A 55865-nucleotide genomic window follows, 5' to 3' on the forward strand; every position below is an offset into this window, starting at 1 on the left:
ACGACATCCGCCATGGACGATCCTACCCGACCATGGTCCGGTGTTTGGCCAGTCTTCAGCAGGTTCGCGATGTCGGCTTCTGTCCAGCGGCCGATCCGTTCCGGAGTGATGTTTGGAGCGAAACCGGAGCCTTCGGGATCGACGCCGCCGGCAAATCTCGTCTCCGGCTTGATGGCGCCGAGCATGTTGCGGCTGGAATGGCACTCGGCACAATGGCCTAGTGTTTCGCTGAGATAGGCGCCACGATCCTGGTTCGCAGCGGCCGGCGCCTTACCCTCGTCGAAGAACATGAGCTTCCAGAGACCGATGGCCCGGCGGAGGCGAAACGGGAGAGGCAGGTCGTGCGCAGGCGGTCGGCCCGCGACGGCTGGCAATGTGCGCAGATAAGCATAGAGGTCCCGAATGTCCTCGAGGCTCATTCCGCTATAACTGGTATAGGGAAAGGCCGGATAGTAGTGCTGCCGGCCAGGCGATACGCCGGCTATCAGGGCATTGGCAAGGTCCGCAACGGACCACGACCCGATGCCATCCACCGGATCGGCGGAGATATTGGGGACCCGGAAGGTCCCATAAGGCGAGGCGAGCGCCAATCCCCCTCCGAGCTTTAGGGGATCCGTCTGTCCAGGTGTGGCATGGCAGGAGGAACAGTAGGCGGCCGCAAAAACAAGCCGACCGCGCGCGGCATCCCCGCTTCGCAAGCTCGCCTCATCCCTTGGGAAGCGCGGGATCGCGACGGTGAGCCAGAAAAGAGCCAATGTGGATGCCGTGGCTACCGCAAGAACCATCCAGCCCCAGGTGGAAACTTCGACGTGTGGCCGGGATGGGCCGGAGGTGATTTCGGCAAGCATGGCGGCCTCACCGCACCTTCTCACGGGATTCCGGGAAGATCGGCGGTGGTCTCCGATATTTCCAACTCGGCCTGCCTCGCTTCCATCATGTCGCGAAGGGGCGGGCGGGCGATGTTGGCTTCGATCGCCTCATGCCCCTGCGTCTCAGGAAGGGCCTTCCGGAAGTTCTTCGTGTAGTCCTTTGGCATCTTGGGCGGCATCATCGGCTCATATTTGTCGACGAAGGCCTGAATGATCACGGCGCCGTCCGTGGAAAAAGCCTGATCCAGAACGGATTCGATCTCGTCGAACCGGCGGATCGAAAAACCTCGGCCTCCCATGGCTTCCGCTGCCTTGGCGAAATCGATCGGGGCAAGTTCGCAGGCGAATTGCGGATTGCCGAGGAACATCATCTGTTCCCAGGCGATCTGGTTCAGCATGCCGTTGCAGATGACCAGCAGCTTGAGCGGCAGGCCGTGACGGACCGCCGTCGAGAATTCGCCGAGCTGCATTCCGAGGCCGCCATCACCCACCACCGCATAAAGCGGGCGACCCGGGTAAGCGATGCCTGCGGCGATGGCATAAGGCAGGCCGGATGCCATCGAGGCGAGCGCGCCGGAGACCGCGAACTGGTTGCCGGTACCGACGTCGATATGCCGTGCGGCAAGTTCGGTGTTTTGGCCGGAGTCGGTGACCAGTATGCCGTCTTGGGTAATGCGCCTGCCGAATGCCCGCACGACTGCAGGGGCCTTCATCGGGGTAGCCTGATCCGTCTCCATCATTTCAAGCTTGCGGCGCCAGTCGTCCATCGCTGATCGTGTCTGCTCGAGAAATGAGTGGTCGGACTTGCGCTCAAGGCGGCTATTGAGAAGTCGAAGCGTGTCCTTGGCATCGCCGACGAGGCCGGCGTCCACGGGGAAACGGAGACCGATGCGCTGAGGATCGCTGTCGATCTGGACACCGCGGGCGGCTTCGGGTCTCGGATAATATTCGATGTAAGGAAAGGTCGAGCCAACAATGAGCACGGCGTCACACTCTTCCATGATCATCTGGGACGGCGCCGTGCCGAGAATTCCGATCCCGCCGGTCGAATGGAAATCGTCGTCGGCGAGCACCGCCTTGCCGAGCAGCGCCTTGGCGACCGGGGCGGCGAGCAGGGCCGCCGTCTCCCTCAACTCCTCATGGGCGCCGAGCGCGCCGCGTCCGGCGAGGATTGCGACCTTCTCCGCCGCATTCAAAACCTTCGCTGCGCGATCCAGCTCCGCGTCGTCAGGCACTTGCCGGCCCTTGAAGTAGCGGTTCGGAACATGCTTCGGCCTGTTGCGCTTCGAACGCGACTTTGCCTCCATTTCCTGGGTATCGCTGGCGATCGAGAGGTGGGCCACGCCGCGTCTCGCCAGGGCGGAACGGCATGCTAGGCTGGCCAGGTTTTCCATATGTGCGGCATCGCTGACCTGCGCATTGTAGATCGCGACATTATCGAAGACCCGGGTCAGGTCGACATCCTGCTGGGTAAACGTCGCGATGAGGTCATGATACTGCATGCCGGTAATCGCCAGAACCGGCATCTGATCGAGCTTGGCATCATAGAGGCCCGTCAGCAGGTGCGTGCCGCCCGGTCCGGACGTTGCCAAGCATACGCCAAGCCTACCCGTAAATTTGGCATAGGCGCAGGCCATGAAGGCGGCCGATTCCTCATGGCGCACCTGAACGAAGGCGATCTCGTCCTGCCTTTTGCGCAATGCCTCCATAATGCCGTTGATACCGTCTCCGGGCAGGCCGAAAATGACCTTGACCTCCCAATCGATCAGCGTCTCGACGAGAATATCGGCGGCATTCGGCATTGTCGGCTCCTCTTGAAGCTATTGCGGAACAAGGACAGTTCGGCCAGCGGGTTCAGATCGGTCCTACGGAATGGCCTCGCCGTGAATCGCGGAGGGATCGCCAGGTGTGAACAGAAAGAACCACGCCGCGGCCAGCAGGAGGGCGACGAGCAGAATGGTCATCACGAAGCGCAGCATGTTTGTGCTCGCCGTTTTCTCCGTCTTCTGGCGTTGTTTCTCCCGATCTTCCATGAAATGTGAACCTTGGAAGGGCGCTAAAGTTTCATGGCGCCAAGCGATTTCGTTGGCCTGTCGAACTCGTCGACGAGCGAATGAAAACCGAGCTTGAGGTGGGCGAAGGTTCCGGATCGAGCGGCGAGGAAAGGAGCCGCACGGATATCTTCGGAATATGGTTGCCGACGCGAAGAGTTTTTGACCATGTCGGCCCAGCCTTTGCGCGAGCGGCAGGTTGAGTTCCGGCATGGAACGCGGTGTCATCCGGCCCTGAACGCGGCGTAGAGCGCCACGGCGAGATACAAGAGGAATGCCGTCACTGCCACACCGCCGATGAACAGCGCCAGCCCTCTTCCAAGCAGGGCTTGCTTTGTCTTCTTCTCAGGCGAAGCCGGTCCCGGCGAAACTCCCGGCTCGTCTTCCGGGCGCATGTTCACAGGCTTAACCTCACATAGACGCTGGTCGCGATGATGTTGCTCACGGCAAGGATCAGCTTGATGTAGACGGCAAATTCGCGATGTCGAGTTCTGGCTTCATCCATTAGGGTTCCCTTTCACCCGGGCGGAAAGCGGCTCGGCCGAAGGCGCGTGACCGTGCTGACCGGTGCTTGTTCCGTCCGCTCGGAGATTGTTCGTCGCACTCTTGGTCTGGGGAGCGAACTAACCGAAAGGTCGGCTCAGAGTTCCATGCGAATGAAAAATGGTGAAGACAAAGACCGGGGGCGTCGCCGGACGTTTTTGTCAGATCCTGCGCTATTTTCAATTTGGCCATGAACCTGGCGAACGCCTGCGAGTTCGCGGCGCGGGAGGGCTGAGCGACTGGAGGGGAATGCGCAGGTGAACCAACAAAGCCATATCGACCTCTTTGCGGGCAAACGAATCCTCGTGGTCGAGGATGAGTATTTTATTGCGGATGAGGTCCGCCAAAAATTGGATCATCTCCAAGCGGTTGTCGTGGGGCCGGCGTCGAGCGTGGAGGAGGGGTTGGTATTGATCGAACAGGAAAAAATAGATGCCGCCATACTGGATGTTCATCTTGGGGACGAGTTCGTGTTTCCCGTCGCCGAAAAACTCGATCAACTCGATATCCCCTTCGTTTTCGCTACCGGTTACGATCCGGCCTTCATATCGGAGGAATTTTCCGGTTTCGCCTTTTGCGAAAAACCGACGGAGCTTGAAAAGATCGCGAAGGCGCTGTTTGCATCAAGCACATCGAGCGATTGGCATTGACGCCGCCGATTACTCCAGCTCCCGGGTAAGCTGAAGTCGGGCCCGGTTGACGCGGCTCTTCATGGTTCCAACCGGGCAGCTGCACCGGTCTGCCGCGGTTTCATAACTGATACCCTGGATGAAGATGAGGTCGATGGCGGTCCGGTATCTTTCCGGCAGGCGTCCTATCGCATTTTCCAGCTCATGTCCGCGCATGCCCCAGTCCTGAGCGGGCGGAACCGATGGCCGCTCCGCAGCGTTGGCGTCGATACCCACGCGTTCGCGTTTGGCCAAGCCGAACTTGGTGCAGAAGCTGTTCCGCATGATGGTGAACAGCCATGACTTGAGGCGTGTTCCTTCCTCGAACTTCTCAAGGTTGGAAAGCGCCTTGAGAAGCGTCTCCTGAACGAGATCGTCAATGTCGTTGGGTGAAGTATGAAACCGGCGGGCAAAATTTCTGAGGGCCGGCATAAGGTCGACGAGTTCCGCTTCGATGCGCTTCTGTCTCTCGATGTGATTCATGCGCCCTTCCTCTCTTGTTTTGAGTGCAACCTTTGAAAAAGGACTCTGTTCCGAAAAAAGAGCCGCCGGTGCGGTGGCGGACGGCGCAAAACTCGATGAACTTGCGGCTGCTGACGTTCATGGTGTCTTTGGCAGGGCGTTCTGGTCTGAGGGACGTGCGGGAAGATCGTATTGCGATCCATGTACGTCCGGTGCCGTTTGAGGGGCTGTGGGTGCCTGGGTGGAAATCAGTATGCCAAGTCCCACTGCGCATCCCGCGACGATAAACGCACCGATCATGGCGCTCAGCGCACGGGATCGGTCTTCCATAAACATACCGAAGGCCAAGGCGACACCAAGAAGGGCCGCACCGCCGGCAACGACAAAGAGCCATAGCTGATTGGCCATGAGAAACCCTTTCGAGGACCAATGGTGATAAGGTTCGAAACTTTCCGGATCGGAAGGCTTCGACAGAACTTCTTCTGCAGGGTATTCGTTGTCGGCCCCACCGTGAGCGGAGATAACGGCCCTCGTTCATATCGGCCAGACGTAGTTATTTCGGTCTTCTGGCATTCGACAGGCCGCCTTTCTTCGGCTTGTTCATACTCATGAGACTGCTCCTTGCTGACGGCTAACTAAGGCGGCAGCCTATAGTTCCCGCGCCTCCCGGCGAGGGGAACATGAGGTTTCCGGGAGAAGCCGAGGAGGCGACGGCTCCGACGTTTCCGCCACACCGAAAAAAGGTGCCGTGACGGCTCCGCGCCGGAAGGCCAAATCCGCGTAAGCTGATCCAACGGAGACGGCCGGCAAGCGAAGTCTGGCCGATGGTCCCTTCAGGGCTATTTCGTCGCGCGGCTGTATATTTCATCGATGATGTCGGCAGCGTCCGCCAACTTCTCGCAAGCGGGATCGAAACCGCCGTCCTTGGCAAGCTGGCGTGCCCAGGCGAGAGCCGCACGGCCACCCCACTCGTCCGGGGGATCGACAAGCCGCTCACGGCAGGTGCCGGAAAGCCGGTCGGCGGTGAAGTCATAGAAGGAACCGTTGACGTTGCGCATGGAGGCACCGCCATTCGTGCCAAAGAAACTCGCCTCGATGACTGCATCGCATCCCGCCTGCAGGCGCCACGAGCAGGCCAGTCGCACGACGGTACCGTTTTTCAGCGTCAAACTTGCAAGGCCGTAATCCTCGACCTGATCCGAGATCGGAACGATGGCCTGTCCGGCAGACATGATGTAGCTGGAAACCGCCGTGACTTCGGGAAAATCGAGTGTCCAAAGGGCGAGATCGATCAGATGGATGCCGAGGTCCATCACGCATCCGCCGCCGGAAAGCGATTTGTCGTAGAACCATGGTTTGTCCGGGCCGTAAGCATTATGGAAGGTGAGGTCGGCGGCGAAGACGCGGCCAAGGTCGCCAGAGCGGATAAGCTCGCGGATCCTGCGCATCGCCTGCGTGTGCCGGTAGGAGAGATCGACGCCCAGGAGGCGGTCGGCAGTCCTTGCGGCCTCGATTACCCTGCGGACCTCTCCGGCCGTCCGCCCCAGAGGTTTCTGGCAGAACACGGCCACGCCTGCATTCAGCGCCCGGATGGATTGGGCGGCGTGCTGAGCGCTGGGAGTTGCGATGACGATGCCGTCAATATCCTCCGCCAGCAGAGCTTCGAGATCGGCGGCGCGCTTCGCTCCAGACGCACGTTTTGCGGCCTCCCGCGCCATTTCCTCGGAGGGGTCCGCGATGGCGACGACCTCGGCCGTTCCGCTGTTCAAGACCGCTTCCATTCGATGACGGCCGATCCAGCCAAGCCCCAGGAAGCCCAGCCGCACAGGCCTGTTCCGAGCGGCGAATTCCTTTTGCGAAACCAGTTTGTTCATCGATAGATCACCAAAGCCTTGAGGAAATTTCCAGGACGGTCGCGCGTGTCGTCGAGCGCGTGGTCGAGCTCTTCGAGCGGGTAGCGATGCGTATAGAGCGATGAAGGGTCGAGGCGCCCTTGCGCCACGGCGTGTATTGCGTCGCGGATACCCCGGATATAGATGGCCGGATCGCGCTCGTGCGCGTTGACGACGTCGAGCCCGCGCCAGTTCCACAGTTGCATGTTGATCTGACGCAGCCCGTCTTGATGATAGCCGGCGATGATGAGCCGGCCGCGTTCCATCGTCAGTTCCGCCGCGAGATCGAGCGGCCACGGTTTGCCGACCGCTTCAATGACACGGTCGCAGAAACGCCCCTCCGTCAGACGCCGCATCTCCTCAATGATCCGCCAGTGATCGTCCAAGGCGATCGTTTCTACGGCGCCCATCTTCCTTGCGACATCGAGGGAATGGGGGCGACGGGAGATTGCGATCACTCGGGCTCCGGCCTTCGAAGCAAGCTGCGTCAGAAGCGCGCCAAGAAAGCCTATGCCGATGATCGCTACCGTCTGACCCGCCTGGATATCCGCCCGGCGGAAGATATTCATGGCACAGCCAAGCGGTTCGCCGGGGAAGGGCTGACCATCGAGCGATGCCGGCAGGGGAACGACCATGTCCGCATCGGCAATGTCATGCGTGGCATAGGCATGATGGCTGAGGACGGCGACCCGGTCGCCGATTGCGACATCCGTCACGTCCTCGCCGGTCGCTTCGATATGCCCCCAGCCCTCATGGCCCAGTCCGCCGGCCTCCGTCGGGAACGTCATCCAATCGGGACCGGCCCAGGGCACCAGATTCGAAGCACAGACGCCGCAGCCTTCCAGCCGCACGCGTACCTGTCGCGGTCCGGGTTCCGTAACCGGCATGTTCTTCAATTCGATCCTGCCGGGGCCGGTGACGACGACAGCGCGCATCAACCCGGCTCCAGTCTTCGAGATGACGTTCATTCTCTGCCTTTTGCTGGAGTTGTCGGAAGGTCGGTTTGTCGAACTAAAAACCTCCATGAGAGTTCCAGAAGAAGTCAAAGAAGAAGATGATGATGAATATGACGTGCGGGATCAGCCGGATTGCTGGCGCTCGATTTCCTCCATCACCATTTCCGGGGGCACGTCCTTCTTCATCTCGTCGATCTCATGGGGCGCGACTTCGGTTTCGACGCCGAGTCTTTCTGCGATCGCCGAGACCATGGCGACGAGCCTGGTGGTTTCATGCTCGTTGAGCAACGAAATCTGCAATGCAAGGTCGGCCCGCTTGTCATCTGCCGCAGCCATGCGGTTCTGGCTGATGAGGACGAAGGTCGAGATGAAGATTGCCTCCACGGAAGCGACCATCGCAAGGATGACGAGCGATGGGTCGAATGCGGGCAAGATCGGCAGCCATCCAAGGTTTACAACGATCCAGAGGGCGAAGATCGCTGCATGGATATAGACGAAGACCATGCTTCCGGCGAAGTCCGTCATGGCCTGGGCGAGGTGCTCCTGCCGCGACAGCCTCTTCTCGTCCTTCACGCGTCGGCGGATCAGGGCGCTGATGTTTCTGTCGAGAACGGTAGAAATGGGATTTTCTTCCGCCTGCCGAGGCTCGGGGGTGGTATTGTAGGTCTGGTCTTTCTGCAAGTTCTTGTTCCTCAGCAAGAAGGCGCCTAACCCGCTTATTCGCCACCGGTTCCGGATCGCTGAAGAAATGGGATGATGTTATTGATGAAGTCAAAGATGACAAAGATGACGTAGAAGAAGGAACTTTTTACACCCAAGTCATGTTCGGCGCCTCGTTGGAAGTTCCAATTCGTGGAGACAGAGGGCCTCATGGCAAGGATTCTGGTGACTGGTGGATGCGGCTTTATCGGCCGGTACGTAACGGAAGAACTCCTTAAAAATGGCTATGAGGTGCGAAGCCTCGACGCCTTGATCGACCAGGTGCACGGCGATGCGGAAGCGGTCGTTCCCGAAGACATGGAGGTCATTCGTGGCGATGTCAGGGACAAGGCCATTGTCACGAAAGCCCTGGATGGCGTGGACGGTGTCATTCACCTGGCCGCGGAAGTCGGTGTCGGTCAGTCCATGTACGAGATCGCCCGTTATGTGGGCGCCAACGATCTCGGCACGGCGATCCTCCTGGAGACCATGATCGGCCGTTCTGTCAAACGCATTGTCGTCGCTTCCTCGATGAGCGTTTACGGCGAGGGCCGATATCAGACGCTCGACGGCAACCAGCTCGGCCTGGTTCGCCGCTGGCCGGCACGGATCAAGCGCGGTCAATGGGATCCGCTGTCACCGGACGGCCAGCCATTGGCGCCGGTCGCGACCGACGAGGAGAAGCCGGTCGATCTCGCCTCAATCTACGCCCTTACGAAATATGCGCAGGAAAAGCAGGTCTTGATTTTCGGTGAGGCTTATGGGGTCGATGCCGTTGCGCTTCGCCTCTTCAACGTCTTCGGTGCCGGACAGGCACTTTCCAATCCCTATACCGGCGTACTGGCCAACTTCGCCTCGCGCCTCGCCAACAACAAGCCGCCGATGATCTTCGAGGATGGCAAGCAGCGCCGCGATTTCGTCCATGTGCGGGATGTCGCGCGGGCCTTTCGTCTGGCGTTGGAAAAGCCGAATGCCGCAGGCCATATCATCAATATCGGCAGTGGCCAGGCCTACACGGTGGAGGAGGTGGCAATCCTTCTCGCCGAGGCCATGGGCGTGCCGGACATCGCGCCGGACATCATGAACAAGGCGCGGTCCGGCGATATCCGCAACTGCTTTGCCGACATATCCAAGGCCCGCGAATTGCTCGGCTTCGAGCCGCAATTCCTGCTGGAAAACTCTCTTGCCCCGTTTGCCGAATGGGTGCGCAGCGCCGGGGCGGTCGATCGCGGAGCGGAAATGAAGCGTCAGCTCGAAGAGCGGGGGCTTGTATCATGAACATGTCCATCCCGCCCGGGAGCGTATCGCAATCCCGGAAATCCTTTGGCTTCGTCGAATGGTTTCGTCCCGGCGAGTTCGAGCGCGTCGAGCGCGTTCTCCCCGATATTCTAGCAAGCGGTGCAGGCTATCTGCGCACCCACCTTTCCTGGGCCGAATATCTGGCGTCGGGCGGAGAAGAGTGGTTTGACTGGTTGATCCCGCAGCTTGGCCGTCAGATCGACCTTTTGCCCTGTATTCACTACACCCCGCCGTCCTTATCCCGTACCGGACGGTCATCAGGCGCGCCGTATGAGTTGAAATCCTACGCCGATTTCGTCGACCACGTGTTGACCCGCTACGGCAAGCACTTCCGCCACATCGAGTTGTGGAACGAGCCGAATAATCTCCTCGATTGGGATTGGCGCGAGGATGGCGACTTCCAGCTCTTCTGCGAAATGGTGGGCGGTGCTGCCTATTGGGCGAAGCATCGCGGCTGGAAGCCGGTGCTCGGCGGGCCGTGCCCATTCGACCCCTACTGGCTGAACCTGATGGGCGAGCGCGGCGTCCTTGGCGTCGTCGACGCAGTCGGCTTCCACGGTTTTCCCGGAACCTGGGACAGCGAGGAAGGCACTTGGGGCGGTTGGGACATGCATCTCGGCGAGATGCGCAAGATACTCGACCGCTATAATTCCGACGCCGAGCTCTGGATCACCGAGACCGGTTATTCCACCTGGCGCAGCGACGAGATGGAGCAGGCACGCCGCTTCGTGAAGGCACTGAACGTGCCTGCCGACCGGACCTACTGGTATTCATGGGCCGATGTCGCACCCGACGTTCCGGTGCAAGAAGGCCTGTGGTTCGATCCGAGGCACTATCATCTCGGCGCCGTGACCTACGATAACCAGCCGAAGCTGCTGGCCCGGCTCCTGATGGAGGGCGGCGTCTCCCGCGTCGAGGACGTGACGCGCCTTGCCGCGCCGAACGTCGCGAACGGCGCCGCGCCGATCGTCATTACCGGCGGCAGCGGCTTTATCGGGTCAAACCTTGCCGATGGTTTTCTCAGCGACGGCGAGGACGTTGTCGTTCTGGACAACCTCGGCCGCCCGGGCGTCGACCAGAACCTTGCCTGGCTGATGGATCGGCATGGCAATCGCGTTCATCCGGCGCTGGCGGACGTGCGGGACCTGCGCGGCATAGAGGCGGCGTTCAGCGATGCCAAGGCGGTCTTCCATCTCGCCGCGCAGACGGCGGTGACGACAAGTCTCGCCCATCCGATCGATGATTTCGAGGCGAATGCTCGCGGCACCCTCAACGTTCTCGAGGCAGTCAGGAAGGCCGGCAAGAGAGCCCCGGTGATCTTCGCCAGCACCAACAAGGTCTATGGCGCGCTTGACGATCTGAAGATGGTGGAGACCGAGGATCGTTATGTGCCGGGGCAGGCGGACATCCGCCTGAACGGCATCGGCGAAGACAGGCCGCTCGACTTCTGCACGCCCTATGGCTGCTCGAAAGGCGTCGCGGACCAGTATGTCCTCGACTATGCGAAATCCTACGACGTTCCGACCGCGGTGCTGCGCATGAGCTGCATCTATGGCCCGCGTCAGTTCGGCACCGAGGATCAGGGATGGGTTGCGCATTTCCTGATTCGGGCGCTCGGCGGCGAGCCGATCTCGATCTACGGCGATGGCAAGCAGGTGCGCGATATTCTGCACGTCGACGATGCGGTCACCGCCTATCGGACCGTTCTTGCCAATATAGGCAGGGTGAAGGGCAGCGTATTCAATCTCGGCGGCGGCCCCCGGAATGCCGTCAGCATTCGCGCAGTTCTTCGGGAAATAGAGGCCATCACCGAACGTGCCATCGAAACGCAGTTCGGCGAGTGGCGTGCGGGCGATCAGTATTACTTCGTTGCCGACACCCGCAAACTGGAACGGGAACTCGGTTGGCAGGCTCGCGTCCGGTGGGCGAGCGGCATCCGGCACCTTGCCGAGTGGCTGGCCGAACATCGTTTCGGCGGCAGGATGCGGCTTCAGCAAAAGCGGAAGGTTTCGGCATGACGGCCCGGTCACGAGAGGCTGATCGCCGGCGCATCCTGATGTCGGTCGATGCAGTGGGCGGCGTCTGGCGCTATGCGTTGGATCTGGCAGCCGGACTGAGACCGATGGGCTTCGAGACCGTGTTCGCCGTTTTCGGTCCTCGGCCCTCTTCCGGTCAAATGCGGGAAGCGGAAGCCATCGGCAAGCTTGTCTGGTGCGATCTGCCGCTCGACTGGATGGTCGAAGACGAGGCCGCTCTCAGAAGTGTATCGAGGACGCTTTCCGATCTGGCTGCGAGGGAAAAGGCAGATATCGCGCATCTCAATCTGCCGTCACAGGCGGCGGGGCTCGATATCGGTCTTCCGGTTGTCGCCGTGTCGCATTCCTGCGTCGCCACATGGTTTCGGGCAGTTCGCGGCTGCGGGTTACCGGAAACCTGGCAATGGCAGGAACGCCTCAACCGAAAGGGTTTCGATGGTGCCGATGCGGTTCTCGCCCCGAGCCGCAGCCACGCTGCGCTCCTGGGTTCAGTTTATGGACCGATCGACGATCTGCTGGTCGTTCACAACGGAAGCAAGGTTTCCCCGGCTGCCGGGGCGAAAGAGAATTTCGCCTTTGCAGCCGGCCGGTGGTGGGATGACGGCAAGAACGGTGCCGTGCTCGATGCGGCCAGCGAGGAAATTTCCTGCCCCGTGGTGATGGCCGGATCGAACCGGGGTCCGAACGGGCAGCGTGTGCCGCTCGAAAGAGTCCAGAACCGGGGCGAGCTCTCGCATGCGGAAACCATGGCCCTGATGGCGAGGGCGGCGATCGTGGTATCGCCGTCGCTTTACGAACCGTTCGGTCTGGCGGCGCTTGAAGCCGCGCGTTGCGGCAGCGCGCTGGTGCTCGCAGACATCCCGACCTACCGCGAATTATGGGATGGTGCGGCACTCTTTGCCGATCCTCATGACCCGCATGCCTTCGCGGCTGCGGTCAACCAGCTGGCCAGAGATTCCTCCCTGCGGACGGTGTTTGCAAACCGAGCGCGCATTCGATCGCTGGATTTCACGGCAGAAGCGCAGGCGGAGGCGGTGGCGCGCGTTTATGCCCGGCTTCTTTCGGCAAAGCAGGCTCTTACCGCGGCGGAGTAAGCATGAAATTCATCTTCTATACCCATTCGCTGATTTCGGACTGGAACCATGGCAATGCACACTTTCTGCGCGGCGTCATGCGCGATCTCATCCGCCGTGGTCACGAGGCGCTGGCCCTGGAACCGGAGGAGTCCTGGAGCCGGTCCAACCTGATTGCGGAGCAGGGCCTGGTCCCTATCGAAAAATTCCGAAAGATGTTTCCCGAGCTGACCTCTCAAATCCATGGCGCGGATTTCAACCATGAAGCGGCGATCGACGATGCGGATGTCGTAATCGTCCATGAGTGGAACGAACCCGCGCTGGTGGAGCGGATCGGGCGCGCGCGTCGCGACGGTGGCCGCTTCACGCTGCTCTTTCACGACACCCATCATCGGGCGGTTTCGGCCGAAAGCGATATCGCCGGGCTGAAGATCGACGACTACGATGGTGTCCTCGCCTTCGGTGAAACGCTGCGGCAGCGATATCTGAGGGCCGGATGGGGCAGGGCGGTCTACACCTGGCACGAGGCGGCAGATGATACATTGTTCCGGCCGCATCCGGATATCGCCAAGACCGGTGATCTGATCTGGATCGGCAACTGGGGTGACGATGAGCGTTCTGCCGAGATCATGGAATTCCTTGTCCGCCCGGTGAGGACCCTCGGCTTCGATGCGACCGTCCGCGGCGTGCGCTATCCGCAGCACGCGCTGGAGGCGCTTTCTCAGGCCGGCATCGAATATGGCGGCTGGATCGCCAATGCCGAAGCGCCGCTTGCTTTCGCGCGCCATGGTGCCACGGTTCACATCCCGCGCCGACCCTATGTGCAAAATCTGCCCGGCATTCCGACCATCCGGGTTTTCGAGGCGCTCGCCTGCGGCATTCCGCTCGTTTCGGCGCCCTGGAACGATGCTGAAAACCTCTTCCGGGCGGGCCGCGACTATCTGATGGCGCGCAATGGAGAGGAAATGACACGTCTGCTGGCCGAAGTTCTGACCGACGCCGACCTGTCGAATGCGCTCATCGCCTCAGGGCTCGAAACCATCCGCTCCCGCCACACCTGCCGCCACCGCGTGGATGAGCTGCTTTCCATTCTTGCCGAATGCGGCACGCGCCGCGTCACTGAAAAACTTGGAGCAAAAGAGGCCGCGGAATGAAGATTGCGTTTTACGGATCCAGCATCGTTTCGGCCTACTGGAACGGCGCCGCTACCTATTACCGGGGCCTTCTTCGTGCTTTGGCACAGAAAGGCTATGACATCACCTTCTACGAGCCGGACGTCTATGACCGTCAGAAGCACCGGGACATCGATCCGCCGGATTGGTGCAGGGTAGTGGTCTATGATGGGACAATCGAGGCGTTGAAGAGGGTGGGTACCGATTCCGCGCAGGCCGATATCGTCGTCAAAGCAAGCGGTGTCGGGTTCGAGGACGATCTCCTGCTGCAGGAAGTGCTCGGTAACGCGCGGCCGGGTGCCCTCAAGATATTCTGGGACGTCGATGCACCGGCGACCCTCGCAGAGTTTCGGGTGCATCCGGACCATCCCCTTCGCAAGGCACTCGGCGAACTTGATCTGATCATGACCTATGGCGGCGGAGATCCGGTTGTTGATGCCTATCGGGCACTTGGCGCCGGAAGCTGTATTCCCGTCTACAACGCGCTTGATCCGACGACCCATCATCCGGTGCCGGAAGAAGCGCGGTTCACCTCCGATCTCGGTTTTTTGGGAAATCGTCTGCCGGACCGCGAGGCGCGGGTCGAGCGCTTCTTTCTGGAGCCCGCCATGCGCCTGCCACAGCAGACATTTCTGCTCGGCGGATCAGGATGGGGCGGCAAACCCATGTCTCGAAACGTCAATTTCATCGGGCATGTCTCGACCCGCGATCACAACGCCTTCAATGTGACGCCCAAGGCAGTGCTCAACATTTCCCGCGCGAGCATGGCCGAAAACGGTTTTTCTCCTGCAACCCGTGTGTTCGAGGCCGCTGGTGCCGGTGCTTGTCTGATCACCGACCATTGGGAGGGCATCGAGCTATTTCTCAAGCCGGATGAGGAAGTGCTCGTTGCCCGGGACGGGAAGGATGTCGTCGATATTCTCGCCGGTCTTGATCGCGAGCGGGCAAAGGCAATCGGGGAGCGGGCGCTTACCCGCGTGCTGTCCGAACACACCTATGCGCACCGCGCCGAGCAGGTGGACGCCATCTTTCGTACCTGCTCGAACGCGGCACGGGAGGCGGCCGAATGACGAAGCCCCTCGACATCGTCTTTTTGGGTCTCACACTGTCCTCCTCCTGGGGAAACGGGCATGCAACGACGTTCCGCGCCCTGATCCGTGGCTTGAAGGCGGAAGGCCATCGCACCCTTTTCCTGGAGCGGGACGTGCCATGGTATGCCGGCCATCGCGACCTGCCGGAGCCGGATTTCTGCGAACTTATCTACTATTCCGACATAGGCTCGATGCTCGATACACATCGGGGCCGTATCGTCGGTGCCGATGCGGTGGTGGTTGGCTCCTACGTGCCGGAAGGCGTGAGGCTGATCGATTGCCTGGACGCGCTCGGACCAAAGCGGCTCTGCTTTTATGACATCGACACGCCGGTAACGCTGGCGAAGCTCGACCGTGGCGACGAGGAATATCTGGCGCTGCGCCAGGTTCCGCTCTTCGACGCCTATCTCTCTTTTTCCGGCGGACAGATCTTGATCCGGCTGGAACAGCAATATGGCGCAAGGAAAGCCCTGCCGCTTTATTGCTCGGTCGATGCCGAGCGCTACCGGAACACCAATGAAACTTTCCGCTGGGATCTCGGTTATCTCGGCACGTTCAGCCCCGACCGCCAACCTGCCGTCGACAGGCTGCTCATCGAACCCGCAAGGCGACTGCCGCATCTTCAGTTCGTGGTCGCGGGACCACAATATCCGGCCGATATAGACTGGCCGAAGAATGTCGAACGTATCGAGCATCTGCCGCCGGCCGATCATCCGAGCTTCTACAGCCGCCAGCGGTTCACGTTGAACGTTACCCGCACCGATATGATCGCCGCCGGCTGGTCGCCGAGCGTACGGCTGTTCGAGGCGGCTGCCTGCGGCACGCCGATCGTCAGTGACGACTGGCGCGGCCTCGATGAACTTCTGCCGGATCAGGACGCAATCATCATCGCCAGGCAGACGGAAGATGTGATCGAGGCTTTGACGGAGATCGGTGAGGTCGATCGCCGGTCATTGGCCCGGAAAGCCGAAGCTATCGTTCTCGAAGGCCACACCGGCCTTGCGCGGGCCCGAGAGCTTGCCGCCGATCTCGGACATCTGCCCGAGCGAAAGTCCCGAACGCAACACATGCTTCGGAAAGTCTCAGCCTAAGGAGAGGTGTAATGCTGCAAAAAACCCGAAACGGAAAGGGAAAGACCGTTCTTGTCGCTGGGGGTGCCGGCTTCGTCGGTTCGCATCTATGCGATGCGCTGCTTGCCCGCGGCGATCGGGTCATCTGTGTCGACAGCTATATCACCGGCTCGGAAGACAATGTCAGGCCGCTGGCGAACCATCCTCATTTCCGGCTGATCGAGATGGACATCTGCGTCCTGGAGAGCATCGATGAACCCGTAAACCAGATCTACAATCTGGCCTGCGCCGCCTCGCCACCGCAGTATCAGGCCGATCCGGTGCATACGATGATGACCTGCGTTGCCGGCACCGGCAATCTGCTGACGCTCGCCGAACGGAACGGCGCGTCGTTTCTTCAGGCTTCGACGAGCGAAGTCTATGGCGACCCGGTCGAACACCCGCAGCGGGAAGACTATCGCGGCAACGTCAATTGCACCGGTCCGCGTGCGTGTTATGACGAGGGCAAGCGGGCAGCCGAAGCGCTTTGTTTCGACATGCTGCGCGCCGGCAAGGTCGACGCCCGCGTTGCACGCATCTTCAATACCTACGGGCCGAGGATGCAGCCGCATGATGGACGGATCATCTCCAACCTCCTGGTACAGGCGATCTCCGGTGAGCCGCTGACGATATACGGCACCGGCGAGCAAACCCGCTCCTTCTGCTTCGTCAGTGACCTGGTAGCGGGTCTGATGGCGTTGATGGATGTCGATCCCAATCCTGAAGGCCCGGTCAATCTCGGTAACCCGGGAGAGTTCACCATCAACGAGCTGGCGGCCATGGTGCTGGACATGGTGCCGGCCGGCGGGCGGATCGTCCATCGGCCGCTGCCGCAGGACGACCCGCAGCGCCGGCGGCCGGATATCGCCAGAGCGCGCGAACTGCTCGGCTGGCAGCCGAAAATTCCGCTGTCTGAGGGGCTCAGGCATACCGCGGATTGGTTCGTCGCGACGCTTGGCGAGCACCCAGCCGCCCCGCATTCGTCTAAAGCACGGCGGCCGTCTCCAGTACCGGAAATTCATGCAGGAGCGTGAGCATGGATGTAAGGCGAAGAAGCGAGGATGATTTACGAAGGAAGATCGCCGAGCTTGGCCCCTGGTTTCACAACCTCGAGATCGGCGGTGTGCAGACGGCTCCGGAGCATTTTCTCGGCGATTACCCCAGGTTCAAGTGGGAAGGGTTCAAACACGTCATCCCGGGCGACCTGCAGGGGTGCAGCGTGCTCGACGTCGGCTGCAATGCCGGCTTTTACGCACTGGAGATGAAACGACGGAATGCAGGCCGGGTGGTGGGCATCGATACTGACGCCCGCTATCTGCGGCAGGCGCAATTCGTTGCGGCGGAAACCGGGTTGAATATGGAATTCAAGCAGATGTCCGTCTATGACGTCGGCAAGCTGAATGAAAAGTTCGATCTCGTCATCTTCATGGGGGTACTCTATCACCTGCGTCATCCGCTCTTGGCGCTTGATCTGCTTTACGAGCAGGTCGTCGGGGACCGCATGCTCTTCCAATGCCTGCAGCGGGGTGACGAGCGAATTCCCGATCTTCAGGAGGACTACGATTTTTCGGAATGGTCGGTCTTCGACCGGCCGGACTATCCGAAACTCTTCTTCGTCAAGGAACGATATGCCGGGGACCCGACGAACTGGTTCATCCCCAACAAGCCGGCCGTCGAGGCCATGCTAAGCAGTTCGGGCTTCGTCATCGAAGCCAATCCGGAACGGGAGGTCTATCTCTGCCGGAGGGGCGAGCGGCACTATGCGGTAGAGCCGCCTCCAGGCTCCTGAGGTTTACATTGCCCCAGCTGATCGATCGCACGAGGTTAGCCCGGCCGATATGACGGATAGACGCGAGAAGGACGATCCTGTCGAATTCGAGCACGGCAGCCGCATTATCAGGTCAACTGGCGGGCGGTCGAAGACCCATTAGCGAACAGGCGTTGAGCGAGGTCATTCGCCGCGTTTCTTCGCGCGTGAAACCGCTGTCGAGGCACAGTTTGATGACCGAGCGAAAGCCCTCCACCGGGCGCGGATTGATCGGCTGTCCGAGGTCGGAGCCGAGGATGGTGCGGTCCAAGCCGCCGGCTTCCACATAGTCGTGCAGTTCCTCGGCGGTGAACTGTCGGGAGGGACAGTCGATGAGCATACAGGCGCAATGTTCGAGATGGACATCCATCGACGCGAGTTCTCGCAGGTCGGCGAGATCGGCATCGATCCAGAAGGTCGGGTGCGACACCAGCATGCGCCTGACCCCGCGTTTTTTCGCCTCCGTGAACAGCGGGTACATTTCGCTGACATGCAGATGGCCGCCGCAGAGCACTGCGTCGTGTTCTGCGATCAGATCGATGATTTCCTTGACCTCGTCGCGGAGGATGCCGTTGACTGTCAGCACGCTGAGACCTTCCGGCGGCAGCATTCCAAGCTTGCCGGCCAGATCGTAATAATGAGCGATCCGGAGGTGGTTGGAAGAGGAGAGCGTCGGCATCCAGACCAGCCGCGCACCCATTCCGAGGCCCACCTTGACGGCTCTCGGGTTGAGGCCGCCGAGCGCATTGTTGAGCGGTACGCCGGAGAGGATTTCCAGCTCGTTGCCCGCCGGCCGGTGACGCTTGATGAGTTCCAGCACTGGGGTCGCCGAATAGAAATGGTCCTTGATCAGGATTGCATGCATGCCGGCGGCCTCCGCCTCGGCGATCTCTTCGGCATGGTTGACCTTGCGGCCCATGACCGAGGGGCCACTATGGCAATGGAGGTCCACCGCGCCGCGCAGCAACGCATCGACGGCTTGATCATCGTGGGCATGATGGAGCACCATCGGCCGAAACCCTTGCGCGACTGTTGAAGCGATGACTGGCAGCTTCCAAGCTGTGGGGGAGGCGCCTCGGCGTCCACGGGGTGCGGTATCCTATTTCAATGGTTGAAACAGATGCCCCGCCGCAATAGCCGAGGCCGTGCTTTTGTTTATGATCCGTTGCCACCGGGACAAGAAGCTATAAGCGCCACCCCCGGATCGAGGGAGGAGAAAAATGTGCAAGTTACTGACATCCATCGGTATTGCTCTGCTGGCGTTCACGGGGGTGAGCGCGACGAGCAGTACTGGCCTTGCGGGAGAATGGCCGAAGGACAAGCCGATCACTCTGGTTCACGCATTCGCGGCAGGCAGCGATTATCTGGCGCGCCTGGTTGCCGCCGCCCTGGAAAAGGGCGTCGGCCAGACCGTCATCGTCGAAAACAAGCCGGGTGCGGGCGGCGCGATCGGCACGGGTTACGTGGCACGCCAGAAACCGGATGGTTATACGCTGGTGACGGCATATCCAGGGCCGGCGGCCAATTTTACCAATACGATGCCCGGTTTGCCCTACAAGCCTCTCGAGGATTTCGAGCATATCATCCAGTTTTCGGTCGGCGACATGGTGCTGGTGGCCCGCAAGGACTTCCCCGCGAACAATCTCAGCGAGCTGATCGCCTACGCCAAGGAAAATCCTTCGCAGGTGAGTGCGGGCAACAACGGCATCGGTTCCTATGGCCACATGATCGAGACCGCGATCATGGACATGGCCGATATCGACATCAAGCTCGTCAGCTACAAGGGTAGCCCGCCGATCGTGACCGACATGCTGTCGGCGAGCCTGGATCTCTCGGTGGACTATCTCGGCGACGCCTATATCAAGCATATCGAGACGGGCAGCCTCAAGCCGCTCGCCGTGATCTCTGCCCAGCGTGCGAAAATCCTGCCGAACGTACCAACTTTGAAGGAGGCAGGGCTAGACCTTGTCGCCGTGCCGTGGGGCGGCGTCATGGCGCCCAAGGGCACGCCTCCGGCGATCGTCAAGAAAATCAACCAGGTGCTCACCGAGTATCTGAGGTCGGAAGAGGCGATCAAGAAGTTCGCCGTGGCAGGGCAGGTCGCCGCGCCGACCACGCCGGAGGAGTTCCACAAGATCGTGGTGGACGAGGAAGCACTCTGGCGGGGCATTATCGCCAAATACAAGATCCGGAGCGAATAGGCCGGCGGCTGCTCCGCGAACGGGCAGCCGCCATGTCGGCAAATTCCAGATAATCCGGGAGCATATCCGATGTCGATTGACGTCCTTGCCCGATCGCATGGGCCTGCCGATCCGCTCGTCGGCTGGCTTTCCGGATCGGTCGACATGGCCTGTGATCTTGAGGGGTTGTCGCACCGGGCAACCGGTCTCGACGCGATCGAGATCGCGGGCCAGGCCCAGGAACTGGGGATGAGGGCCATCGTGCTGCAGGCCCATGATTATTGCACTGCGCCGATGGCAGCCTATCTGGCCGATGCGGATTTCAAGAGTGCATCCATGATCTTGCATGGCAGCGTCACGCTGAATACGACAGTCGGCGGCCTCAACGTCTACGCAGCCGAGCATACGCTCATGCTTTCGGGCAAGGTCGTTCACATGCCGACGCTTTCGGCAGAGAACTTCCTCAGGAGGAAGCGCTGGCCGGCGCGTCCGCGGGCCGGTCTCGATGCAGGAGGGCCTGCTCTCAGCGTGGTGGATGCCCGCGGCAAGGTCCTGCCCCAGCTAAAGGAACTGCTGGAGATCGTGGCGGCGAGGGACGGCGTGCTGGGGGCGGGTTTTCTGCATGCCAGCGAAGTGCTGGCACTCTTCGAACAGGCGGCTGCCTGCGGCGTGATGAGGCTGCTGGCGGTGGACCCCATGCACAACAACGGGGCTCGGCCGGGGGATGTGGATGTCATGCTGGGGCAGGGGGCCTATGTCATGATCTCGGCAGCCAGCCAGGGACGCGACCGCAATCTGGCTGCCACCCTGGCGGCGACGCATCCCGACCGGCTCATCCTCGGACTGCATTCGGATGGCGAGGCCAACTCCCTTCGCCAACACTACACGGCGGCTCTGCGAAGCTGGCAGGATTTCGGGCTCGGGGAACTGGAAATCCGGCGGGCGATCGGAGAAAATCCGCGCCGTCTGCTCGATCTGGACAAGCGCGTGAAACACGGAGCGCTTCCGCATGGCTGAGCCCGGTAACGAACCACCGCTGGTGGACGCGCATTTTCACATCTACACCACCGATCTGCCGCTCTCTGCGAGCGCCTGGCACAAGCCGCCGGAAGACGCGGGCGTCGAGAAATTGATCGGGCTGCTCGACGCTCACGGTATCGCATTAGGTGTTGTCGCTGCCGCCAGCTTACATGGCGAATACAATGACCATGTGCGTGGTGCCTTACGCAGACATCGCCGGCTCAGGGCAACCGCAATCGTGTCGCCGTCGATCGGCATATACGAACTGGAGCGAATGCGGGACGACGGCTTCGTCGGGATCAGGCTGATGTGGCGGACGCTTGCGGAGGCGCCGGACATCACGTCGCTGGACTATCGTCGGCTGCTGCGGCGGGTCGCCGATCTCGGCTGGCATGTCCATCTGATCGAACGGGCGGACCGCCTGCCGGTGATGATGCGGGAGATCGAGGCGGCTGGGGCACGCATGGTGATCGATCACATGGGCATGCCCGAAGCCGGCAAAGGCGTGGACGATCCGGGTTTTCGCCTGGTCCTCGATGCCATCGACCGGGGCAATACCTGGGTCAAGCTCTCGGCGGGCTATCGGTTCAAGCCGCTTTCGGCTGCCGTGGACTGCGCACGGGAGCTTATAGAACGGACGAGTGGAGAGCGCCTGGTCTGGGCGAGCGACTGGCCGTTTGCAGCTTACGAAAATCGCGTCACCTACGGCCAGACCGTGGCGGCGCTTTCCGAATGGGTGCCGGATCCTGCCATGCGGCGACGCATCGGCGGGCGCAACGCGCTCGAACTCTATTTCATGTAGCGCGGTATCGAAAATGAATGCACTTGCGGAACTGACGGCCAAGGCGGAGATCCTGTCTCTCGTCACCGAATATTGGAACGAAGTCGATACCAACTGGGGTACGCATGCCCACATGATGTTCACAGAAGACGGCGTATTCGGGTCCGGCCCTTCGGCCTTCGTCGGCCGCGAGCAGATCAAGGCATTCTACGACTGGCGCCGCGGCCGCGGCGATCGCGTCGCGCGCCATCTCGTCAACAATCCGATGATATTAATCGAGGGCGCGGATCGGGCGACGATCAAATATATCATGACCATCTATGCGATCGACGGTCTGCCCGTCCTGCCGGTGAGTGCGCCGAACAGTATTTCGGAGGTCGTCGAAGTGCTGGCGCGCGATGGGACGGGTGGCTGGAAGATCAGGTCGAAGACTTTCACCCACCTGTTCAAGGGCGAGGAGCCGACGACGACGATGCCGGAGCATCTGCGGAATACCCTATTATCAAAAGTAACCCGACCGGACCAAAGTTAGTTTCTGCACCAGACAGATCGGATGCCGTTGAGGAGGAAAACAGCATGAGCATCGAGACGAGACAGCCCGACCGGCACTCGTTCAGTCGCCGAAACGTCACTTTTGCGGCCATCTTCGTATGTTTCAGCGCTGTGACCGGCATCTATGCCTACAGCACGCTCAGCATCGGCACTGCGGCCGAGATGGGGGCCGGCTTCTTCCCCGTCATGCTGTCGATCGTGCTGGCCCTGCTGGCTCTGGCGATCGCCTTCACCCCGATTTCGCCCGGCACCCCGCCGCTTCGCTTTGCCTCCGTCAAGTCGTCCGTTCTGATCATGGGTTCTCCCCTTGTCTTCGCGGCGACGATCCAGTCGCTGGGCCTGGTGATCGCCGTCGCGCTGACGATCTTCTTCTCCAGCTTTGCCAGCCGCTTCGCCAATCTGCGCCAATCCCTTCTGCTATCTACCGGCTTCACCGTCTTTTGCGTCGCGGTGTTCCACTTCCTCCTGAACCTGCCAATCCCCCTCTGGGGCGACCTGATCACGGGCTAGAAACGCCATGGACATCTTCGCCAATCTTGCGCTCGGTTTCGGAGCGGTTCTCGAACCTTCCAATCTGATGTTCTGCTTCATCGGCTGCCTGCTCGGTACTGCCGTCGGCGTTCTGCCGGGCATCGGGCCGCTGGGCACGATCGCCATCCTGCTGCCGGTGACGTTCGGTTTTGCACCCGAGGCCTCGATGATCATGCTGGCCGGCATCTATTATGGTGCCCAATACGGCGGTTCGACTACGGCGATCCTGATCAACCTGCCCGGCGAGGCGACTTCCGCGGTGACCGCGATCGACGGTTACCAGATGGCGCGCCAGGGCAGGGCAGGCGCCGCACTCGCCATTGCCGCGCTCGGCTCCTTCTTCGCCGGCTGCGTCGCCACGCTCGTCATCGCACTCTTCGCCAAGCCGCTGACATCGCTCGCCCTCAGCTTTGGGCCTTCCGACTATTTCGCGCTGATGGTGCTCGGCGTCGTAGCGTCGATCGCGCTGGCGCACGGTTCGGTTCTGAAGGGCCTGGTGATGATCGTGCTGGGCCTGTTGCTCGGCTGCGTGGGAACCGATGTCTATACCGGCAGCATGCGTCTGACGCTCGGCACGCTCGATCTTGCCGACGGCATTCCGATCATCGCCTTCGGTTCGGGCGTCTACGCGATCGCCGAGATCCTGCGCGGTCTGGAGGACGAGAAGGAACAGGAGCGGGATGTGCTGACGACGCGCGTGACCGGTCTGATGCCCACCTGGGCCGACATCAAGGACTCGGCCGGACCGATCCTGCGCGGCACGGGCCTGGGTTCCATCCTTGGAATCCTGCCGGGCGGTGGGGCGATGCTCTCGTCCTTCACCTCCTATGCGCTGGAGAAGAAGATCTCCCTCCATCCGGAACGCTTCGGGCACGGCGCGATTGCAGGTGTCGCCGGTCCGGAATCGGCCAACAATGCCGGTGCCCAGAGCTCCTTCATTCCGATGCTGACGCTCGGCATTCCCTCGAACGCGATCATGGCACTGATGATCGGCGCCTTGATGCTGCAGGGCGTGGCGCCAGGCCCCAACCTCGTCAACGAGAAGCCGGTTCTGTTCTGGGGCGTGATCGTCTCGATGTGGATCGGCAACCTGATGCTGGTTATCCTCAACCTGCCGCTTGTCGGGCTCTGGGTGAAGCTGCTCTCGGTTCGCAATCATCTCTTGTTCCCGGCCATCATCGGTTTCTCGGCGATCGGCGTCTACAGCGTCGGCAACAATCCGTTCGACCTTGTGGTGATGGCGGTGTTCGGCGTGGTCGGCTACGGGCTCACCAAGCTCGATTGCGAACCTGCGCCATTGCTGCTCGGGTTCGTCCTAGGGCCAATGCTCGAAGAGTACCTGCGCCGCGCCATGCTGCTGGCGGATGGCAATCCGCTGGCCTTCTTTCATCGGCCGATCACCGCGGGCTTGCTGACAGTCGCGGCGATAACGCTGTTCGCCGTGCTGTTTCCGGCAATCCGAAATCGTCGCAAGGTGGTGTTTGCCGAGGACGACTGAAGCTCGCGGGAGCGATCGCGGATAGGCGGTCCGCCTGCGGTCGGCGGCATTGCCTTTGTTTCATGCATTGAAATCGTCGGGCGCCGAAGGTGGACCGTCTATCATCCGGCGCTCTAACTGGTTGGGGATCGGAGAGGCGTTCCGCGGGCGCCTGTCGGTTCATCATCCATCCCGATGTTCACAGGTGAAGCTTGCGACGCGTGTTCAGTCTCCATCTCCGCCGGCCGTGCCCATGAGCATGGCCAAGGTTCGGCGCTACAATCCGCTGCTTGCCCTGAAGGACCTGCACTATCGCCGCTTCGCCATCGGCAGTATCGTCTCGGTGCTCGGCATGTGGATGCAGAAGATCGGCGTTGCGTGGCTTGCCTGGGAACTCAGCAGGTCGCCTTTCTGGCTCGGATTGATCGCTGCCGCCGACATGCTGCCGTCGATCTTCCTCAGCAGCTTCGCCGGCTCGCTTGCCGACGCGCATGACAAGATCAAGGTGCTGCGGTCGGCTCAGTTTGTCGCCATCCTGCAGTCCGTCGTGCTCGCGCTCCTGTCGTGGTTGGGACTGACCTCCGTCGAAGTGCTGTTCGGCTTGACGCTGATTCTGGGGGTCTCCAGCAGCCTGGAGCAGCCGGCGCGGTTGTCGCTGATCCGGGAGATCGTGCCGCCAGACTATCTGCATGCCGCAGTCGCGCTCAATGCGCTGAGCTTCAACCTGGCCCGATTCGTCGGACCGATCATTGCGGGCGTCCTGATCAGCGAGGTCAACGTCGGCGTCACCTTTGCGGCGAGCGCCGTGGCGATCGCCTTCTTCTCCTATGCGCTTGCGGTGATCCGGGTGCAGAAGGGCACAGATCGGTCGGTTGACGCCGTTCATGGGTCAGGGACCGCCGACGGTTTCCGTTATGTGCTGGGTCACCGAAGCCTGCTCGCCACGCTGGGGTTGATGGGGGCGACCGGCATCAGCGTCAACGGGATCCTGCAGATGTTGCCGGCCGTCTCCGATGCCCTGTTCGCGAAAGGCATAGACGGGTTTGTCGGATTGATGGCGGCCTCCGCGCTTGGCTCGGTCGTATCCGGCACCATAACTCTCTGGCGGCCGCCGAGCACGCGCGGTGCGCTCAGCATCGCGCTTGCCGCGCTTTGCTCCACGGTCTCCCTCGCGGTGCTCGCGCTGACACCCAGCTTCCACTTGGCGCTCATCGCGATCTTCTGCATGTCGTTTGCCAACATGTATGCGGGGATCGCCGGACAGGCCCTGCTGCAGCTCGAAAGCGAACCCGGCAAGCTGGGGCGGGTGATGGGCATCTACAGCATGATCATTCGCGGCGGACCGGCGGTTGGCAGCTTCCTGATCGGAACGGCGGCCACATTCGTGGGCATGGTTGCGCCCGTGATCGCTGTCTCTGCGCTCGCCGCCTGTTATGCCGGCGTCATTGCTCTCGCCTTTCTCCGGGCTCATTGAAGCCGGACCGGCATTTCATTCCTTGAAATGAAAAAAGAAGCCGCTGGCATAGCTGCCCCTCCCGGACTACCTTTCGTTCGGGCATCGGTTGGGAGACCGATGCAGAGGAATTCTGGGAGGAGTTCTGAATGTTGGAAAGCGAGTTGAAGGAGAGACCGGCCAAATCTCCCCAGCTACCGAAATATAACGATCTTCATTGTAGGGCGAATTCATTGCGTGGCAGCGTCGACGAACACAAGGCCTCCTATGCCCCCGTCGAGTCCGCGCGCCGGGTTCTGCTGTTGTTGCAGGCGCTCAATGCGCAACGTATCGCCACCATCGGTTCGCTGCATCAGGTGACGGGGCTTTCCAAGCCGACCATCGTGCGGATGCTCGAAACGCTGATCAGCGAAGGATATGTGGTGCGCGACAATTTCGTCGGCGGTTACAGCGTTACCTCCAAGGTCGTTTCGCTGGCCTCCGGCTTCACCGGTGCGCCGCTCTTGATCGAGGCGGCGCGATCGCGGGCCGTTGCCCTGACCAACGATATCAAATGGCCGGTAAGCCTTGGAACGCTGAGGGACGGCCATATTCTGGTCAGCTTCACGACGGCGCCGATCAGCCCCTGGGCCTATCCGTTCCCCGTGTTGCACCGTTTCCTCGACCTGGAGCTGACGGCGATGGGGCAGTGTTATCTGACTTTCTGCGACGATGAGGAGCGTGCCCTGCTTCTCAACGCGCTGACCCAGCAGCGCCGCGAACAGGGCAGGCCTTTCGATGCCGCGCGCGTGCTGCGGGACCTGCGGACGACCCGCAAACGCGGCTATGCAAGGGTGGGAGGACCGCGGAGGGTTTTTGACTTCGTGGCTGTTCCGATCCTTGACGGGCAGCGCTGCTCGGCCTGCATGGGGGTCGGCTTCTACCGCACGGCTGTTCCGCCGGATCGCATTCTGGAAACCGTGGTTCAGCCCATGATCGAGGCGGCGTCCGCCATCCAGGTGGATATGCGCAGCCTGAACAGCACCGGCTACTAAGCGACATTCAACCGATATCCGTCGAACATTGCTCGATCAGGGGCAGGTCCGGCCATGGCCACCGCGCCGCCAACCCAAGGAGAGATCCCAATGAAACGCAGGGTGATACTGACATGTGCCGTCACCGGCGGCAGCGCGCTGTCCAAGAACAGCCAATACGTGCCCATCACACCGGAACAGATCGCCAACGAGGCGATAGCGGCTGCGAAAGCCGGTGCCGCATCGGTGCATATCCATGTCCGCGACCCGCAGACCGGCGCTCCCTCGATGCAGTTCGAACTTTATGAAGACGTGATGCGGCGCATCCGCGCGTCCGGGGTGGATTTCATCGTCAACCTGACCGCCGGCCCGGGCGCGGGTTACGCGCCGACCCTGGACGAGACGGCGGTGCCGCCGGTCCGCTCGCCGAGCGTTCGCACCGACCATGTGTCGCGCCTGCGTCCCGATATCTGCACGTTGGACGTAGCAACCATGAATTTCGGCGATCGGGCCATCGTCAACACGCCGCCGCATCTGATCGCCATGGCGAAGACCATCCAGGCGGCCGGCGTGAAGCCGGAACTCGAGGTGTTCGACATCGGCCATGTCGGTGTCGCGATGCGGCTTCTGGAGGCAGGGCATCTGCCGAAACCGCCGTTCTTCCAATTCTGCCTCGGCATTCCGGGCGGGGCTCCGGCCACGACCGAAGCGATGCTGCTGATGCGCTCGCTCATTCCGCCGGGCACACCATGGTCGGCCTTCGGCATTTCCCGGTTCCAGATGCCGATGGTCGCCCAGTCGGTCATCCTCGGCGGGCATTGCCGCGTCGGACTGGAGGACAATCTCTATCTGGAGTACGGTGTCTTGTCCGAGGGCAACGTGCCGCTGGTCCGGCGCGCGGTGGAAATCATCAGGGCACTCGGTGCGGAGCCCGCGACACCGGCCGAAGCCCGCGAGATCCTGTCGCTGGAAGCGACAAGGGCGGCTGCCTGATGAACGATCTCAATCCGGTTTCCGAAGCGGTGTTCGATCCGGCCGCTGCGGGTTGGACCAAACGCCGCTCCAATCCCTTTTCCGAGCTGATCGGCCCGTTCTGGCAAAAACATGAGGGCAATCAGTTCCTTCTGGGGCTGCTGTGCACGCCGAACACGCTCAACAATGCGGGTGTGATGCACGGAGGCTGCCTTGCCACCTTCTGCGACCAGGCGCTCGGAGGCACGCTATTCGAGACGCTGTCGCGCGCCCAGGGGCCGGATGCGCCGCCCGTCCAGTCGGTCACGGTGCAACTCAACGTCCAGTTCCTAGCGGCGGTGCGGCCGTTGGATTTTCTGATCGGCCGGTGCCGCATCACCCGGCGGACGCGCATGCTGGTGTTTCTGGATGGGCTTGCGGAAGTGGGTGGCGAGGCGGTTGCATCGCTGCAGGCCGTGTTCAAGCTGGTCAAGCCGCTGGGCTAAGTAGGCCTTTGGACTTGTATTTCAGTCATTGAAATGTCGCCACGCCGACCCTCGCCCAATGCCGCCAAACGCCGCAGAGTGGCAGAAACCAAGCGGCATCGGGGAGGAAAAGAATGCCACGGACAGAGTTTACGGCGCGCTTCAAGGCGCGTCAGCAACTGCTCGGCACATTCGTCAAGACACCCACCAGCTATGCCTCGGAAATCCTCGGCGGCGCAGGGTTCGATTTCGTCGTCATCGATGAAGAGCACGCGCCGATCGATCGTTTCGCGACCGACCAGATCCTGCTGGGATGCCGGGCGAACGACATTGCCGGTCTCGTCCGGGTGCCCTCGTCGGCTCCGAGCGCCATCCAATCGGTGCTGGATTGCGGCGCGAGCGGAGTGCTGGTTCCGCATCTCGCCTCCGTCGAGATCGCCCGCGCCGTGGTAGCCGCGAGCCGGTATCGCGGCGGTGCCCGCGGCTTTTCCAATTCGCCGCGCGCCGGCGGTTATGGCGCCACCGGCATGTGGGCCCATATCGAGGCCCAGGATCGCGATGTCGCGGTACTCGCGATGATCGAGGATAAAGAAGCGATCGACGTCATCGAAGACATCGTGACCGTCGAGGGGCTCGACGGGATTTTCATCGGCCGCGGGGACCTGACGGTTTCACTCGGCGCCAAGTCCGCCGGCGAACCGGTGGTCAAGGATGCGGTCTCCCGCATCATGGCAGCTGCCCGCAAAGTCGGCAAACCCATCTGCATCATGGTCGGTTCGGTCGATGAAATAGGGCCGTTCCGCGCGGATGGTGCAAGCGCCTTCATCGTCTCGTCCGATCAGGCTCTTCTGCGTGCCAGCGCCAATCGCACCCGCGCCGAATTCAGTGCCGCGGTAAACTGAAACGATCACCTCAGGATACGAACATGTACGCAGCAAACGACCCACGGGCGGTGCTCAATACTGCGACGGCCCGCAACAATCCTGCTCCCACGGCCTACAAGGGCGCGGAATATGCCCGCTTCTACGACGCCCCGCCTCAGGAAGTGGTTGACGGCAGCGAGACCTATTATGCGCGAGGCCAGAACCTTGTTGTGGCGCATACCAGGGGTAAAGCCGGCCTCGTGCTTTCCCGGGTGAACCAACTCGACGAATATATGGTTCTGCTTCCCAATAGGGACACATCGGTGGACGTGCGCTGGAATGGTCAGAGCATCACGGCCGACGGCTATTGCATCGTCGTCGTGCCGCCAGGCGACAGCGAGGTGCATCTGAAAGGCGACGGCGAGGTGATCCGGCTAATCACCACCCGCGCCGAAGACCTCGTTGCCAAGTGCTCGAATGCGGGCTCCTATCTCAGCTCCGATCCGAACGTGCCGCCGTTTCAGGCCTGGCCCGATCCGGTCGGCGGCCATAAGCTGCGGCATTACAGCCTGGACGTTCCGCCGGAGCCCGGCCGATTCGGGATCATTTTCCGCTGCTCGACGATCATGGTGAACTTCCTGCCCGGCAGCGGTCCGCGTGATATCACCAAGATGTCGCCGCACTTCCATGACGATTTCGAACAATATTCGCTCTGTGTCGCGGGCTCCTACATCCACTACTTGCGCTGGCCGTGGATCAGCGATCTCAATGCGTGGCGACCTGACGATGCCGAACTCTGTGCGGCTCCTTCCGTTGCGGTCATTCCACCGCCGGCCATCCATACCTCCCGGTCCATGGACCCGGTGAAGAACGTGCTTGTCGACATATTCAGCCCGCCGCGGGCTGATTTTTCGGCAAAGCCCGGCTGGGTACTGAATGCAGACGAATATCCCGCGCCAGACAATATCGCGCGATGAACCAGACAAATCAGCCCTGATGGGAGTGACACACATGACCGAAGCTTCATCCGCCACCGCCGATCGCAAAGCCGAAATCGCGGATCTCCTCGTTGGTGCCGTTGACCTGCATTGCCATAGCGGGCCGGCCGTCTTCCCGCGCCTGCTCGATCATTATGAGGCGATGAAGGAGGCGTCCGACGCCGGCTTCTCCGCACTCGTCTACAAGGATCATTTCTATCCCGGTATGGCGCATGCCAAGCTGCTCGAGACGCTTTATCCGGATACCGGCGTGCGCCTCTATTCGGGCGTGGCACTCAACAACGCCAGCGGCGGCATCAACCCGCATGCGGTCGACCATGCCGTCAAGCTCGGCGGCAAGATCGTCTGGATGCCGACATTCGCGGCTGCGAACCACATCGACAAGAGCGCCAACGAGACGAAGAACTATCCCAAAAGCGTTAATCCGATGCTGCCGCCCATTCCGCTCACCGTGCTCGACGATAACGGTAAGCTGACCAAGGAGACCAACGAGGTGATCGACGTCGTCGCAGCCGGCGACATAATCCTCGCCAGCGGGCACCTTTCGGTGGATGAGCTGAAAGTGCTGTATCCCGAAGCCAAACGGCGCGGAGTGAAGAAGATGATGATCAATCATCCCACTTATGTCATCGGCTGCTCGGACGACGATATCCGGGAATTGAGCCGGCTCGGCGTCTACATGGAACATTCGATCTGCATGTTCATCCCGAACGAGCGCGGCCCCTCCAAATGGGATGCCGCGGAATTACGCCGCCTCGTGGACCTTGCCGGGGTCGAGATGACGATATTTGGCTCCGATCTCGGCCTCGTAAAGATGCCGCGCCCGGTCGAGGGGTATCGTGCCATCGTCAACGACCTGCTCGACCTGCAAATGCCCAAATCCGATATCCGTAAGCTGGTGGGTACCAATGCGGCGGGCCTACTTTAACGAAGGCCATTGATTAGGTCACGATTCCTGCATTCGCATGCACAAGCCTTGAACACGTTTTCCGTCGTTCTTACCTGTCTGCTGAGCCGGGGCTTCATGAGACCGGCGCGTCACAAGACTTTTGTAGGTGGCAGAGATGCAACAGATGGGAATGACGATCCGTGACCTCAGCGTCGATGAACGTGAGGAGATTTTTGTAAACCTTGCGGAGGAGCTCGAGGGCACCGCGCGCGAAGCCCTCGCGGAGGGCAACCAGCACTTTGCCGCCCTGTCGAGCAATATGGCGGAGGCAATCCGCATTAATGCCGGCGTGCTCGTGCATGAAGACCTCGACGCGGCCGAACAGGTGCTTCAGCAGGCGAATGCGATGATTTCGCAGTTCAATGCCGCCCATCCTTACCGAATGATCAGCACCGCCATTCATTGATCCCAGGAAAACAAAAGGTTCCCGCGGCAGGCGCCCCGAGAGCCTCGTTTGACGGCGGGCAAGAAATGGCCGCCGGATGATCGCTATTTCGCCGCCTTGATGATCTCTCCGAGGATGACGTCGAAGCGGTCGATTTCCTCGATCTTGTTGTAGTGAACCATGGAAACGCGCATGCAGCCGGTTTCCATGGCGAGCCCGAGGCGTTTCATCAGACGCGGCGCGAACATGTGGCCGTCGCGGCTGCCGACATTGCGTTTGCCGAGTTCGGCCGCGAGGTACTGCGGCGTCAGGCCGGGAATGTTGAAGCAGATGGTCGGCACGCGTTTTTCCACCTGCGCTTCGTCGGACACGCCATAGACCGTCGCGCCGTGCTTCTTCAAAACCGACAGCATCTTCTTCGAGAGTGTCTGCTCATAAGCCCGGATCGCCGTCATTGCCGAGACAATAGCCTCGCGGCGCGAGTGCTCGCCGGCGGGCAGGAAGCGGTGACCGAGCTCTTCGAGATATCGCACGGCGGCATCCATGCCGGCGACGTTTTCGTAGGTGAAGGTGCCAACCTCGATCTTATAGGGCGGCACGTCGGGGATGAAGTCCTCCTTGAAAGTCGGCAGCCTGACGAGCGCATCGTAACGGCCCCAGAGGAAGCCCATGTGCGGGGAGAAATTCTTATAGCCGGAGCAGACGAGATAGTCGCAATCCCAGGCCTGCACGTCCATCACGCCATGCGGTCCGAAATGCACGCAGTCGAGGAAGACCTCCGCGCCGGCGGCATGCGCCAGCTTGCCGACTGTCGCCACGTCGACGATCGTGCCGATCGAATGAGCGGTAACCGTGCAGGCGACGAGCCGGGTCCTGTCGTTCAGGAGCGGCTTCAGGTCTTCGGTGTGCAGCGTTCCGTCGTTGCGCATCCTCCACCAGACGATCTTGGCGCCATCGGCTTCCAGCGCCGTCCAAGTGGCGATGTCGGCATCATGGTCCATGTCGGTGACGATGATTTCGTTCCGCTCCTTCAGCATCTTGGCGATGCCCAGGCTGACGAGGCGGATGAAGGAGGTGGCGTTAAGGCCGAAGGAGATTTCCTCCGGACGATAGGCATTGACCAGCAGGCCGACGGAGACGCGGCCTTCGGCGACAGTGCGGTCTACGCCCCGGCTGTGCAGGTAGGGAGCCATGCGCTGCACGTTGCAATCGACGAGGTGGGCTGCGACCGCATCGACGACCGTCTGGGGAACCTGGGCGCCGCCGGCATTTTCGAAGAAGATGAAGTCCTTGTATTTCTGTAGCGCCGGAAACTTGGCGCGGATCTCATCCACCGGAAAGGCCTTGGCTATGTTGTCGCCCGCCGCCACATGCGTGTTCATGCTCTTCTCCCTAAATGACCGTCAGAGTTCGTTGAAGAATGTGGTGAGGCGGTCCATCGCCTCGCCTATGCGCTCGATGCTTTCGGACCCGAAGCAGATGCGCAGATGGCCTTCGCCCATCTCGCCGTAAAAGCTGCCAGCTTCGACGACCACCCCGGTCCTTTCGAGGATCAGGTCGGCGGCATCCTGCGATTTCAGGCCGGTGCCGCGGATATCCGGAAAGGCGTAGATGGTGCCTTCCGGACGGGCGCAGATGACGCCCGGCATCTGGTTCAGGCGAGCAACCACAAGATCACGCTTCTTCTGATCGTCCGCGACCATCGCATCCAAAGCCGATGCCGGCCCGGTGACAGCCGCCAGCGCGCCGTACTGGATGAAGGTGTTCACATGGGTGACCTCGGTCGAGGTGATCTTCATCAGGCCCGGGATGAGGCTTTTGTCTGCCGCGATATAGCCGAGTCGCCAGCCGTCCATCGCATAGGCCTTGGTGAAGGCATACATGCTGACGGTGCGTTCCTTCATGCCGGGCAGCGAGGCGATGCTGACGTGTTCGGCGCCGTCGAACAGGATTTGTTCGTAAACTTCGTCCGACAACACCACGAGATCGTGCTCGATGGCGAGATCGACGACGATCTGGAGTTCGGCGCGGGAATACACCCGGCCCGTCGGATTGACCGGGTTGACGAGCACGATCATCCGGGTCGCCTTGGTGATCTTCGCTTCGATCAGATCGCGGCGGATGCGGAAGCCGGTATCCCTGTCGAGCGGAGCGATGACCGTCTTGCCGCCCGCCATCTCGATCTTGCCGAGATGCTGCGGATAATAGGGCTCCAGCAGGATCGCCTCGTCGCCCTGATCGATGAGCGTCATGAAGGCCGCGAACGAGGCCTGAGTCAGGCCGTTGGTGACGATGATCTCATTTGCCGAAATGTCCATGCGGTTGTAGCCGCGCAGCTTGGCCGCCAGCGCTTCGCGCAACTGCGGAAGGCCCTGCAGGTCGCTGTAATGCACTTCGCCGCGCTTCAGCGCCGCGATCGTCGCATCCTTGATATGCTGGGGGGTATCGTGGAAGGGCCGGCCGAGTTCCAGGTGGATGAGGTCGCGGCCGCTGCCTGCGAGGCCGGCTGCCTTGGCATACATGCCGAAGCTTTTGGGAGATGTTTGGGTGATGCGGCGGGCTAGGCGGACCATACGTTCCTCGATATGCTTTCAAATAACTCGAGTTGAGCATTTGATCAAACTTGCGGATGTTTCTATGGTGAAGTGGGTGTCGGATCAAGAGGGTTTCAATGCAGCGCGACATGAATGCACAGTTCAGCCTCGACCATGTGCCCGGCCTTTCAGATATTTTCACGCGTCGCCGATTGCTGGCGGATGCGGCTTTAGTACGGCATCAGGTATTTCGAAAGGTGCCCTACGGAGGCCACGCAGATCACACGTTGAACATCTTTCCTGCCGAAGCCGCGTCCGGCCCTGGGCCAGTGCAGCTTTTCATCCATGGCGGCTTCTGGCGATCGCTGGATGCGGACCTGTTCAGCTTCCTTGCCACGGGGTTCGTGCCATTCGGCGCCATGCTGGTGGTGATCGACTATCCGCTCATGCCTGAAACGCGTATGGGCGGCGTGGTCGAGGCCTGCCGCGAGGCGCTTTCCTGGACCTACCGGAATTGCGCGCGATATGGCGGCGATCCGGACCGGCTGTTCATCTCCGGCAATTCCGCCGGAGGGCATCTGGTTGCGGAACTCGCCGATCGCCCGTCCCTTGCAAAGGCGCGGTTGCCGGAGAATGCCATCAGGGGGGTGACGGCGATCAGCGGCATTTATGACCTCGAGCCGGTAACGCGATCCTTCCAGAACGATTCCCTCAATCTCACGCCAGCGGAAGTGGCAGCTTTCAGCCCGCTCAATCGCACCTACGACCTTGCCGCGCCGCTGATCGTCACCCTCGGCAATGACGAAACGGAGGAATTCCATCGTCAGTCCGAATCGTTCGTCCAGCATTGCCATCAGGACAGATTCCCGGTTTCGCTTCTCAAAGTGCCGAATACCAACCACATTACCGTGCTCAGCGAAGCGCTTGCCGAACCGGAAAACGTTCTCAATCAGGCCGTCCGCCGCCAGATGGGGCTCCTGGTTTGATAGGGCGTGGCGGTCGTGCCACCGCCACGCGCCGTTTGTGTTCACTTGTCAATCTGGGTAATGGCGTCGGCGACGCGCTTCTTGTCCCATTTGTCGACGACGGTCAGCTTGCCGTCGCCGACGCCCCAGATGAGGTAGGGACCGGTGACGTCTCCCTGAGGATCGAAGGAGATCGGCCCGGTGGCGCCCTCGTAACGGATCGCCTTGCCGGCCTTGATCAGTTCCTTTGCCTTCCTGAAGCCTTCAGGGCCGGGATAGATGACCTCGCCGTCGCCGGTCGTGATGGCGCGGATGTTGTCGCGTATGGCAGTGCCGTCCGGCTTGCCGGCCTTTTCCATGGCGAGCAGGGCGACGGCGGCTGCGTCATACATGGTGTGCAGGCCGGGACCGTTCGGCGCCTTGCCGAATTTCGCGGTCCAAGCCTTGTTGAAGGCATCGACGGACAGGCCTTCCGTCTGAGCATTGTCGATGCCTTGCGCCTTGGTGAGGTATTGGGCGCCTACCGACTTCACGAATTCGTCGGCGCGCAGCGAGTTGCTGAGTAAGAGGTTCTGCGAACCGCCGAAGGAAATCCATTCACGAAGAGCGGTTGCACCATCCGCCGGGAAGGCGATCAGGAAGAGCGAATCCGGATCGCCCTGGAGGGCGGCATTGACTTCGGCGCGGTAGGAGGCCTGTTCCTGGTTATAAGGGGTGACGCCGGTGACTGCGCCGCCGAGCTTTTCAAAGGATGCCTTGAACGAGCGGGCGAGCGAGACGCCGTAATCCGAATTCACATGGATGATGGCGATCTTCTTGTAGCCCTTGGTCTTGGCGATGTTCGCCATGACGACGCCCTGCGGCCGGTCGGTCGGCAGGGTGCGGAACCAGTAGCCGCCGGTGCCGCCGTCGCGGGCAAGCTGGGTAAAGGTCGGAGCGGATGAGCAGCAGGAGATTTGCACGACCTTGGCAGGCACGGTGACCGAAGTCAGGATCGGCATGGTGACGCCGGACTGGATGGCGCCGAGCACGACCGGCGCTTTCTCGATCTCGACGAGGGTTTTGGCGGCATCGACGCCGACGTTCGGAGAGCCCTGATCGTCGCGCAGAATGTATTTCACCTTACAGCCGGCAACGCCGCCCGCTTCGTTGAACTGATCGACGGCAAGCTGGCCGGCATCGCCGATCGCCTTGCCGATCGCGGCCATCGAGCCGGTGATCGACAGCACGGACCCGACCGGAATTTCGCAGGATTGCGCGGCGGCGGGTAGCGCGCCCGCCATGAGGCCGAGACCGAAGGTGCCCGACAGAAGAAGGTGCTTTTTCATTTCCGTTCCCTTTTTTATCATGCGGCGGTTGACGATGGTTTATGCGCTGCTCTTGTAATTGCCCGGCGGTCGGACATCAGTCCCCGGATCAGGAAGAAGGATGGAGCGGCCCGCGCGATCTTTCGGAAAGGCACGGTTTCCGCCGGCATGAGCGGGACGGCGAGCTGGTCGAGCGGTATCGAACCGAGGACCGCATCGGCCAACACGTCGCCGAACATGGTCGTCATGGCGATGCCGCGGCCATTGCAGCCGGTAGCCCCGATGAAGTTTTGCCCGAACTTATAGAGATGCGGCAGGAAATCCGTCGTGACGGCCGCCGTTCCGCGCCAGATATAGTCTGCGCGGGGTACCGAAGGCAGCCTGAGTTCGCAGGCGAGCCGGTCGGCGATGGTGCGGGCCATGCGCCGTTCCGCGCCCAAGGGCAGGATCGCCATGCCGCCGGAAATCAGCCGGTTGTCGCGGGTCAGCCGGTAGCTGAAAATGTTGGCGCGCGTATCGGACATCGGTTCGCGACGCGGCGAGAAGCGCGCGATGACCGCGGCGTCCAGCGGTTCGGTGGCGATCTGGTAGACTTGGAGAGGAATGGTAGTCCGGCCGAGACGTTCCGCAGGGCCTTCCCCGAAGGCATTGGTGCAGAGCAGCACGTGCCCGGCCCGAACCGAGCCGGCCGGCGTGACTACACGCCAACCGTTGGCTTCCGCCTCCACGGCCGTGACCGATGACTGTTCGTAGATCCGAGCGCCGAGGGCTGCGGCGCCCCTGGCGAGGCCATGTGCATAGGCGACCGGATTGATTGTCCCGCCGGAGCGGTCGAACAGTGCACCTTGATAGAGACGAATGCCGGTTCGTTTGCGGGCCTCTTCGGCATCCAGCCATTCCACCGGACGTCCGAAGAGCTGCCAGGCTTCGACACGCTTCCTGACGACCTCCGCCATTTCCAGAGAATGGGCCGGCTGCAGCCAGCCACTGCGCTGGGCGTCCTCGATCCCGTATTGCCGGGCGATCTCGAAAACCCGGTCGCCGCCTTGGGCGACGAGGCGCAAGAGTTTCTGCCCCTTTTCCTCGCCGAGTTTCGAAGCGACATAGGTGGGATCGGCCTTGGAGAAGTTCGGCACCACGAAGCCGGCATTGCGGCCGCTGGCGCCGAAGGCGATGGAATGGGCTTCAAGGAGGACAACCGAAGCGCCTCGCTCCGCGAGCCTGAGGGCGGCGCTCAAACCCGTAAAACCGCCGCCGATGACCGCGACATCGGCGCAGGCATCCCCTTCGAACTGCGGATAGGCGGTGAGTTCCGTCGTCGCATGCCAAAAGGTAGGTGGATTGGGTTCGGGCATGGCTACCTCACATGCCGTGATACGGCTTGCGCTTCGCCAATCAGCCCGCGAGGGCGAAAAAGCAGCGTCAGCACGATGAGGAGGCCGATAATGATGACCTGGATCGCACCGCCCTGGCTCTGGTAATGCACCGGCAGCAGCCGGCTGATGGCAAAACCGCTCATGGTCCAGAGCGCCCAGACGCCGACCGCTCCGACGATTGCGCCGCGATTGTTGCCGCTGCCGCCGACGATCAGCATGGCCCAGATCTGGAAGGTGAGGAGCGGCAGAAAATCGAGCGGACTGACATAACCGATGAAGCCGACATAGAGCCCGCCGGCCAGCCCCATCAGCGTAGAGCCGAGGACGAAGGCCTGGAGCCGCACCAGCGCCGGATTCTTGCCGAGCGAGGCGGCGGCCGTTTCATCCTCGCGGATCGCCTTCAGCAGGCGACCCCAGGGAGAGTGGAGAGCCACCTGCAGGGCGAAATAAACGATCACCGTCACCGTGCCGACGAGGACGAGGTAGAAGAGATTATAGGCACCGGGCGTGCCGAAAACCGCGAAGAGCGGGCGCGGAATGCCGGTCAGCCCTTGCGCGCCGCCGGTCAGCGCATCGAAGTTCAGACCGACGAGCTGGATGCTGATGGCAATGCCAAAGGTGGAAATCGCCAGATATTCCTCGCGCAGCCTCAGCGTCGCAAGCCCGACGAGCAGGGCCGCCAGCGCTGCGAGGACCATTCCGCCGATGACGCCGACGGGGAAGGGAAGGGCGAAGCCGCCGATGAGTTCCGGCCGGTCGGGGCCGGTGAGGATTGCGGTGCCATAGGCGCCGATTGCGAAGAACCCGACCACGCCGGCATTGAACAGGCCCGTGTAACCCCATTGCAGGTTCAGGCCCATGACGACGATGGAATAGGTCAGCGCGACGATGAGGAAAAAGACGAGATAAGCGATATAGCCGCTCATTTCGCACCTCCGCGCAAACCGCCGAAAATGCCGCTCGGGCGGACATAGAGAACGGCGAGCAGAATGAAGAAAGGCACCGCCATCTTGTAACCGGCCGGAACGAAGAGGACGGAGAGGGATTCCGCCAACCCCACGATCAAACCGCCGACGACCGCACCGAAGACATTGCCGACCCCGCCGAGAATGGCGGCGGCAAAAAGCGGCAGAAGAAGCTGGAAGCCGATCTCGGGCCTAAGCTGGACGGTCAGCCCGTAGAGAACGCCGGAGACGGTGGCCAAGGCTGCGCCGATCACCCAGGTCCAGCGCACGACGATGCGGGTATCGATGCCGTTGATGCGGACGAGGTCCGGGTTTTCGGCGAGGGCCCGCATCGAAAGGCCGAGCCGGGTCTTCTGCAGGAACAGATGCAGCACTACGACGATGACGATGCTGAGGCCGAGCGTGAAGACATGGTCCGGCATGACCCTCAGGCCCGGCATGACCCGGATCGCGATCTGCAGCTCGTTCGAGTAGTATTCGGCGCTGCCGCCGAAGATCAGCAGGATGGCCATGCGCACCAGAAGCGATACGCCGAAGGAGGCAAAGACCACAGTCATGTGGTTGGTATGGCTCCGGAGGGGGCGGAATACGAGGTAATCGATCAGCAGCGCGAGCGCCGCCGTCAGCACCGCGGCGATCAGCGTTGCGAAGATCAGCGGCACGCCAAAGGAAAAGGGGGCGATCGGGCCGGCAAAGGCACCGGTTATCGCGAGCGTTCCGAGCGCCATGTAGGCGCCCCAGGTGATCAGTTCCGCATGCGCGAAATTAGCGAAACGCAGGATGCCCATCGTCAGCGTCAGGCCGATTGCCCCGAGCGCGATGATGGATCCGGTGAGTATGCCGTCTGCGAGAGCCTGAAGCATCAGCGTTTACGACCTCCGGCGCCGAGATAGATGGCGGCGACTTCCGTGTCGCCGGCGAGTTCCGACGATATTCCATCGATGCGGTTGCGGCCTTCGGCGAGCACATAAGTGCGGTCGGATATGGCGAGCGCCGCCTTGACGTTCTGTTCGACCATGAGAATGGCGACGCCGGTCGAAACGAGCGTCTTCAGCCGGGAAAAGACCTCGCTGACCATCAGAGGCGAGAGACCGGCGCTCGGTTCGTCGAGCACCAGCAGGCGCGGTTCGCTGAGGAGCGCGCGGGCGACGGCGAGCATCTGCCGCTGGCCGCCCGACAGGACTTTCGCCTTGTTGCCGCGATATCGAAGAAGAACGGGGAAGTCGTCGTAGGCTTTGGCGATGCGCCGCGCGGCATCGGCCTTGCAAAGGGTCGCGGCGCCAAGCCTCAGGTTTTCATCGATCGTCAGGCTGGTGAAGACGTTTGCCGTCTGCGGCACATAGGAGATCGAGGCGGTCGCGAGTTTGTGGGTGAGGAGGTTCGTGACGTCGGTGCCTTTAATGGCGACCGAGCCTGCCGAAATCGGCACGATGCCGGCGATCGCCTTGACCAATGTCGATTTGCCCGCGCCGTTCGGGCCGATCACGGTCACCATTTCCGCCGCGCCGACATGAATCGATACGCCGTGGAGGATCGGCAGGTCGGGCCGATAGCCGGCGGTGACGTTACGGACTTCGAGAAGGGGAGCCTTCATGCCGCAGCTCCTCCGAGATAGGCGTCGACGACCATCTGGTCGGCGCGGACATGTTCCGGCAGGCCTTCGGCAATGACCTTGCCGGCAGCCATGACGACTACCTTGTCGCAGAGCGACATGATGAAATCCATGTTGTGCTCGATGATCAGGAAGGTCATGCCGCGCTTGTTCAGTTCGACGATGCGGTCGACGATCGTGTCGAGCAGGGCCGGATTGACGCCGGCACCGGGTTCATCGAGTAGGATGATCCTCGGATCGGCCATCAGCGCACGGGCAAGCTCGACAAGCTTCTGCTGCCCGCCGGAAATAGCGCCCGCAAGCTGCTTTTCCACCGGCGAAAGGCCGCAGAATTCGATGATGGCGCGAGCCTTTCCGAGATTGGCCTTTTCCTCGCGGGCGACGAGACCGGGCCGGAACCACGTGTTCCAGAAGCGTTCGCCATGTTGCGAAGCGGGGACGAGCATAACATTTTCCAGCACCGTCATGCCGCCAAAAGGACGCGGGATCTGAAACGTCCGGGCGAGACCCTTAGAGAAGACCCGATAGGGCGAAAGTCCGTCGATACGTTCACCATCGAGGGCGATCTCGCCGCTGTCGACGCCAAGTTCCCCGGCGATCGCGTTGAAGAGGGTCGTCTTGCCTGCACCGTTCGGACCGATCAGGCCGGTGATCCGGCCAGGCTCCGCCGTAAAGGACACGCCGTCCACCGCCCGCACCGCATTGAAGCTGCGCGCGGCATTCCTGATATCCAGACGGCCCGATATCCTCCTGCCGCCAAGCGGCAAGGGTTCTTTGCTCATCCGCGTTCCCCGTTATGTTTATTGACTGAGGAGCTTATGCATGATCATGTGATCAAACAAGATGGATGGGCGAAAAATTCATGACGGATGCACGTTGGACGATCAGCTCGGGTTCGCGCTTCGAGGAAATGGCCGGTTATTCCCGCGCCGTGGTCCAGGACCCCTGGATCTTCGTGTCCGGCACCGCCGGTTATGACTTTGCGAACGGCGGCATGATTTCGAGCGATGCGGCCGAGCAGGCGCGCCAATCTCTGAAGACGATCTCGGAGACGCTGGAGAAGGCGGGGTCTTCGCTGAGGGACATCGTGCGCGTCAGGGTCTATCTTGCCAGCCGCGACGACGTCATGGCTGTCTCCAAAGTGCTCGGCGAAACATTCTCCGATCCGCGTCCCACGAACACGACGATCATCTGCGGCTTCGCCATGGAAGAGATGAAGGTGGAGCTGGAAGTCACTGCGCTGAAGCGCGGCTGATTATGCCGGCAAACGGTTCATGGACAGCGAGGCTTGGCAAGTGTAGCCGGCTGTTTGGCTTACCGTGGGCCAACCGGTTTAACGCTCCGAAAAATAACCCAGGACGGCCTGTCGCCAGTCTTTGAGGTCCAGTTCGCGCCAATGGTGGCAGGTAACGGTCCCTCCGGCGATAAGCCACCGCAGCCTTGAAAATCCGCGATATCCTCGGCTGGGAAAATGACATCGGGTGTCCCGTTGTCAAAAATCGCAGGTCATTTATCAGCGATATCTCAAAAATCGTTCACCACGTTTATTAGTCTTTTTAATATCCGTCGATGCTAATAAAAATGCGCAGCGCAAATGCGGACATGAAGTCGATCTGCAGCCCCATCCCTGGGCAATTCCATTTCTGTTCCACGGTGGCAACATGCATTCACGCGCTCCGGCCGGACGTCAGATACGTTCCGTTATCATCACTACCGCCCTGTTCGTCTTTGTTGCAGTTCTCCTGGGTTGGCTGGGAGCGAGCGTGATCAGCCATATGCGCGATGCTGCGAACGTGATCGATGACGGGCGCGCCGTACGTGCCGCGGAAGCGGCGGTCAAGGCCGTCGAGAAGCGGCTGGCATCGACGGTGCAGGACAATGCGGTGTGGACGGAAGCCTACGAGGCGATAACCCAGGGCGATGCGAAAACATGGGCCTATGAGAATTGGGGCGAGACGAGCCAGGATTATCCGCTCTATGACGGCGTCATCCTCACCGCCGCCGACGCCGAAAAGAGCATCATCTCAGCCTATCTCAAAGGGCAGGAATTCGAGCCGCTGTCCTATCTGGGGCAGGGTCTCCTGCAACAGATCGAGCGGGCTTCGATCGTAAGATCCGTTGCCGCCACAAGCTTCTTCAGAGCCGATGGAGAGACAGTCCTGGTGGCGTCCCAGGCCGTACAGCCTTTTTCCGAGAACGTGACCGACAGCGCCTACGCCACCTTGAGCTTTCTCAAGATCGTCACGCCCGAGGTGATCGATACGATGGCGGCGGATCATCAGCTTGAGGGGCTCCGACTTGAGACGGGCTCTCCGGAAAAGCTCCTCAGCATACCTCTGAACGACCTGCAAGGTGCCGAAGTCGCGCGGCTGAGCTGGCCGAGCCAACAACCCGGAGCCAAGATCTTTTCGGAGGTCTACCCGACCATCGCCGCTTCGGCGGTCGTGCTCGTGCTGTATCTCGTGAGCGTGCTGGCAGCCGGTGGTGCGGAAACGAGGCGGCTGCGGAAAATGGCGGAACTTGCTCATCAGAAGGCGACTCATGACAGCCTGAGCGGTCTGCACAACAGGTTCGGCCTGCTCGAGGCTCTCAATCACCTCCTTGTGTCCGGCAATAGGCCGCCGCTTGTATTGCATCTGCTGGATCTCGACGGCTTCAAGGCCGTCAACGACGCCTGGGGACATGCTGTCGGTGACCAGTTGCTGACCCTTGTCGCGGATCGTCTGCGCACGGTGCATGGCGAGGTTACCCATGTGGCACGTCTCGGCGGCGACGAGTTTGCGCTGGTTCAGGTGGGCCAAACCGATCCCGCGAAGATCGGTGCCCTGGTGCTCGATATCTTCAGAAGCCCGTTCCTGATCGGCGGGCGAACGATCGAGGTCGGCGCCAGCGTCGGCATCGCCGTTGAGGGTGCCGGCAATGGAGCGCAGGATCTGCTGCATCGCGCCGATCTCGCTCTCTACGAGGCGAAAGGAGCCGGGCGGGGACAGGCCGTGCACTATGACCAGCAGCTCGATCGCCAGCGGGAGGAAGTCGCAGCCCTCGAACAGGATCTGCGGCAGGCGCTGGAAAGGGACGAGATCCAGCCCTTCTTTCAGCCGTTGGCGCGGGCTGCGACGGGTGAAGTGCTCGGAGTGGAGGCCCTGGCGAGGTGGCTCACCCCTCATCGCCGCATCGGGCCCGACGAATTCATCGCGCTTGCCGAGAGATGCGGCCTGATCGATATGCTTGGAAAGCAGATGCTGCGGAAATCCATCCGTGAAGCCAAGCTATGGCCTCATCTCAATCTGTCCGTCAATGTTTCGCCGCTGCAGCTTTGCAACCCGAACTTCTCCTCCGAGGTCAAAGCGCTGCTTGGCGACGAGGATTTCGACCCTCGGCGGCTCACTTTGGAGATCACCGAAGGCGTGCTCATGTCCAATCCCGACCACGCCAGACGCTCGATCGACGCGCTTCGAGCGATTGGCGTACGCTTTGCGCTCGACGACTTCGGATGCGGCTATGCCAGCATCGGGACGCTGCGGGAATTCGGTTTCGACCGGATGAAGATCGACCGTTCGCTCGTGACGGCTGCGCATCGGGATCGCAAGGGGCTGGAAATCCTGCGTGCGACCATCTCGCTGGCCGAAGCGCTGGAGATCCCAGTGACCGCCGAGGGTATCGAGACGGCCGACCAGGCGAACGTCGTGCGGGCGGCGGGCTGTGACCAGTTGCAGGGCTATATGATCGGCAGGCCGATGCCGGCGAACGAGTTGAACGCTTTTCTTGCCGAGCAGGCCGCCGCCTGAGATATCGTGGAAGGCGATCCTGCTGCCTTATATTGGTGAAGCAGTGATCCGGCGGTGCCAATCGGCTCGATAGTTCGCGATACCCTCGATAGTTCCCCAAGGCTGTCTGACGCTTTCATGCGCGATCAAGGGGGCGCCTGCGGCCAGGGCCGCTCCATGGCTGGTCCCCGTCGTGCCGCCGATTGCAAGGACATTGCGGCCAAGGAGCGACTGCAGGGCCTTTAGGTAGGCAGGATTGGAGGAGAACGGCCCTTCCACCAGTACCGGTCCCTTTGCCCCTATTAGACCGAGGCAGGTTTCGGTCATCAATGCCAGGTATAGGCAGGCGGCGGCCCAGCGTTCGGCCGTCGCGGCACCACCGTCGTTGATCCATTGTCGCTGCCGGCCGGGAAAGGGGCCGGAGCCTGCGGCGAGGTTGGGCAGGAGCATGATGCGCTTTTCGATCGCCTGCGGTATCGCGGCCAATGCGGCCTCCGGGTCCAGGTCGCCCAACTCGGCCGCCAGCAGCTCGAATTCCCGCCCGCCCATGAACCGGGACGACGGCACGGCGCGGCCATAGGCATCCACGTTGGCAAGGGCGTCACGTTTCGGATCAAGATGGTCGAGATCGCCGCCGACCGCGAAGTTGACGACCCAGGTGCCGGTCGAGATGACCGTGAACGGCGGCTCCCGGCCGATCAGGTGCGGCAGCAACGACGCGTTGGAATCGTGGATGCCACAATAGACCGGAGTCGATCTCGTCAGGCCGATCTTTTGGGCAACGCCCGGCAGAACAGGACCGAGCGCATCGAAAGCCGAACGCAGCGGCGGCATGAGTGTGCGGATGCCGAGTGTATCGACCAGCGAGGAATATGTTCCCTCCCGCGGTCGCCAGAGATCGGTGTGGCAGCCGAGCGAGGTGACTTCGTTCGCTGCAATCCCCGTTAACCGGAAGGCCCAGTACTGGGGATAGGTCATGATCGTGCGGACGTGGGCAAACTGCTTCGGAAACCTGCTCTTCTGGTAGTGAAGCTGCGCACCAACGTTCAATCCGCCCGGCAGGGCAGGCGAAAAGGTTTCGGAAAAAGCCGGACGAAGGGAGGCGTAGGCCTCTTGAATGTCGTCCGGGTATTGGTGCTCGTAGTCGACGGCCGGCAATGCCAGGTTTCCAGCCGCATCGAGAACCACGGCGGAGGCGCCATGCGTGGTGATGGAAATCGCGTCGAAACCAGGGTTTTCGGCAAAGGTCGCCAGAGCCCCCAGTGCAAAGGTCCAGAGCGCCTCGATATCGTAACGAGGATAGGGCGGGCCGGAGAGGACGAGGTTCGGCGTTCGCCTTTCCGCAACCTCGGCACCTGTCATGCAATCGACGACGACGACCTTGGCATTGGTCTTGCCGATATCGAGGACGGCGACTTTCCGCGGTGTGCTCATGGCAGGTGGAAGACCGTCACGAGATCGGTCGCGACCGGCGAATTGTCCGCATTGGTCTCCATGATATCGGCCATATGCGCCCACCATTTTTTCATCACCGGATGATCCGGCAGGCTTGTCATCGTGTGGTTCTGCGGGCGGTTCAGCACGCCGAACAGGATATTTGTCTCGCGGTCGAGATGGATGGAATAGTCACTGACGCCCGCCTCGTGCAGCAAGGAGGCCAGTTCCGGCCAAATTTCGTCATGGCGCTTCCTGTATTCGCCCTCCATGCCCGGATTGAGCTTCATCTTGAAGGCGTATTTCTCCAAATCCGGTTTCATTTTCCGAGGCTCATTTCCTTGAAGCGTTGCGCCACGATCGGAATGGCGATGGTGATGATCAGCAGCAGGCCAACGAAGATCGACATGACGATGCCGGGTACGTTCAGGAGCCCAAGCCCGAACGTGACAAGACCCATGACGAAGGCGGCGATGACGACGCCGGCGATTGTGCCGGCCCCGCCGAGGATCGAGACGCCGCCGAGCACGACCATGGTGACCACTTCCAGCTCCCAGCCCTGGGCGATCGACGGCCGTGTCGAGCCGAGCCGCGAGGTGAGGCAGACCGCGGCGACGCCCGCCATCAGGCCGGTCAGCAGAAAGAGAATGAACTTTACCCGTTCGACCGGAATGCCCGAGAAGCGTGCAGCGAACTCGTTATTGCCGATCACATAAACGTGGCGGCCGAAATTCGTCGCGTGCAGGAGGATGGCGAAGGCGATTGCAAGGGTGATGAACAGCACCAATTCGAAGGAAAAGACCCATACGACATAGCCCTGTCCGAAAAAGGCAAAATCGGCTGGATATTTTCCGTAGGCCTGGTCGCCGAGGACGATATAGGAAATGCCGCGGAAGAGGCTCATCGTGCCGATCGTCACGACGATCGAAGGGAGCCTAAGTCCGGAAACGAGCAGGCCGTTGAAGGCACCGCAGGCGAGCCCCACGGCGATGCCGATTGCCACGAGACCCGGCGTGCCAATACCAGCCTGCGCCGCCGCGCCCATGGTGGTCGAGGCAAGCGCGATGATCGCAGCCACGGACAGGTCGATCTCGCCGGCGATGACAAGCAGCGCCATGGCGAAGGCGATCATCGCCTTTTCGGTGAAGTTGAAGGTGGCGTCGGAGAGGTTCCAGGCGTTCAGGAAATAGGGCGAGGCGAACGCGTTGAAGACGAAGATCAGCACCGCGACGCCGAAGAGCAGGACTTCCCAGCTCGCAAGGATGCGCGAAGTCCGGGTGCCGAGCCGGTCAGGGATCGCACGTTTTGTCGTTGCGGTGTCGCTCATGCGGAGCCCTCCGGAACTGCGCGGTCACGCAGGATGATGCGGCCGGCCTTCTTTTCGGCACGGGCATTGAAGACGACGGCGAGCACGATGACGATGCCGGAGATCGCCATCTGCGCGAAGGGGGAGATGCCGATGACGGGGAGCGCATTCTTGATCACGCCGAGGAAAAGCGCGCCGAGGACCGCGCCGGCGACCGAGCCGATGCCGCCGGCGATCGAAATGCCGCCGATGACGCAGGCCGCGACCGTGTCGAGTTCGAAACCGGCGGCGATATCCACATAGGCGACGGCATAACGCGATACCCAGAGGTAACCGGAAAGGCCGGCAAGCGCGCCGGACAGAACGAAGGCGAGGAATTTCGTCCAGCCGATATCGATGCCGGCATAGACAGCTGCCGTCGGGTTGCCGCCGGAGGCATAGGCGGCGCGACCGAAGGGCAGGCGGGTCAGCACGAACCAGGCGCCGATGACGATGAATATGGCGATCCAAGAGAGGACCGGCAATCCAAGCACAGGCAGACGCGGGACGTTGAGGAAGGAGGGCGTCATCTGGTGAGCGTTCACCCAGCCGCCGCCCGACAGCACGAAGGCCATGCCGCGATAGATCGTCAGCGTGCCCAGCGTCACGACGATGGGCGGGATCTGCAGCGCCCAGACGAGATAACCGTTGATCGCACCGAGAAACGCCCCGATGCCTATCGCCAGAACGATGAGGAGGGCCAGCGGCAGGTCGGGATAGGCAGCGTTGGTCATCGCCACCGCCATACCGGTGAAGGCAAGATTGGCGGCGACCGAAAGGTCGATCGACTTCGTCAGGATCACCGCCATCTGGCCAAGCGCCAGGATGATCAGGATGGACGTGTCGTTGAAGATGTTGGCGAGATTGGCCGGGCTCGCGAAGCCTTCAGCGCGGGTGGCAAAGCCTGCGATCATGACGACGATGATGGCGACCAGCAGGATTTCGCGGTTCTTGAGAAGGCGGTTCATTGTCGTGACCTCACGCATTGCCAGTCGCGGCGCGGACCAGAGTTTCGGCGCTCAGCCGGTCGCGCTCGAACATGCCGGCCATCAGGCCCTCGCGCATCACCATCACCCGGTCGGACATGCCAAGGATTTCCGGAAGTTCGGACGAGACCATGATGATCGACAGGCCCTCGGCCGCGAGCTCACTGATGAAGCCGTGCACGGCGGCTTTGGAACCGATGTCGATGCCTTTGGTGGGTTCATCGAGAATGATCACCTTCGGCCGGGTCGCAAGCCATTTGCCGATCACCACCTTCTGCTGGTTGCCGCCCGACAGCGTGCCGACCGGCACGGAAAGGGCGGCGGCGCGCAGATCCAGCCGCTCGGCATATTTGCGGGCGAGCGCCAGTTCGTTCGCCGCCTTCAGGAAACCGGAGCGTGAGGTCTGGCCGAGCGACGGCAGCGACATGTTCTGGAAGATCGGCATGGGCAACGCGAGACCGTGCCGGCCGCGCTCTTCGGGCACATAGACGATGCCGGCGCGGATCGCGTCGCTTGACGAGCGAATGTCGATCGGGCGGTCTTCCAGGAAGAGCTGGCCTGTGGAGGGCCGCGTGATTCCAAACAGCGATTGGCAGAGTTCGGAACGGCCCGCACCGATCAGGCCGTAGATGCCGAGGATCTCGCCGCGGCGGAGTTCGAAAGAAATATCGCGGAATTCGGTCGGATGGCTGTAGCGCTCGACGGACAGAACCGGCGCGCCGATCTCGACCCTCGTTTTGGGGAAGACGTCTTTGACGTCGCGGCCGACCATCAGCCGGACGATCTCGTCCTGTGGCGTGTCCTTCAACCTGCCCTGGCCGACGGCGCGGCCATCGCGGAAAACCACGAAGTTTTCGGCGATCTCGTAAACCTCGTCGAACTTGTGGCTGATGAAGAGGATCGCCTTGCCCTGCCGCTTGAGGTTCTCGACGATGCGGAAAAGGTCGTCGATCTCCTTGCGGGAAAGGGCGGCGGTCGGTTCGTCCATGATGACGATGCGCGCCTCGACCGAGAGCGCCCGGGCGATCGCCACAAGGTGGCGTTGAGCGATGGAGAGGTCACGAAGGCGGATCGTCGGATCGATCTCGCTTTCGAGCTGGCTCATGAGCGCTTTTGAGCGGTTGTTGATCTCCCGCCAGTCGATCGTGCCGAAACGTGTCCGCGGAGCGTGGCCGAGAAAGATGTTCTCACCGACCGTCAGTTCGTCGAAAAGCACGGTCTCCTGGTGGATGGCGGTGACGCCTGCATCGATTGCCGCCTGTGCGCTGTGGAATGCCGCCGGCTGGCCGTCGATGAGCATTTCGCCTTCATTGGGGCGGTAGATGCCGGTCAAAATCTTGACGAGCGTCGACTTGCCGGCGCCGTTTTCACCGATCAGAGCCGTCACCTGGCCCGGGAAAAGGCTTATGCTGACACTATCGAGCGCTTTCACGCCCGGAAAGACCTGGCTGATGCCTCGCATTTCCAGGAGGGGCCCAGTTTCGGTCGCCGACGCCTGCGCGACGGGTCTTTGGTCGGTCATGGATGCGACAGCGCTCATTGTTGTTTCATTTGTAAAGCCCTCATCCGCCTGCCGGCACCTTCTCCCCGCGTGTAGGGAGAAGGAAATATGCCGCACCGTTTCCTTCGATCGCTGACCGCGGGTGGGGCATGCTCCCTCTCCCCGCATGCGGGGAGAGGGTTAGGGTGAGGGGCAATTTACTTCCAGGATCAGAAGATCTTCGAAAACTCGTCGATGTTCTTGGCATTGTAGACGAAGGGATCTGCCATCGCGGCTTCGCCGTTGTCGCCGATCTTGATCGAGCCCATGCGGCCGGCCTTGATTGCCGAGCCCGGCTTGGCGTCGGTATCGCCCTTGACGATGTGGTAGGCGATCTGGGTGGCCGAATAACCGAGGTCGATCGGGTTCCAGATGGCGAATTCCTTCGTGGCGCCCGACTTGATGGCGCCGGCCATTTCGGACGGCAGGCCGAGCCCGGTCACGTAGACCTTGCCGATCATGCCGGCATCCTTGACGGCCTGCGAGGCGGCCAGCACGCCGACCGTGGTCGGAGCGACGATCACCTTGACGTTCGGCTGCGACTTCAGCAGGCCCTGGGCTTCGCGATAGGACTTGTCGGCAAGGTCATCGCCATAGACGGTCGTTGCGAGGTTCAGGCCCGGAAAGTCTTTGATCTGCTTCTTCATTTCAGCGATCCAGGTGTTCTGGTTCGTAGAGGTGGTGGTGGCCGAAAGAATGGCGAAATCGCCCTTGCCACCTTCCAGATGGTTCTTGGCGAGCGTCAGGCACATCTTGCCGATCAGTTCGTTGGAGGATGGGTTGAGGTGCATGATGCGGCCTTCCTTGGCGACGGCGGAATCCCAGGAAATGACCTTGATGCCGCGCTGGGCGGCTTTCTTGAGTGCCGGAATGACGGCGTCCGGATCGTTGGCGGAGATGGCGATGGCATCGACGCCCTGAGCGATCAGCGAGTTGATCACCTCGATCTGACCTTCGGCGGTGGTGCTCGTCGGGCCGGTATAGATGACCTGTACGCCGCCGAGTTCCTTGGCCGCTTCCTGCGCGCCCTTGTTGGCCGCTTCGAAGAAGCCGTTGCCGAGCGATTTGACGACGAGCGCGATCTTCATATCGGCGGCACTGGCTGCCGTGGTCATTGCGGCGAAGGCGATCGCCACGCCGATAGCTAATTTGTTGGCAAGTTTCATGGTTCAGTCCTCCCAGTTAAATCGTGAACTTTTTTCCCGCCCGCCGCTCCTCACGCGGCCGACGAGGAATCCTCCCTGGCTGCATCCGCCTGGACGGCGCCGGCGATCACGAGTGTCACGCCCGCTTCCTCGATCATCCGCGCGGCTTCTTCTGAAACGCCGTCATCGGTAATGATCGTCGTCACCCGCTGCAGCGGGCAGAGAATGAGGCTGGAACGGCGGTGGAACTTCGATGAATCCACCATGACGATCAGCTCTTCTGCCTGATGCATCAGCTTCTGCTCGCTCTGGATCACCAGCGCATCACCTTCCATGACGCCGAGTGGCCCGACGCCCTGCGCACCGATGAACATGCGGCGGGCGTAAAAATTGCGGATAGCATCGTTTTCGAATGGCGACAGGATCAGGCTCTGCTCGCGATAGATCGCGCCGCCCGGCACCGTCACCGTGCTTTTCGAATGCTTGACCAGATGTTCGGCGATTGCGAAGGAGTTGGTCATCACCTGCAGGCGGCGGGCCGAAAGGAAATGCACCATCTGGAACGTCGTCGTGCCGCCGTTGATGATGACCGAGTCGCCTTCGTCGCAAAGCTCGACGGCGCGGCGGGCAATAGCGCGCTTCTTGTCGATATTGACCGCCTCCGATACCTTGAAGGAGCGGGCGGCAAGCTGGCCGATCTGCGGCGGATGCACGGCTTCCGCGCCGCCGCGCACGCGCCGGAGCTTGCCCTGAACATGCAGCGAGGCGATGTCGCGCCGGATCGTCGCTTCCGAGGCCTCCGTCAATTCGGCGATATCCTGCACCGTGATGACGGGCTTTTCCTGGATGGCGCTCAAAATGATGCGATGGCGTTCACGTTCGTGCATGGGGTCCTCCTGAGCATCAACTATTACTTGAAAACTCACGTTGTCAATCAGAAACGATCAAATTCGATTTTATTGCGCTGCACAATGAAAGCTTATGATCGTTTTTGATTGACATTCGGCAAGGCGATGCGCGATACCGGCTGTCGGGAGATGGCAGCCGACCGGCAGCCATGAGCCGAAAAACACGTTGGGAGGAAAGCGATGTCGGGCCAAACCCGTCTTCTCGAAAACCGCTGGGACGATTCCTACGCCGCCAAGCTGGATGAGCCGGGCAAGCTGCTCTACCGCTCTAACCTCCTCGGCGCCGACAAGCGGATCACCAATTACGGCGGCGGCAATACCTCGGCCAAGGTGATGGAAACCGATCCGCTGACCGGGAGCAGGGTCAAGGTCATGTGGGTAAAGGGGTCGGGCGGCGACGTCGGCACGATCAAGCTCGACGGTTTTGCGACCCTCTACATGGAAAAGCTCGAAGCGCTGAAGGGCATCTACAAGGGCGTCGAGGACGAGGACCGCATGGTCGGCTTCCTGCCGCACTGCACCTTCAATCTCAATCCCCGTGCCGCCTCGATCGATACGCCGCTGCATGGCTTCGTGCCCTTCACGCATGTCGATCATATGCATCCGGACGCGATCATCGCGATCGCCGCTTCCAAGAATTCGAAGGAACTGACGAAGCAGATCTTCGGTGACGAGATCGGCTGGCTGCCCTGGCGGCGCCCAGGTTTCCAGCTCGGCCTTGACCTTGAGGCTTTCGTCAGAGCCCATCCGGATGCCAAGGGCGTCGTTTTGGAAAGCCACGGCCTGTTCACCTGGGCGAACGACGCCAAGGCTTGTTACGAACTGACGCTCGAAATCATCAACAAGGCGATCGAGTGGTTTGCGCGGCAGACCGAAGGCAAGACGATCTTCGGCGGTGCGGTTGCAAAGAGCCTGCCGGCACCGGAGCGCCGCGCGATCGCCGCGAAACTCATGCCGGAAATCCGCGGCCGCATCGGGAAAAGCGAACGCAAGCTCGGCCATTTCGACGATCAGGACGCAGTGCTGGAATTCGTCAATTCCAAGCACCTGAAGCCGCTTGGCGCTCTGGGAACAAGCTGCCCGGACCATTTCCTGCGCACCAAGATCCGGCCGCTGATCCTCGATTTCGATCCCGCCAAGCCGGATGTCGATGCGGTGATCGCCGCGCTCGACAAAGCGCTCAAGGATTACCGCGCCGACTACACCCGATATTACGAGAGCTGCAAGCACGACAATTCGCCGAAGATGCGCGATCCGAATCCCGTCGTGTTCCTCGTGCCGGGAATCGGCATGCTGTCGTTTGCGCGCGACAAGGCGACCGCGCGCATTGCCGGTGAATTCTACGTCAACGCGATCAACGTGATGCGCGGCGCTTCCACGGTTTCCGAATATCAAGGGCTGCCGGAGCAGGAAGCCTTCGACATTGAATACTGGCTGCTCGAGGAGGCGAAGCTGCAGCGCATGCCGAAGCCGAAGAGCCTGGCCGGGCAGGTTGCCTTCGTCACCGGTGGCGCCGGCGGCATCGGCCGGGCGACGGCTGCACGGCTGATGGGTGAGGGCGCCTGCGTGGTGCTTGCCGATATCGACGGCGGGGCGCTCGACCAGACCAAGGCGGATTTCGAAAAGTCCTTCGGCAAGGATGCGGTGCGGGGCGTGCTGCTCGACGTGACCAACGAGGACGGGGTTCTCTCCGCATTCAGCGAAGCCTGCGCGGAATTCGGCGGTGTCGATATCCTCGTCTCGAATGCCGGCATTGCCTCTTCCGCGCCGGTGGAAGAGACCACGCTTGCCATGTGGAGCAAGAACATCGACATCCTGGCAACCGGTTATTTCCTCGTCTCGCGTGAAGCTTTCCGGCTGTTCCGCCGCCAGAAGCTCGGCGGCAATGTCGTGTTCGTCGCATCGAAGAACGGGCTTGCCTCATCGCCAAACGCTTCCGCCTATTGCACGGCGAAGGCTGCGGAAATTCATCTCGCCCGATGCCTGGCGCTGGAGGGCGCCGACGCCGGCATCCGCGTCAACACGGTCAATCCGGATGCGGTGCTGCGCGGCTCGAAGATCTGGAACGGCGAATGGCGCGAGCAGCGGGCGGCATCCTCGAAGATCGAGGTTTCGGAGCTGGAGGAGCACTACCGCAAGCGCTCGATGCTGAAGCTCAATGTCTTCCCGGAGGATATTGCGGAAGCGATCTACTTCCTCGCATCGGACGCGTCGTCGAAGTCGACGGGCAATATCATCAATGTCGATGCGGGAAATGCGCAGAGCTTTACGCGGTGAACTCCCTTCTCCTTCGGGGAGAAGTGACCCGAAGGACCGATGGGGGCAATAGGGCGTTCATCTCTTTCGTCGCCCCTGTGCTTGTCACAGGGAACCAGCGGCGTTGCGTCCGCAACGGAAAAGAGCCCTCCTAGCCGAAAGGCCCGGGCTGGCGGGATTCGTGTGACAAACACAGGAATGACGGGGTGAAATAACGGGCGAAGAGAACTCAATGGGAGGGAACATATGACGGAACTGAAAATCGCCGCGGATGTTATCGCCGCCGAAAACGACAAGCGCGCATCGGCGCTGAAATCCGATTATGCCGCGCTCGGCGAAAGCCTGTCGCGCCGTGGCATCGATATCGAAGCGGTTACCAGCAAGGTCGCGGAATTCTTCGTTGCTGTTCCCTCCTGGGGCGTCGGCACCGGCGGCACACGCTTTGCCCGCTTCCCCGGCAAGGGCGAGCCGCGCGGTATTTTCGACAAGCTGGAAGACTGCTCCGTCATCCATCAGTTGACCCGGGCGACGCCGACCGTTTCCCTGCATATCCCGTGGGACAAGACCGATCCGAAGGAGCTGCGCGCCAAGGGCGATGCTCTCGGCCTTGGCTTCGATGCGATGAATTCCAACACGTTTTCCGACGCGCCGGGTCAGGCGCATTCCTACAAATACGGTTCGCTCAGCCACACGGATGCAGCGACGCGGAGCCAGGCGATCGATCACAATCTCGAATGTATCGAGATCGGCAAGGCGATCGGCTCCAAGGCGCTGACGGTGTGGATCGGCGACGGTTCGAATTTTCCGGGCCAGAGCCATTTCACCCGTGCCTTCGAACGGTACCTCGCCTCGATGGCGGAGATTTACAAGGCACTGCCGGACGACTGGCGGCTCTTTTCCGAGCACAAGATGTATGAGCCGGCCTTCTATTCGACGGTCGTGCAGGACTGGGGCACGAATTACCTGATCGCCAATACGCTTGGTCCGAAAGCCTTCTGCCTCGTCGATCTCGGCCACCACGCGCCGAACACCAATATCGAGATGATCGTCGCGCGGCTGATCCAGTTCGGCAAGCTCGGCGGCTTCCATTTCAACGATTCGAAATACGGCGACGACGATCTCGATGCCGGGGCGATCGAGCCCTATCGGCTGTTCCTGGTCTTCAACGAACTCGTGGATGCCGAGCATCGCGGCGTCCAAGGGTTTCATCCGGCGCATATGATCGACCAGTCGCACAACGTGACCGATCCGATCGAGAGTTTGATTTCCAGTGCCAACGAGATCCGCCGCGCTTATGCCCAGGCCCTGCTGGTCAACCGGAAAGCGCTCGACGCCTATCAGCAGGACAACGATGCTCTGATGGCGTCCGAAAGCCTGAAGCGCGCCTATCGCGCTGATGTCGAGCCGATCCTCGCCGAAGCCCGCCGTCGCGCCGGCGGAGCTATCGACCCCATCGCGACCTATCGCGCCAGCGGATATCGCGGGCAAGTGGCAGCCCAGCGTCCGGCATCGAGTGCCGCAGGCGGCGGGATCGTCTGACCGTTTCTTTCGAAGAAGCCGCGTCCGCGATGAGTGAAATCGGAACTCCCGGCGCCCTTGCTTGTTAGCCTCCTGAAAAGGAGAACCTAACATGGGTATCACTACGCCTAAAACCGGAGCACCCGGCACAACCGCTCAGTCCCCCCGCTGGGAAGGACCGCAGGAAAACACGCCACGGGGATATTTGCCGGCGAAGGATGATCCCGACCGTGACCGGGACGCCCTCGACGAAAACAATCAGGATCCTTCCCGGGAAAAACTGTCTCATGCGGGCAAGACCAAGGGAGACTGAGATGCAGAACCGTCATGTGAAGCCCGGCCCGGAGGCCGATGCCGAAGGCCAGTTCGCCAAATCCCAGGGCGACAGGAAAAGCAGTGGCGTCCTTAGCGCCAAGCCCACCGTCATCACCGGATCTGAGGACGCGACGGCGCATCGCAATCCCCCAGGCAAGAAACCCGAGAAGGATTGGGATCCGAACTACGATCCAGCGGAGATGAATGAAGGCAGATATCGGGGATAGCCGCTTCAGCGGATGACGGCTACCGCAGGACCTTCATGTCGATCATGTCCATGTCGGTGAAGGACTGGTTGTCGCCCGCCATGCTCCAGATGAAAGCGTAGGCGCCCGTGCCGGCGCCGCAGTGGATCGACCAGGGAGGCGAGAGAACCGCCTGTTCGTTGCGGACGATCAGATGGTTCGTCGCCTCCGGGCGGCCCATGAGATGCACGACGAAAGCGTTTTCCGGGATCTCGAAATAGAGATAGGCTTCCATCCGCCGGTCGTGCAGGTGGGCCGGCATTGTATTCCAGACGCTGCCCG

55 protein-coding genes (2 of these 55 running past the window's edge) are annotated in these 55865 nt (G+C 61.4%); 30 read left to right on the forward strand and 25 right to left on the reverse strand.

What is annotated here, in order from left to right; translation table 11 throughout:
* The 4 genes from DMO26_RS10705 to DMO26_RS33650 all read right to left on the reverse strand — a co-directional run.
* On the reverse strand, window positions 1–785 hold the 5' portion of the coding sequence (locus DMO26_RS10705) for a c-type cytochrome (protein WP_117192303.1). It extends 91 nt beyond the left edge of the window; the window shows 785 of its 876 coding nt (coding positions 1–785); its start codon is at window positions 783–785; its stop codon lies beyond the left edge, outside the window.
* An 83-nt stretch (window positions 786–868) separates the two neighbouring features.
* On the reverse strand, window positions 869–2671 hold the full coding sequence (locus DMO26_RS10710; RefSeq protein ID WP_117192044.1) for a thiamine pyrophosphate-dependent enzyme: 1803 nt from the start codon (window positions 2669–2671) through the stop codon (window positions 869–871).
* A 63-nt stretch (window positions 2672–2734) separates the two neighbouring features.
* A complete protein-coding gene (locus DMO26_RS33645) occupies window positions 2735–3133 on the reverse strand; it encodes a hypothetical protein (RefSeq protein ID WP_162894800.1) in 399 nt (132 codons plus the stop codon).
* A gap of 11 nt (window positions 3134–3144) precedes the next feature.
* Window positions 3145–3321, reverse strand: coding sequence for a DUF4366 domain-containing protein (locus tag DMO26_RS33650; RefSeq protein ID WP_162894809.1), 177 nt, complete (start codon window positions 3319–3321; stop codon window positions 3145–3147).
* A 399-nt stretch (window positions 3322–3720) separates the two neighbouring features.
* Between DMO26_RS33650 and DMO26_RS10715 the strand changes: the two genes are divergently transcribed.
* Complete coding sequence (locus DMO26_RS10715) at window positions 3721–4113, forward strand: response regulator (protein ID WP_117192045.1); 393 nt, start codon at window positions 3721–3723, stop codon at window positions 4111–4113.
* Between the two features lie 9 nt (window positions 4114–4122).
* Here DMO26_RS10715 and DMO26_RS10720 read toward each other — a convergent pair whose 3' ends face one another.
* The 4 genes from DMO26_RS10720 to DMO26_RS10740 all read right to left on the reverse strand — a co-directional run bounded on the left by DMO26_RS10720 (window position 4123) and on the right by DMO26_RS10740 (window position 8122).
* A complete protein-coding gene (locus tag DMO26_RS10720) occupies window positions 4123–4614 on the reverse strand; it encodes a sigma-70 family RNA polymerase sigma factor (protein WP_117192046.1) in 492 nt (163 codons plus the stop codon).
* 818 nt (window positions 4615–5432) lie between these two features.
* Entirely contained in the window at window positions 5433–6467 is a 1035-nt protein-coding gene (locus DMO26_RS10730) for a Gfo/Idh/MocA family protein (RefSeq protein ID WP_117192048.1), read from the reverse strand.
* Window positions 6464–7453 carry an MDR/zinc-dependent alcohol dehydrogenase-like family protein gene (locus DMO26_RS10735; protein ID WP_117192049.1) on the reverse strand — a complete coding sequence of 330 codons (990 nt, stop codon included), beginning with the start codon at window positions 7451–7453 and terminating at the stop codon, window positions 6464–6466. Before DMO26_RS10735 ends, DMO26_RS10730 begins: the two co-directional genes overlap by 4 nt.
* 111 nt (window positions 7454–7564) lie before the next feature.
* Entirely contained in the window at window positions 7565–8122 is a 558-nt protein-coding gene (locus DMO26_RS10740; RefSeq protein ID WP_117192050.1) for a DUF1003 domain-containing protein, read from the reverse strand.
* A 189-nt stretch (window positions 8123–8311) separates the two neighbouring features.
* Here DMO26_RS10740 and DMO26_RS10745 point away from each other — a divergent pair, with 189 nt between their 5' ends.
* The 8 genes from DMO26_RS10745 to DMO26_RS10780 are packed head-to-tail and all read left to right on the forward strand — an operon-like array spanning window position 8312 to window position 17709.
* Window positions 8312–9418, forward strand: coding sequence for an NAD-dependent epimerase/dehydratase family protein (locus DMO26_RS10745; RefSeq protein WP_117192051.1), 1107 nt, complete (start codon window positions 8312–8314; stop codon window positions 9416–9418).
* Window positions 9415–11457 carry an NAD-dependent epimerase/dehydratase family protein gene (locus DMO26_RS10750; protein ID WP_117192052.1) on the forward strand — a complete coding sequence of 681 codons (2043 nt, stop codon included), beginning with the start codon at window positions 9415–9417 and terminating at the stop codon, window positions 11455–11457. Before DMO26_RS10745 ends, DMO26_RS10750 begins: the two co-directional genes overlap by 4 nt.
* Window positions 11454–12569, forward strand: a complete 1116-nt coding sequence (locus DMO26_RS10755; protein ID WP_226951262.1) for a glycosyltransferase family 4 protein — start codon at window positions 11454–11456, stop codon at window positions 12567–12569. Before DMO26_RS10750 ends, DMO26_RS10755 begins: the two co-directional genes overlap by 4 nt.
* Before the next feature lie 2 nt (window positions 12570–12571).
* Window positions 12572–13702, forward strand: a complete 1131-nt coding sequence (locus DMO26_RS10760) for a CgeB family protein (RefSeq protein ID WP_117192053.1) — start codon at window positions 12572–12574, stop codon at window positions 13700–13702.
* Window positions 13699–14790: a CgeB family protein gene (locus DMO26_RS10765; RefSeq protein ID WP_117192054.1), complete on the forward strand. Its 1092-nt coding sequence runs from the start codon at window positions 13699–13701 to the stop codon at window positions 14788–14790. The genes DMO26_RS10760 and DMO26_RS10765 overlap by 4 nt, the downstream gene beginning before the upstream one ends.
* A complete protein-coding gene (locus DMO26_RS10770; RefSeq protein ID WP_117192055.1) occupies window positions 14787–15902 on the forward strand; it encodes a CgeB family protein in 1116 nt (371 codons plus the stop codon). The genes DMO26_RS10765 and DMO26_RS10770 overlap by 4 nt, the downstream gene beginning before the upstream one ends.
* A gap of 11 nt (window positions 15903–15913) precedes the next feature.
* Window positions 15914–16954 carry a UDP-glucuronic acid decarboxylase family protein gene (locus tag DMO26_RS10775; RefSeq protein WP_117192056.1) on the forward strand — a complete coding sequence of 347 codons (1041 nt, stop codon included), beginning with the start codon at window positions 15914–15916 and terminating at the stop codon, window positions 16952–16954.
* A gap of 2 nt (window positions 16955–16956) precedes the next feature.
* On the forward strand, window positions 16957–17709 hold the full coding sequence (locus tag DMO26_RS10780) for a TIGR04290 family methyltransferase (protein ID WP_117192057.1): 753 nt from the start codon (window positions 16957–16959) through the stop codon (window positions 17707–17709).
* Window positions 17710–17821: 112 nt separating this feature from the next.
* Here DMO26_RS10780 and DMO26_RS10785 read toward each other — a convergent pair whose 3' ends face one another.
* The gene (locus tag DMO26_RS10785) at window positions 17822–18736 is read right to left on the reverse strand and encodes a DUF6282 family protein (protein WP_117192058.1); all 915 of its coding nucleotides are present in this window, start codon (window positions 18734–18736) and stop codon (window positions 17822–17824) included.
* A gap of 211 nt (window positions 18737–18947) precedes the next feature.
* Between DMO26_RS10785 and DMO26_RS10790 the strand changes: the two genes are divergently transcribed.
* The 14 genes from DMO26_RS10790 to DMO26_RS10855 all read left to right on the forward strand — a co-directional run bounded on the left by DMO26_RS10790 (window position 18948) and on the right by DMO26_RS10855 (window position 31386).
* Window positions 18948–19928, forward strand: coding sequence for a Bug family tripartite tricarboxylate transporter substrate binding protein (locus tag DMO26_RS10790; protein WP_117192059.1), 981 nt, complete (start codon window positions 18948–18950; stop codon window positions 19926–19928).
* Window positions 19929–19997: 69 nt separating this feature from the next.
* The gene (locus DMO26_RS10795; protein ID WP_117192060.1) at window positions 19998–20924 is read left to right on the forward strand and encodes a DUF6282 family protein; all 927 of its coding nucleotides are present in this window, start codon (window positions 19998–20000) and stop codon (window positions 20922–20924) included.
* Window positions 20917–21729, forward strand: coding sequence for an amidohydrolase family protein (locus tag DMO26_RS10800; protein ID WP_117192061.1), 813 nt, complete (start codon window positions 20917–20919; stop codon window positions 21727–21729). Before DMO26_RS10795 ends, DMO26_RS10800 begins: the two co-directional genes overlap by 8 nt.
* A gap of 13 nt (window positions 21730–21742) precedes the next feature.
* Window positions 21743–22240, forward strand: coding sequence for a nuclear transport factor 2 family protein (locus DMO26_RS10805; RefSeq protein WP_117192062.1), 498 nt, complete (start codon window positions 21743–21745; stop codon window positions 22238–22240).
* A 44-nt stretch (window positions 22241–22284) separates the two neighbouring features.
* Window positions 22285–22770 carry a tripartite tricarboxylate transporter TctB family protein gene (locus DMO26_RS10810; protein ID WP_117192063.1) on the forward strand — a complete coding sequence of 162 codons (486 nt, stop codon included), beginning with the start codon at window positions 22285–22287 and terminating at the stop codon, window positions 22768–22770.
* Window positions 22771–22777: 7 nt separating this feature from the next.
* Window positions 22778–24289, forward strand: coding sequence for a tripartite tricarboxylate transporter permease (locus DMO26_RS10815; RefSeq protein WP_117192064.1), 1512 nt, complete (start codon window positions 22778–22780; stop codon window positions 24287–24289).
* 232 nt (window positions 24290–24521) lie between these two features.
* Window positions 24522–25742, forward strand: a complete 1221-nt coding sequence (locus DMO26_RS10820) for an MFS transporter (RefSeq protein WP_117192065.1) — start codon at window positions 24522–24524, stop codon at window positions 25740–25742.
* A 212-nt stretch (window positions 25743–25954) separates the two neighbouring features.
* Window positions 25955–26755, forward strand: coding sequence for a helix-turn-helix domain-containing protein (locus DMO26_RS10825; RefSeq protein ID WP_162894810.1), 801 nt, complete (start codon window positions 25955–25957; stop codon window positions 26753–26755).
* A 90-nt stretch (window positions 26756–26845) separates the two neighbouring features.
* Window positions 26846–27727: a BKACE family enzyme gene (locus tag DMO26_RS10830; RefSeq protein ID WP_117192067.1), complete on the forward strand. Its 882-nt coding sequence runs from the start codon at window positions 26846–26848 to the stop codon at window positions 27725–27727.
* The gene (locus DMO26_RS10835; RefSeq protein ID WP_117192068.1) at window positions 27727–28191 is read left to right on the forward strand and encodes a PaaI family thioesterase; all 465 of its coding nucleotides are present in this window, start codon (window positions 27727–27729) and stop codon (window positions 28189–28191) included. Before DMO26_RS10830 ends, DMO26_RS10835 begins: the two co-directional genes overlap by 1 nt.
* Before the next feature lie 113 nt (window positions 28192–28304).
* Window positions 28305–29072 carry an HpcH/HpaI aldolase family protein gene (locus DMO26_RS10840; protein ID WP_117192069.1) on the forward strand — a complete coding sequence of 256 codons (768 nt, stop codon included), beginning with the start codon at window positions 28305–28307 and terminating at the stop codon, window positions 29070–29072.
* A gap of 23 nt (window positions 29073–29095) precedes the next feature.
* Window positions 29096–30010, forward strand: a complete 915-nt coding sequence (locus DMO26_RS10845; protein ID WP_117192070.1) for a cupin domain-containing protein — start codon at window positions 29096–29098, stop codon at window positions 30008–30010.
* A 34-nt stretch (window positions 30011–30044) separates the two neighbouring features.
* Window positions 30045–30959, forward strand: a complete 915-nt coding sequence (locus DMO26_RS10850) for a DUF6282 family protein (RefSeq protein ID WP_117192071.1) — start codon at window positions 30045–30047, stop codon at window positions 30957–30959.
* Window positions 30960–31110: 151 nt separating this feature from the next.
* Window positions 31111–31386, forward strand: a complete 276-nt coding sequence (locus DMO26_RS10855; RefSeq protein ID WP_404947035.1) for a hypothetical protein — start codon at window positions 31111–31113, stop codon at window positions 31384–31386.
* A gap of 83 nt (window positions 31387–31469) precedes the next feature.
* Here the strand turns inward: DMO26_RS10855 and DMO26_RS10860 are convergent, their stop codons facing one another.
* Both DMO26_RS10860 and DMO26_RS10865 read right to left on the reverse strand, forming a co-directional pair.
* A complete protein-coding gene (locus DMO26_RS10860) occupies window positions 31470–32747 on the reverse strand; it encodes a cysteine desulfurase-like protein (protein ID WP_117192073.1) in 1278 nt (425 codons plus the stop codon).
* Between the two features lie 21 nt (window positions 32748–32768).
* Window positions 32769–33938, reverse strand: coding sequence for a pyridoxal phosphate-dependent aminotransferase (locus tag DMO26_RS10865; RefSeq protein ID WP_117192074.1), 1170 nt, complete (start codon window positions 33936–33938; stop codon window positions 32769–32771).
* A gap of 248 nt (window positions 33939–34186) precedes the next feature.
* Between DMO26_RS10865 and DMO26_RS10870 the strand changes: the two genes are divergently transcribed.
* Window positions 34187–34885 carry an alpha/beta hydrolase gene (locus tag DMO26_RS10870; RefSeq protein WP_162894811.1) on the forward strand — a complete coding sequence of 233 codons (699 nt, stop codon included), beginning with the start codon at window positions 34187–34189 and terminating at the stop codon, window positions 34883–34885.
* A gap of 41 nt (window positions 34886–34926) precedes the next feature.
* On the opposite strand, the gene DMO26_RS10875 is transcribed toward DMO26_RS10870, so the two are convergent.
* The 6 genes from DMO26_RS10875 to DMO26_RS10900 are packed head-to-tail and all read right to left on the reverse strand — an operon-like array spanning window position 34927 to window position 40906.
* Window positions 34927–36192 (reverse strand): ABC transporter substrate-binding protein, encoded by a 1266-nt coding sequence (locus DMO26_RS10875; RefSeq protein ID WP_117192076.1) that lies wholly within the window; start codon window positions 36190–36192, stop codon window positions 34927–34929.
* Window positions 36193–36209: 17 nt separating this feature from the next.
* A complete protein-coding gene (locus DMO26_RS10880; protein ID WP_117192077.1) occupies window positions 36210–37526 on the reverse strand; it encodes an NAD(P)/FAD-dependent oxidoreductase in 1317 nt (438 codons plus the stop codon).
* Between the two features lie 2 nt (window positions 37527–37528).
* Window positions 37529–38473 carry a branched-chain amino acid ABC transporter permease gene (locus DMO26_RS10885; protein ID WP_117192078.1) on the reverse strand — a complete coding sequence of 315 codons (945 nt, stop codon included), beginning with the start codon at window positions 38471–38473 and terminating at the stop codon, window positions 37529–37531.
* Complete coding sequence (locus tag DMO26_RS10890; RefSeq protein ID WP_117192079.1) at window positions 38470–39375, reverse strand: branched-chain amino acid ABC transporter permease; 906 nt, start codon at window positions 39373–39375, stop codon at window positions 38470–38472. The genes DMO26_RS10885 and DMO26_RS10890 overlap by 4 nt, the downstream gene beginning before the upstream one ends.
* On the reverse strand, window positions 39375–40106 hold the full coding sequence (locus DMO26_RS10895) for an ABC transporter ATP-binding protein (protein WP_117192080.1): 732 nt from the start codon (window positions 40104–40106) through the stop codon (window positions 39375–39377). Before DMO26_RS10895 ends, DMO26_RS10890 begins: the two co-directional genes overlap by 1 nt.
* On the reverse strand, window positions 40103–40906 hold the full coding sequence (locus DMO26_RS10900; protein ID WP_117192081.1) for an ABC transporter ATP-binding protein: 804 nt from the start codon (window positions 40904–40906) through the stop codon (window positions 40103–40105). Before DMO26_RS10900 ends, DMO26_RS10895 begins: the two co-directional genes overlap by 4 nt.
* Before the next feature lie 80 nt (window positions 40907–40986).
* Here DMO26_RS10900 and DMO26_RS10905 point away from each other — a divergent pair, with 80 nt between their 5' ends.
* Together DMO26_RS10905 and DMO26_RS10910 are read left to right on the forward strand one after the other, a co-directional pair.
* Window positions 40987–41379 (forward strand): RidA family protein, encoded by a 393-nt coding sequence (locus tag DMO26_RS10905; RefSeq protein WP_117192305.1) that lies wholly within the window; start codon window positions 40987–40989, stop codon window positions 41377–41379.
* 406 nt (window positions 41380–41785) lie between these two features.
* Window positions 41786–43912, forward strand: coding sequence for a putative bifunctional diguanylate cyclase/phosphodiesterase (locus DMO26_RS10910; RefSeq protein WP_117192082.1), 2127 nt, complete (start codon window positions 41786–41788; stop codon window positions 43910–43912).
* A 27-nt stretch (window positions 43913–43939) separates the two neighbouring features.
* On the opposite strand, the gene DMO26_RS10915 is transcribed toward DMO26_RS10910, so the two are convergent.
* From DMO26_RS10915 to DMO26_RS10945, 7 genes are all read right to left on the reverse strand, one after another.
* Window positions 43940–45325: an FGGY-family carbohydrate kinase gene (locus tag DMO26_RS10915; RefSeq protein WP_117192083.1), complete on the reverse strand. Its 1386-nt coding sequence runs from the start codon at window positions 45323–45325 to the stop codon at window positions 43940–43942.
* On the reverse strand, window positions 45322–45648 hold the full coding sequence (gene rhaM, locus DMO26_RS10920; protein ID WP_117192084.1) for an L-rhamnose mutarotase: 327 nt from the start codon (window positions 45646–45648) through the stop codon (window positions 45322–45324). The genes DMO26_RS10915 and rhaM overlap by 4 nt, the downstream gene beginning before the upstream one ends.
* Window positions 45645–46652: an ABC transporter permease gene (locus DMO26_RS10925; protein ID WP_117192085.1), complete on the reverse strand. Its 1008-nt coding sequence runs from the start codon at window positions 46650–46652 to the stop codon at window positions 45645–45647. Before DMO26_RS10925 ends, rhaM begins: the two co-directional genes overlap by 4 nt.
* Window positions 46649–47638 (reverse strand): ABC transporter permease, encoded by a 990-nt coding sequence (locus tag DMO26_RS10930; RefSeq protein WP_117192306.1) that lies wholly within the window; start codon window positions 47636–47638, stop codon window positions 46649–46651. The genes DMO26_RS10925 and DMO26_RS10930 overlap by 4 nt, the downstream gene beginning before the upstream one ends.
* 10 nt (window positions 47639–47648) lie before the next feature.
* Window positions 47649–49178, reverse strand: coding sequence for a sugar ABC transporter ATP-binding protein (locus DMO26_RS10935; protein ID WP_117192307.1), 1530 nt, complete (start codon window positions 49176–49178; stop codon window positions 47649–47651).
* A 188-nt stretch (window positions 49179–49366) separates the two neighbouring features.
* Window positions 49367–50362 (reverse strand): rhamnose ABC transporter substrate-binding protein, encoded by a 996-nt coding sequence (gene rhaS / locus DMO26_RS10940; RefSeq protein WP_117192086.1) that lies wholly within the window; start codon window positions 50360–50362, stop codon window positions 49367–49369.
* A 50-nt stretch (window positions 50363–50412) separates the two neighbouring features.
* The gene (locus DMO26_RS10945; RefSeq protein WP_117192087.1) at window positions 50413–51228 is read right to left on the reverse strand and encodes a DeoR/GlpR family DNA-binding transcription regulator; all 816 of its coding nucleotides are present in this window, start codon (window positions 51226–51228) and stop codon (window positions 50413–50415) included.
* Between the two features lie 201 nt (window positions 51229–51429).
* On the opposite strand from DMO26_RS10945, the gene DMO26_RS10950 reads away from it, so the two are divergent.
* The 4 genes from DMO26_RS10950 to DMO26_RS10965 all read left to right on the forward strand — a co-directional run bounded on the left by DMO26_RS10950 (window position 51430) and on the right by DMO26_RS10965 (window position 55565).
* Window positions 51430–53526 (forward strand): bifunctional rhamnulose-1-phosphate aldolase/short-chain dehydrogenase, encoded by a 2097-nt coding sequence (locus tag DMO26_RS10950; protein WP_117192088.1) that lies wholly within the window; start codon window positions 51430–51432, stop codon window positions 53524–53526.
* A gap of 225 nt (window positions 53527–53751) precedes the next feature.
* Window positions 53752–55044: an L-rhamnose catabolism isomerase gene (gene rhaI, locus DMO26_RS10955; protein WP_117192089.1), complete on the forward strand. Its 1293-nt coding sequence runs from the start codon at window positions 53752–53754 to the stop codon at window positions 55042–55044.
* Between the two features lie 91 nt (window positions 55045–55135).
* Window positions 55136–55336, forward strand: coding sequence for a hypothetical protein (locus DMO26_RS10960; RefSeq protein WP_162894812.1), 201 nt, complete (start codon window positions 55136–55138; stop codon window positions 55334–55336).
* A 1-nt stretch (window position 55337) separates the two neighbouring features.
* The gene (locus tag DMO26_RS10965) at window positions 55338–55565 is read left to right on the forward strand and encodes a hypothetical protein (RefSeq protein ID WP_117192090.1); all 228 of its coding nucleotides are present in this window, start codon (window positions 55338–55340) and stop codon (window positions 55563–55565) included.
* Window positions 55566–55584: 19 nt separating this feature from the next.
* On the opposite strand, the gene kduI is transcribed toward DMO26_RS10965, so the two are convergent.
* Window positions 55585–55865: the 3' end of a 5-dehydro-4-deoxy-D-glucuronate isomerase gene (gene kduI / locus DMO26_RS10970; protein ID WP_117192091.1), read on the reverse strand. 568 nt of this gene lie beyond the right edge of the window; only the last 281 of its 849 coding nucleotides appear in the window; its start codon lies beyond the right edge, outside the window; it ends in the stop codon at window positions 55585–55587.

Origin of the sequence: Rhizobium terrae (assembly GCF_003425685.1) — a bacterium.
Classification (GTDB): domain Bacteria; phylum Pseudomonadota; class Alphaproteobacteria; order Rhizobiales; family Rhizobiaceae; genus Neorhizobium; species Neorhizobium terrae.

What these genes read in the sequence shown, in the direction of transcription:
- DMO26_RS10790 (WP_117192059.1), top strand. Translation starts at nt 18,948, where the DNA reads ATGTGCAAGTTACTGACATCCATCGGTATTGCTCTGCTGGCGTTCACG.
- DMO26_RS10845 (WP_117192070.1), top strand. Translation starts at nt 29,096, where the DNA reads ATGTACGCAGCAAACGACCCACGGGCGGTGCTCAATACTGCGACGGCC.
- DMO26_RS10850 (WP_117192071.1), top strand. Translation starts at nt 30,045, where the DNA reads ATGACCGAAGCTTCATCCGCCACCGCCGATCGCAAAGCCGAAATCGCG.
- DMO26_RS10765 (WP_117192054.1), top strand. Translation starts at nt 13,699, where the DNA reads ATGAAGATTGCGTTTTACGGATCCAGCATCGTTTCGGCCTACTGGAAC.
- DMO26_RS10965 (WP_117192090.1), top strand. Translation starts at nt 55,338, where the DNA reads ATGCAGAACCGTCATGTGAAGCCCGGCCCGGAGGCCGATGCCGAAGGC.
- DMO26_RS10750 (WP_117192052.1), top strand. Translation starts at nt 9,415, where the DNA reads ATGAACATGTCCATCCCGCCCGGGAGCGTATCGCAATCCCGGAAATCC.
- DMO26_RS10720 (WP_117192046.1), bottom strand. Translation starts at nt 4,614, where the DNA reads ATGAATCACATCGAGAGACAGAAGCGCATCGAAGCGGAACTCGTCGAC.
- rhaM (WP_117192084.1), bottom strand. Translation starts at nt 45,648, where the DNA reads ATGAAACCGGATTTGGAGAAATACGCCTTCAAGATGAAGCTCAATCCG.
- DMO26_RS10910 (WP_117192082.1), top strand. Translation starts at nt 41,786, where the DNA reads ATGCATTCACGCGCTCCGGCCGGACGTCAGATACGTTCCGTTATCATC.
- rhaI (WP_117192089.1), top strand. Translation starts at nt 53,752, where the DNA reads ATGACGGAACTGAAAATCGCCGCGGATGTTATCGCCGCCGAAAACGAC.
- DMO26_RS10840 (WP_117192069.1), top strand. Translation starts at nt 28,305, where the DNA reads ATGCCACGGACAGAGTTTACGGCGCGCTTCAAGGCGCGTCAGCAACTG.
- DMO26_RS10745 (WP_117192051.1), top strand. Translation starts at nt 8,312, where the DNA reads ATGGCAAGGATTCTGGTGACTGGTGGATGCGGCTTTATCGGCCGGTAC.
- DMO26_RS10730 (WP_117192048.1), bottom strand. Translation starts at nt 6,467, where the DNA reads ATGAACAAACTGGTTTCGCAAAAGGAATTCGCCGCTCGGAACAGGCCT.
- DMO26_RS10915 (WP_117192083.1), bottom strand. Translation starts at nt 45,325, where the DNA reads ATGAGCACACCGCGGAAAGTCGCCGTCCTCGATATCGGCAAGACCAAT.
- DMO26_RS10835 (WP_117192068.1), top strand. Translation starts at nt 27,727, where the DNA reads ATGAACGATCTCAATCCGGTTTCCGAAGCGGTGTTCGATCCGGCCGCT.
- DMO26_RS10735 (WP_117192049.1), bottom strand. Translation starts at nt 7,453, where the DNA reads ATGAACGTCATCTCGAAGACTGGAGCCGGGTTGATGCGCGCTGTCGTC.
- DMO26_RS10755 (WP_226951262.1), top strand. Translation starts at nt 11,454, where the DNA reads ATGACGGCCCGGTCACGAGAGGCTGATCGCCGGCGCATCCTGATGTCG.
- DMO26_RS10930 (WP_117192306.1), bottom strand. Translation starts at nt 47,638, where the DNA reads ATGAACCGCCTTCTCAAGAACCGCGAAATCCTGCTGGTCGCCATCATC.
- DMO26_RS10880 (WP_117192077.1), bottom strand. Translation starts at nt 37,526, where the DNA reads ATGCCCGAACCCAATCCACCTACCTTTTGGCATGCGACGACGGAACTC.
- DMO26_RS10900 (WP_117192081.1), bottom strand. Translation starts at nt 40,906, where the DNA reads ATGAGCAAAGAACCCTTGCCGCTTGGCGGCAGGAGGATATCGGGCCGT.
- DMO26_RS10775 (WP_117192056.1), top strand. Translation starts at nt 15,914, where the DNA reads ATGCTGCAAAAAACCCGAAACGGAAAGGGAAAGACCGTTCTTGTCGCT.
- DMO26_RS10820 (WP_117192065.1), top strand. Translation starts at nt 24,522, where the DNA reads ATGAGCATGGCCAAGGTTCGGCGCTACAATCCGCTGCTTGCCCTGAAG.
- DMO26_RS10960 (WP_162894812.1), top strand. Translation starts at nt 55,136, where the DNA reads ATGGGTATCACTACGCCTAAAACCGGAGCACCCGGCACAACCGCTCAG.
- DMO26_RS10895 (WP_117192080.1), bottom strand. Translation starts at nt 40,106, where the DNA reads ATGAAGGCTCCCCTTCTCGAAGTCCGTAACGTCACCGCCGGCTATCGG.
- DMO26_RS10800 (WP_117192061.1), top strand. Translation starts at nt 20,917, where the DNA reads ATGGCTGAGCCCGGTAACGAACCACCGCTGGTGGACGCGCATTTTCAC.
- DMO26_RS10760 (WP_117192053.1), top strand. Translation starts at nt 12,572, where the DNA reads ATGAAATTCATCTTCTATACCCATTCGCTGATTTCGGACTGGAACCAT.
- DMO26_RS10935 (WP_117192307.1), bottom strand. Translation starts at nt 49,178, where the DNA reads ATGACCGACCAAAGACCCGTCGCGCAGGCGTCGGCGACCGAAACTGGG.
- DMO26_RS10785 (WP_117192058.1), bottom strand. Translation starts at nt 18,736, where the DNA reads ATGGTGCTCCATCATGCCCACGATGATCAAGCCGTCGATGCGTTGCTG.
- DMO26_RS10830 (WP_117192067.1), top strand. Translation starts at nt 26,846, where the DNA reads ATGAAACGCAGGGTGATACTGACATGTGCCGTCACCGGCGGCAGCGCG.
- DMO26_RS10770 (WP_117192055.1), top strand. Translation starts at nt 14,787, where the DNA reads ATGACGAAGCCCCTCGACATCGTCTTTTTGGGTCTCACACTGTCCTCC.
- DMO26_RS10710 (WP_117192044.1), bottom strand. Translation starts at nt 2,671, where the DNA reads ATGCCGAATGCCGCCGATATTCTCGTCGAGACGCTGATCGATTGGGAG.
- DMO26_RS10805 (WP_117192062.1), top strand. Translation starts at nt 21,743, where the DNA reads ATGAATGCACTTGCGGAACTGACGGCCAAGGCGGAGATCCTGTCTCTC.
- DMO26_RS10860 (WP_117192073.1), bottom strand. Translation starts at nt 32,747, where the DNA reads ATGAACACGCATGTGGCGGCGGGCGACAACATAGCCAAGGCCTTTCCG.
- DMO26_RS10855 (WP_404947035.1), top strand. Translation starts at nt 31,111, where the DNA reads ATGACGATCCGTGACCTCAGCGTCGATGAACGTGAGGAGATTTTTGTA.
- DMO26_RS10815 (WP_117192064.1), top strand. Translation starts at nt 22,778, where the DNA reads ATGGACATCTTCGCCAATCTTGCGCTCGGTTTCGGAGCGGTTCTCGAA.
- DMO26_RS10865 (WP_117192074.1), bottom strand. Translation starts at nt 33,938, where the DNA reads ATGGTCCGCCTAGCCCGCCGCATCACCCAAACATCTCCCAAAAGCTTC.
- DMO26_RS10780 (WP_117192057.1), top strand. Translation starts at nt 16,957, where the DNA reads ATGGATGTAAGGCGAAGAAGCGAGGATGATTTACGAAGGAAGATCGCC.
- rhaS (WP_117192086.1), bottom strand. Translation starts at nt 50,362, where the DNA reads ATGAAACTTGCCAACAAATTAGCTATCGGCGTGGCGATCGCCTTCGCC.
- DMO26_RS10925 (WP_117192085.1), bottom strand. Translation starts at nt 46,652, where the DNA reads ATGAGCGACACCGCAACGACAAAACGTGCGATCCCTGACCGGCTCGGC.
- DMO26_RS10945 (WP_117192087.1), bottom strand. Translation starts at nt 51,228, where the DNA reads ATGCACGAACGTGAACGCCATCGCATCATTTTGAGCGCCATCCAGGAA.
- DMO26_RS10950 (WP_117192088.1), top strand. Translation starts at nt 51,430, where the DNA reads ATGTCGGGCCAAACCCGTCTTCTCGAAAACCGCTGGGACGATTCCTAC.
- DMO26_RS10795 (WP_117192060.1), top strand. Translation starts at nt 19,998, where the DNA reads ATGTCGATTGACGTCCTTGCCCGATCGCATGGGCCTGCCGATCCGCTC.
- DMO26_RS10905 (WP_117192305.1), top strand. Translation starts at nt 40,987, where the DNA reads ATGACGGATGCACGTTGGACGATCAGCTCGGGTTCGCGCTTCGAGGAA.
- DMO26_RS10885 (WP_117192078.1), bottom strand. Translation starts at nt 38,473, where the DNA reads ATGAGCGGCTATATCGCTTATCTCGTCTTTTTCCTCATCGTCGCGCTG.
- DMO26_RS10810 (WP_117192063.1), top strand. Translation starts at nt 22,285, where the DNA reads ATGAGCATCGAGACGAGACAGCCCGACCGGCACTCGTTCAGTCGCCGA.
- DMO26_RS10875 (WP_117192076.1), bottom strand. Translation starts at nt 36,192, where the DNA reads ATGAAAAAGCACCTTCTTCTGTCGGGCACCTTCGGTCTCGGCCTCATG.
- DMO26_RS10890 (WP_117192079.1), bottom strand. Translation starts at nt 39,375, where the DNA reads ATGCTTCAGGCTCTCGCAGACGGCATACTCACCGGATCCATCATCGCG.
- DMO26_RS33645 (WP_162894800.1), bottom strand. Translation starts at nt 3,133, where the DNA reads ATGCCGGAACTCAACCTGCCGCTCGCGCAAAGGCTGGGCCGACATGGT.